At 62.4% G+C, this 56,692-nt stretch carries 54 protein-coding genes (2 of these 54 cut by a window edge); 35 read left to right on the top strand and 19 right to left on the bottom strand.

All coding sequences use genetic code 11. From position 1 onward, the window contains the following. The 7 genes from tkt to J5N58_RS05555 form a co-directional block, all read left to right on the top strand. Positions 1 to 1,130: the 3' portion of a transketolase gene (gene tkt / locus J5N58_RS05585; RefSeq protein ID WP_244709984.1), read on the top strand. Its footprint begins 853 nt before the window's first position; 1,130 of the gene's 1,983 nt are visible here — the last part of the coding sequence; its start codon lies off the left edge, out of view; it ends in the stop codon at positions 1,128 to 1,130. An 81-nt stretch (positions 1,131 to 1,211) separates the two neighbouring features. Further along, the gene (gene gap, locus J5N58_RS05580) at positions 1,212 to 2,222 is read left to right on the top strand and encodes a type I glyceraldehyde-3-phosphate dehydrogenase (protein WP_112828667.1); all 1,011 of its coding nucleotides are present in this window, start codon (positions 1,212 to 1,214) and stop codon (positions 2,220 to 2,222) included. 268 nt (positions 2,223 to 2,490) lie between these two features. Next, positions 2,491 to 4,326, top strand: a complete 1,836-nt coding sequence (locus J5N58_RS05575; protein WP_112828668.1) for a potassium/proton antiporter — start codon at positions 2,491 to 2,493, stop codon at positions 4,324 to 4,326. A gap of 77 nt (positions 4,327 to 4,403) precedes the next feature. After that, positions 4,404 to 5,606 carry a phosphoglycerate kinase gene (locus J5N58_RS05570; protein WP_112828814.1) on the top strand — a complete coding sequence of 401 codons (1,203 nt, stop codon included), beginning with the start codon at positions 4,404 to 4,406 and terminating at the stop codon, positions 5,604 to 5,606. Positions 5,607 to 5,898: 292 nt separating this feature from the next. Further along, on the top strand, positions 5,899 to 6,795 hold the full coding sequence (locus tag J5N58_RS05565) for a fructose bisphosphate aldolase (RefSeq protein ID WP_112828669.1): 897 nt from the start codon (positions 5,899 to 5,901) through the stop codon (positions 6,793 to 6,795). A 178-nt stretch (positions 6,796 to 6,973) separates the two neighbouring features. Next, the gene (locus J5N58_RS05560) at positions 6,974 to 7,414 is read left to right on the top strand and encodes a PACE efflux transporter (protein ID WP_113442255.1); all 441 of its coding nucleotides are present in this window, start codon (positions 6,974 to 6,976) and stop codon (positions 7,412 to 7,414) included. A gap of 30 nt (positions 7,415 to 7,444) precedes the next feature. Continuing rightward, positions 7,445 to 8,353, top strand: a complete 909-nt coding sequence (locus J5N58_RS05555; protein ID WP_244709981.1) for a PhzF family phenazine biosynthesis protein — start codon at positions 7,445 to 7,447, stop codon at positions 8,351 to 8,353. Between the two features lie 6 nt (positions 8,354 to 8,359). On the opposite strand, the gene J5N58_RS05550 is transcribed toward J5N58_RS05555, so the two are convergent. Further along, positions 8,360 to 8,518 carry a hypothetical protein gene (locus tag J5N58_RS05550; protein ID WP_244710124.1) on the bottom strand — a complete coding sequence of 53 codons (159 nt, stop codon included), beginning with the start codon at positions 8,516 to 8,518 and terminating at the stop codon, positions 8,360 to 8,362. A 180-nt stretch (positions 8,519 to 8,698) separates the two neighbouring features. Here J5N58_RS05550 and J5N58_RS05545 point away from each other — a divergent pair, with 180 nt between their 5' ends. The 3 genes from J5N58_RS05545 to rcdA all read left to right on the top strand — a co-directional run bounded on the left by J5N58_RS05545 (position 8,699) and on the right by rcdA (position 11,065). Next, a complete protein-coding gene (locus J5N58_RS05545; protein ID WP_112828672.1) occupies positions 8,699 to 9,994 on the top strand; it encodes an MFS transporter in 1,296 nt (431 codons plus the stop codon). Then, positions 9,991 to 10,185, top strand: coding sequence for a DUF1192 domain-containing protein (locus tag J5N58_RS05540; protein WP_244709979.1), 195 nt, complete (start codon positions 9,991 to 9,993; stop codon positions 10,183 to 10,185). Before J5N58_RS05545 ends, J5N58_RS05540 begins: the two co-directional genes overlap by 4 nt. Before the next feature lie 364 nt (positions 10,186 to 10,549). Beyond that, positions 10,550 to 11,065, top strand: a complete 516-nt coding sequence (rcdA, locus tag J5N58_RS05535; RefSeq protein ID WP_112828674.1) for a protease adaptor protein RcdA — start codon at positions 10,550 to 10,552, stop codon at positions 11,063 to 11,065. 132 nt (positions 11,066 to 11,197) lie between these two features. On the opposite strand, the gene rpmE is transcribed toward rcdA, so the two are convergent. Continuing rightward, a complete protein-coding gene (gene rpmE, locus J5N58_RS05530; protein ID WP_003497640.1) occupies positions 11,198 to 11,419 on the bottom strand; it encodes a 50S ribosomal protein L31 in 222 nt (73 codons plus the stop codon). 65 nt (positions 11,420 to 11,484) lie between these two features. On the opposite strand from rpmE, the gene J5N58_RS05525 reads away from it, so the two are divergent. Next, positions 11,485 to 13,413, top strand: a complete 1,929-nt coding sequence (locus J5N58_RS05525) for an ABC transporter transmembrane domain-containing protein (protein WP_280519900.1) — start codon at positions 11,485 to 11,487, stop codon at positions 13,411 to 13,413. Between the two features lie 2 nt (positions 13,414 to 13,415). On the opposite strand, the gene J5N58_RS05520 is transcribed toward J5N58_RS05525, so the two are convergent. From J5N58_RS05520 to J5N58_RS05490, 7 genes are all read right to left on the bottom strand, one after another. After that, complete coding sequence (locus tag J5N58_RS05520) at positions 13,416 to 15,059, bottom strand: FAD-binding dehydrogenase (protein WP_244709975.1); 1,644 nt, start codon at positions 15,057 to 15,059, stop codon at positions 13,416 to 13,418. Positions 15,060 to 15,257: 198 nt separating this feature from the next. Continuing rightward, positions 15,258 to 16,289, bottom strand: coding sequence for a peptidoglycan -binding protein (locus J5N58_RS05515; RefSeq protein ID WP_112828677.1), 1,032 nt, complete (start codon positions 16,287 to 16,289; stop codon positions 15,258 to 15,260). Position 16,290: 1 nt separating this feature from the next. Beyond that, on the bottom strand, positions 16,291 to 17,331 hold the full coding sequence (locus J5N58_RS05510) for a flagellar motor protein MotA (protein ID WP_112828678.1): 1,041 nt from the start codon (positions 17,329 to 17,331) through the stop codon (positions 16,291 to 16,293). Positions 17,332 to 17,418: 87 nt separating this feature from the next. Continuing rightward, complete coding sequence (locus J5N58_RS05505) at positions 17,419 to 18,219, bottom strand: inositol monophosphatase family protein (protein WP_112828679.1); 801 nt, start codon at positions 18,217 to 18,219, stop codon at positions 17,419 to 17,421. Between the two features lie 144 nt (positions 18,220 to 18,363). Continuing rightward, positions 18,364 to 19,647, bottom strand: coding sequence for an MgtC/SapB family protein (locus J5N58_RS05500; protein ID WP_244709973.1), 1,284 nt, complete (start codon positions 19,645 to 19,647; stop codon positions 18,364 to 18,366). Positions 19,648 to 19,676: 29 nt separating this feature from the next. Further along, positions 19,677 to 20,819, bottom strand: coding sequence for a tetratricopeptide repeat protein (locus J5N58_RS05495; protein WP_244709971.1), 1,143 nt, complete (start codon positions 20,817 to 20,819; stop codon positions 19,677 to 19,679). 8 nt (positions 20,820 to 20,827) lie between these two features. Beyond that, a complete protein-coding gene (locus J5N58_RS05490) occupies positions 20,828 to 21,481 on the bottom strand; it encodes a thiamine phosphate synthase (RefSeq protein WP_113442266.1) in 654 nt (217 codons plus the stop codon). A 239-nt stretch (positions 21,482 to 21,720) separates the two neighbouring features. Here J5N58_RS05490 and J5N58_RS05485 point away from each other — a divergent pair, with 239 nt between their 5' ends. Then, positions 21,721 to 21,981, top strand: a complete 261-nt coding sequence (locus tag J5N58_RS05485) for an ArsR/SmtB family transcription factor (protein WP_112828682.1) — start codon at positions 21,721 to 21,723, stop codon at positions 21,979 to 21,981. A gap of 169 nt (positions 21,982 to 22,150) precedes the next feature. On the opposite strand, the gene J5N58_RS05480 is transcribed toward J5N58_RS05485, so the two are convergent. After that, a complete protein-coding gene (locus J5N58_RS05480) occupies positions 22,151 to 22,327 on the bottom strand; it encodes a YdcH family protein (protein WP_112828683.1) in 177 nt (58 codons plus the stop codon). A gap of 235 nt (positions 22,328 to 22,562) precedes the next feature. Here J5N58_RS05480 and J5N58_RS05475 point away from each other — a divergent pair, with 235 nt between their 5' ends. From J5N58_RS05475 to J5N58_RS05455, 5 genes are all read left to right on the top strand, one after another. After that, complete coding sequence (locus J5N58_RS05475; protein ID WP_112828684.1) at positions 22,563 to 22,766, top strand: YdcH family protein; 204 nt, start codon at positions 22,563 to 22,565, stop codon at positions 22,764 to 22,766. A 20-nt stretch (positions 22,767 to 22,786) separates the two neighbouring features. Next, positions 22,787 to 23,287: a 5-(carboxyamino)imidazole ribonucleotide mutase gene (gene purE, locus J5N58_RS05470; protein ID WP_112828685.1), complete on the top strand. Its 501-nt coding sequence runs from the start codon at positions 22,787 to 22,789 to the stop codon at positions 23,285 to 23,287. Then, on the top strand, positions 23,284 to 24,351 hold the full coding sequence (locus J5N58_RS05465) for a 5-(carboxyamino)imidazole ribonucleotide synthase (RefSeq protein ID WP_113442267.1): 1,068 nt from the start codon (positions 23,284 to 23,286) through the stop codon (positions 24,349 to 24,351). The genes purE and J5N58_RS05465 overlap by 4 nt, the downstream gene beginning before the upstream one ends. Before the next feature lie 176 nt (positions 24,352 to 24,527). Continuing rightward, positions 24,528 to 24,653, top strand: coding sequence for a type B 50S ribosomal protein L36 (gene ykgO / locus J5N58_RS05460; RefSeq protein WP_003497670.1), 126 nt, complete (start codon positions 24,528 to 24,530; stop codon positions 24,651 to 24,653). Positions 24,654 to 24,774: 121 nt separating this feature from the next. Continuing rightward, entirely contained in the window at positions 24,775 to 25,392 is a 618-nt protein-coding gene (locus J5N58_RS05455) for a tetratricopeptide repeat protein (protein ID WP_113340673.1), read from the top strand. A gap of 95 nt (positions 25,393 to 25,487) precedes the next feature. On the opposite strand, the gene pyk is transcribed toward J5N58_RS05455, so the two are convergent. Then, on the bottom strand, positions 25,488 to 26,927 hold the full coding sequence (gene pyk, locus J5N58_RS05450; protein ID WP_112828688.1) for a pyruvate kinase: 1,440 nt from the start codon (positions 26,925 to 26,927) through the stop codon (positions 25,488 to 25,490). Beyond that, complete coding sequence (locus tag J5N58_RS05445) at positions 26,927 to 27,319, bottom strand: DUF1036 domain-containing protein (RefSeq protein WP_112828816.1); 393 nt, start codon at positions 27,317 to 27,319, stop codon at positions 26,927 to 26,929. The genes pyk and J5N58_RS05445 overlap by 1 nt, the downstream gene beginning before the upstream one ends. Before the next feature lie 287 nt (positions 27,320 to 27,606). Between J5N58_RS05445 and J5N58_RS05440 the strand changes: the two genes are divergently transcribed. From J5N58_RS05440 to J5N58_RS05430, 3 genes are all read left to right on the top strand, one after another. After that, a complete protein-coding gene (locus tag J5N58_RS05440) occupies positions 27,607 to 28,401 on the top strand; it encodes an N-formylglutamate amidohydrolase (protein WP_244709969.1) in 795 nt (264 codons plus the stop codon). A 17-nt stretch (positions 28,402 to 28,418) separates the two neighbouring features. Further along, entirely contained in the window at positions 28,419 to 28,724 is a 306-nt protein-coding gene (locus tag J5N58_RS05435) for a DUF1244 domain-containing protein (protein WP_113424509.1), read from the top strand. A gap of 140 nt (positions 28,725 to 28,864) precedes the next feature. Next, entirely contained in the window at positions 28,865 to 29,128 is a 264-nt protein-coding gene (locus J5N58_RS05430) for a DUF2312 domain-containing protein (protein WP_112828817.1), read from the top strand. 82 nt (positions 29,129 to 29,210) lie between these two features. Here J5N58_RS05430 and mepK read toward each other — a convergent pair whose 3' ends face one another. Both mepK and J5N58_RS05420 read right to left on the bottom strand, forming a co-directional pair. Continuing rightward, positions 29,211 to 31,061 carry a peptidoglycan L,D-endopeptidase MepK gene (gene mepK, locus J5N58_RS05425; RefSeq protein ID WP_244709967.1) on the bottom strand — a complete coding sequence of 617 codons (1,851 nt, stop codon included), beginning with the start codon at positions 31,059 to 31,061 and terminating at the stop codon, positions 29,211 to 29,213. Between the two features lie 255 nt (positions 31,062 to 31,316). Then, a complete protein-coding gene (locus J5N58_RS05420) occupies positions 31,317 to 32,867 on the bottom strand; it encodes a sigma-54-dependent transcriptional regulator (protein ID WP_112828692.1) in 1,551 nt (516 codons plus the stop codon). Positions 32,868 to 33,102: 235 nt separating this feature from the next. Between J5N58_RS05420 and J5N58_RS05415 the strand changes: the two genes are divergently transcribed. From J5N58_RS05415 to J5N58_RS05360, 12 genes are all read left to right on the top strand, one after another. After that, positions 33,103 to 34,956, top strand: a complete 1,854-nt coding sequence (locus tag J5N58_RS05415) for a M3 family oligoendopeptidase (protein WP_244709965.1) — start codon at positions 33,103 to 33,105, stop codon at positions 34,954 to 34,956. Between the two features lie 20 nt (positions 34,957 to 34,976). Then, on the top strand, positions 34,977 to 36,137 hold the full coding sequence (locus tag J5N58_RS05410; RefSeq protein WP_112828694.1) for an aminodeoxychorismate synthase component I: 1,161 nt from the start codon (positions 34,977 to 34,979) through the stop codon (positions 36,135 to 36,137). Further along, positions 36,122 to 36,751, top strand: a complete 630-nt coding sequence (locus J5N58_RS05405; protein WP_244709962.1) for an aminotransferase class IV family protein — start codon at positions 36,122 to 36,124, stop codon at positions 36,749 to 36,751. Before J5N58_RS05410 ends, J5N58_RS05405 begins: the two co-directional genes overlap by 16 nt. Continuing rightward, positions 36,751 to 37,035, top strand: a complete 285-nt coding sequence (locus J5N58_RS05400; protein ID WP_112828696.1) for a YciI family protein — start codon at positions 36,751 to 36,753, stop codon at positions 37,033 to 37,035. Before J5N58_RS05405 ends, J5N58_RS05400 begins: the two co-directional genes overlap by 1 nt. Next, positions 37,032 to 37,379 carry a hypothetical protein gene (locus J5N58_RS05395; RefSeq protein WP_112828697.1) on the top strand — a complete coding sequence of 116 codons (348 nt, stop codon included), beginning with the start codon at positions 37,032 to 37,034 and terminating at the stop codon, positions 37,377 to 37,379. Before J5N58_RS05400 ends, J5N58_RS05395 begins: the two co-directional genes overlap by 4 nt. Before the next feature lie 69 nt (positions 37,380 to 37,448). Beyond that, positions 37,449 to 38,342 (top strand): heme-dependent oxidative N-demethylase family protein, encoded by an 894-nt coding sequence (locus J5N58_RS05390; RefSeq protein ID WP_112828698.1) that lies wholly within the window; start codon positions 37,449 to 37,451, stop codon positions 38,340 to 38,342. A gap of 206 nt (positions 38,343 to 38,548) precedes the next feature. Further along, positions 38,549 to 39,991: a homospermidine synthase gene (locus J5N58_RS05385; RefSeq protein WP_113340681.1), complete on the top strand. Its 1,443-nt coding sequence runs from the start codon at positions 38,549 to 38,551 to the stop codon at positions 39,989 to 39,991. A gap of 207 nt (positions 39,992 to 40,198) precedes the next feature. Continuing rightward, a complete protein-coding gene (omp10, locus tag J5N58_RS05380; protein WP_112828700.1) occupies positions 40,199 to 40,564 on the top strand; it encodes an outer membrane lipoprotein Omp10 in 366 nt (121 codons plus the stop codon). A gap of 210 nt (positions 40,565 to 40,774) precedes the next feature. Continuing rightward, a complete protein-coding gene (locus tag J5N58_RS05375) occupies positions 40,775 to 42,622 on the top strand; it encodes a 5'-nucleotidase C-terminal domain-containing protein (protein ID WP_112828701.1) in 1,848 nt (615 codons plus the stop codon). Between the two features lie 126 nt (positions 42,623 to 42,748). Further along, a complete protein-coding gene (gene hemH, locus J5N58_RS05370; protein WP_112828702.1) occupies positions 42,749 to 43,783 on the top strand; it encodes a ferrochelatase in 1,035 nt (344 codons plus the stop codon). 131 nt (positions 43,784 to 43,914) lie between these two features. Continuing rightward, positions 43,915 to 44,931, top strand: coding sequence for an SPFH domain-containing protein (locus J5N58_RS05365; protein WP_112828703.1), 1,017 nt, complete (start codon positions 43,915 to 43,917; stop codon positions 44,929 to 44,931). A 3-nt stretch (positions 44,932 to 44,934) separates the two neighbouring features. Beyond that, positions 44,935 to 45,393 (top strand): NfeD family protein, encoded by a 459-nt coding sequence (locus tag J5N58_RS05360; protein ID WP_112828704.1) that lies wholly within the window; start codon positions 44,935 to 44,937, stop codon positions 45,391 to 45,393. 56 nt (positions 45,394 to 45,449) lie between these two features. On the opposite strand, the gene J5N58_RS05355 is transcribed toward J5N58_RS05360, so the two are convergent. After that, the gene (locus J5N58_RS05355; protein ID WP_112828705.1) at positions 45,450 to 46,445 is read right to left on the bottom strand and encodes a KpsF/GutQ family sugar-phosphate isomerase; all 996 of its coding nucleotides are present in this window, start codon (positions 46,443 to 46,445) and stop codon (positions 45,450 to 45,452) included. A 154-nt stretch (positions 46,446 to 46,599) separates the two neighbouring features. Between J5N58_RS05355 and J5N58_RS05350 the strand changes: the two genes are divergently transcribed. Continuing rightward, positions 46,600 to 48,102 carry an outer membrane beta-barrel protein gene (locus J5N58_RS05350; RefSeq protein WP_112828706.1) on the top strand — a complete coding sequence of 501 codons (1,503 nt, stop codon included), beginning with the start codon at positions 46,600 to 46,602 and terminating at the stop codon, positions 48,100 to 48,102. Positions 48,103 to 48,109: 7 nt separating this feature from the next. Here J5N58_RS05350 and galU read toward each other — a convergent pair whose 3' ends face one another. Then, entirely contained in the window at positions 48,110 to 48,997 is an 888-nt protein-coding gene (galU, locus tag J5N58_RS05345; protein WP_112828707.1) for a UTP--glucose-1-phosphate uridylyltransferase GalU, read from the bottom strand. Between the two features lie 199 nt (positions 48,998 to 49,196). On the opposite strand from galU, the gene J5N58_RS05340 reads away from it, so the two are divergent. Together J5N58_RS05340 and J5N58_RS05335 are read left to right on the top strand one after the other, a co-directional pair. Next, a complete protein-coding gene (locus tag J5N58_RS05340; RefSeq protein ID WP_425314453.1) occupies positions 49,197 to 50,408 on the top strand; it encodes a lytic murein transglycosylase in 1,212 nt (403 codons plus the stop codon). Positions 50,409 to 50,482: 74 nt separating this feature from the next. Further along, positions 50,483 to 51,676 carry an SGNH/GDSL hydrolase family protein gene (locus J5N58_RS05335; RefSeq protein WP_113442275.1) on the top strand — a complete coding sequence of 398 codons (1,194 nt, stop codon included), beginning with the start codon at positions 50,483 to 50,485 and terminating at the stop codon, positions 51,674 to 51,676. A gap of 53 nt (positions 51,677 to 51,729) precedes the next feature. Here J5N58_RS05335 and J5N58_RS05330 read toward each other — a convergent pair whose 3' ends face one another. The 3 genes in view from J5N58_RS05330 to gltB are tightly spaced (at most 11 nt apart) and all read right to left on the bottom strand, a layout consistent with a single transcriptional unit that may run on beyond the window. Beyond that, complete coding sequence (locus tag J5N58_RS05330; RefSeq protein ID WP_112828710.1) at positions 51,730 to 53,184, bottom strand: glutamate synthase subunit beta; 1,455 nt, start codon at positions 53,182 to 53,184, stop codon at positions 51,730 to 51,732. Positions 53,185 to 53,195: 11 nt separating this feature from the next. Continuing rightward, positions 53,196 to 53,522 (bottom strand): heavy metal-binding domain-containing protein, encoded by a 327-nt coding sequence (locus J5N58_RS05325; protein WP_112828818.1) that lies wholly within the window; start codon positions 53,520 to 53,522, stop codon positions 53,196 to 53,198. A 5-nt stretch (positions 53,523 to 53,527) separates the two neighbouring features. Continuing rightward, positions 53,528 to 56,692, bottom strand: partial view of a glutamate synthase large subunit gene (gene gltB / locus J5N58_RS05320; protein WP_244709960.1) — the 3' portion only. Its footprint extends 1,557 nt past the window's final position; only the last 3,165 of its 4,722 coding nucleotides appear in the window; its start codon lies beyond the right edge, outside the window; the stop codon is at positions 53,528 to 53,530.

Raw genomic sequence — 56,692 nt, 5'->3', positions numbered from 1 at the left:
TGCCGGCCGACGTGCTCGATGCATGGCGTCTCGCCGGCCTGCGCTCCACCAAGACCCGCAAGGATTGGGAGGAGCGCCTGGCGCATGCGGACCCGGAGAAGCGGGCCGAATTCACCCGCCGCTTTGCCGGCGATCTTCCGGGCAGCTTCGACGGCGCCATCGACGCCTACAAGAGGAAGCTTGCTGAATCGAAGCCGACCGTCGCGACCCGCAAGGCATCCGAGGATGCGCTCGAAGTCATCAACGGCGTCCTGGCCGAAACCCTCGGCGGTTCGGCGGACCTGACCGGCTCGAACAACACCAAGACCAGCCAGACCAAGTCGATCACGCCCGACGACTTCTCCGGCCGCTACATCCACTACGGCATCCGCGAACACGGCATGGCTGCCGCCATGAACGGTATCGCGCTGCACGGCGGCCTGATCCCCTACTCCGGCGGCTTCCTGATCTTCTCGGACTATTGCCGTCCCTCGATCCGCCTTGCTGCGCTGATGGGCATCCGCGTCATCCACGTGCTGACGCATGATTCCATCGGTCTCGGCGAAGACGGCCCGACCCATCAGCCCGTCGAACAGATGGCGGCGCTGCGGGCGATCCCGAACCTCCTGATGTTCCGTCCGGCCGACGCCACGGAAACGGCGGAATGCTGGCAGGTTGCGCTCGAGAACAAGCACCGTCCGTCCGGCCTGGCCCTGACCCGTCAGAACCTCGTCGCCGCCCGCACCGAATACGACGAGAAGAACCTCAGCGCCTATGGCGCCTACGAGCTGGTTTCCGCCAGCGACGCCAAGGTCTCGATCTTCGCCTCCGGTTCGGAAGTCGAGATCGCGCTGAAGGCGCAATCCACGCTCGCCGGAAAGGGCATCGCCGCCCGCGTCGTGTCGGTTCCGTGCTTCGAACTGTTCTTCGAACAGCCGCAGGCCTACCGGGATGCGATCATCGGCAAGGCGCCCGTCAAGATCGGCGTGGAAGCCGCCGTGCGCCAGGGCTGGGACAGCATCATCGGCTCCGACGGCATCTTCATTGGCATGAAATCCTTCGGCGCATCCGGGCCTTACAAGGAACTCTACAAGCATTTCGGCATCACCCCGGAAGCGGTCGTTGCCGCAGCCGAGGCCAAGCTCGCCTAAAGTCCCAATTGACGAAGGGCGTCTGCGGGCGCCCTTACGCATCATAATCCGAAGCTCTGTTTTAAAGCGGGAGTGCAAGCAATGACTGTGAAAGTTGCCATCAACGGTTTCGGCCGTATCGGGCGTAACGTACTGCGCGCCGTCGTCGAGTCGGGTCGCACCGACATTGAGGTCGTGGCGATCAACGACCTGGGTCCGGTCGAAACCAACGCCCACCTGCTGCGTTACGATTCGATCCATGGCCGCTTCCCGGCCGAGGTGAAGGTCGAAGGCGACTCGATCGTTGTGAACGGCGGCAAGCCGATCAAGGTCACCGCCATCAAGGACCCGGCAACCCTTCCCCACAAGGACATGGGCGTCGACATCGCCTTTGAATGCACGGGCATCTTCACCGCTCGCGACAAGGCCGCGGCACACCTGACCGCCGGCGCGAAGCGCGTCATCGTTTCCGCTCCCTCCGATGGAGCCGACCTGACCGTCGTTTACGGCGTCAACCACGACAAGCTGACCAAGGACCACCTGGTCATCTCCAACGCTTCGTGCACCACCAACTGCCTCGTTCCGGTGGTCAAGGTGCTGAACGACCTCATCGGCGTCGATCACGGCTTCATGACCACGATCCACTCCTACACCAACGACCAGCCGTCGCTCGACCAGATGCACAAGGATCTCTACCGCGCCCGCGCTGCCGCTCTCTCCATGATCCCGACCTCGACGGGTGCCGCCAAGGCCGTCGGCCTCGTGCTGCCGGAACTGAAGGGCAAGCTCGACGGTTCCTCGATCCGCGTTCCGACCCCGAACGTTTCGGTCGTCGACCTGAAGTTCGTTGCCAAGCGCAACACGACCAAGGAAGAGGTCAACGAAGCGATCAAGGCCGCGGCCAACGGCCCGCTCAAGGGCGTCCTCGGCTACACTGAAGAGCCGCTCGTCTCCCGCGACTTCAACCATGATTCGCATTCTTCGATCTTCGCGATCGACCAGACCAAGGTCATGGAAGGCAATTTCGTCCGCATCCTGACCTGGTACGATAACGAGTGGGGCTTCTCCAACCGTATGCTGGATACCGCAGCCGCCTTCGCCAAGCTCATCTGAGCCTGACGATTTCGGATCGCATAACGAAAAGGGCGGATCGGATCACCGGTCCGCCTTTATATTTTTCATATTTCGCCCTACTCTCATCACGATTGACGACGATAAGTTTGTTCTCGTCTTTTGGCAGTCCTGCCTGATCGTTCCATTGATCCGTCGCCGCGCCCGTCGCGGCTACGCAACGCCGCTGTGGCTTACGTCCGGCGGCGCGCATGGGATAGTTGTGCGTGCTGCCCGGGCTTGGCATCGCATGTGAGAGGGGATTGCGGGGTTGGACGAATTCTACGCCATAACGCTGGTGGCAACCGCCCTTGTCCTGCTGGCCGCCTTCTCCAGCCTGATCGCATTCCGCTTCGGGGCACCCCTGCTGCTGCTCTTCCTCGTCATCGGCCTTCTGACCGGCGTGGACGGGCTCGGCATCGAATTCTCCAACAACAGGCTCGCCTACGTGCTCGGCTCGATCGCCCTTGCGATCATCCTCTTCGATTCGGGGTTCGGCACACCGCTGCAGTCCTTCAAGCTGTCTGCGGTGCCGTCGCTGACGCTTGCGACCGTCGGCGTCCTCCTGACCGCAATGCTGTTCGGCGTCGCCGCCCATCTGCTGCTCGGCTTCTCCTTCATGGAGGGACTGCTGCTCGGTTCCATCGTCGCATCGACGGATGCGGCCGCCGTCTTCTTCCTCCTGCGCATCGGCGGTATCAGCATTCGCGACAAGGTTCGCTCGACGCTCGAGGTCGAGTCCGGCACCAACGACCCGATGGCAATCTTCCTCACCATGGCGCTGGTGCAACTGCTGTCCACCGGCAAGGGCTATTCCGGTTTCGACATGGAGCTCGTCCGGCTGTTCATCGAGGAAATGGGGCTGGGCCTTGCGCTCGGCCTGATCGGCGGCGCCATCATCGTCTTCGTCCTCAAGCGTCTGTCGGTCGAGCGCGGCCTTGCTCCGATCTTCATGCTGGCGCTGGCGCTGCTGGTCTTTTCCTACACCGGCGCAGTCGGCGGCAGCGGCTTTCTCGCCGTCTATGTCGCCGGCATCTATGCAGGCAGCCAGAAGATCCCGGCGCGCGCCTCGATCACCCGTTTCCAGGATGGCCTGACCTGGCTTGCCCAGATCGTCATGTTCCTCGTTCTCGGCCTGCTTGCCACCCCCTCGCAGTTTCCTGCGATCCTGCTGCCGGCCATCCTGCTCGGCCTCTTCCTGGTTTTCGTGGCCCGTCCCCTCGCGGTCTGGATCTGCCTGCTGCCCTATGACTACACCCAGCGCGAGACCGGCTTCATTGCCTGGGTCGGCTTGCGCGGCGCGGTCTCCATCCTCCTTGCCATCCTGCCTATTCTCGGCAATCTCGAGGACGGGCAGCTCTATTTCAACACCGCCTTCATCGTTGTGATGATCTCTCTGGTGATGCAGGGCTGGACCATCAAACCCGTCGCCCGCCGGCTCGGCCTCATTATCCCGCCGCGCATCGGCGCCATCGACAAACTCGAACTCGACCTGCCGGGCGCCGCCCATCATGAACTTCTGGCCTACCGCGTGGTGGCGGACAGTCCGGTTCTGCGCGGCGAGCGCATTCCGCGCTGGGCCGCGCCCTCGCTGGTCATCCGCGACGGCAAGTCCATGCGCTACCAGTATGCCGGGCGCCTGCGCGAAAACGATCAGGTCTATCTCTTCATCGCCCCCGGCTACTCCAGGCTGCTGGACCGCCTGTTTGCCAGCAAGGCCCCGGTGGCCGAGGACGACAGCGAGTTCTTCGGCACCTTCGCGATTTCGCCTTCAACCCGCGTCGAGGATCTCGACCGCGCCTATGGCCCGCTGCTGGTAACCGAGGCCGAGCGGCAGAAAACCGTCGCCGAACTCATAGCGCAGCGTCTGGGCGGCAGCGGCGATTATGCCGATCGCGTCCGCCTCGGCACTATCGTGCTGATCGTGCGCGACATCGATGAATCGGGACATATTGCCTCGGTCGGCGTTTCGCTCGAACCCGTGGCTCCGGCGACCAACCTTCCTATCTTCTTGAATATCCGTGAACTGGCCCATGCGCTGCGAGACTATCTGCGCAAGAAACGTGCGGAACGCGCCATGGCGGCCCAGGGAGAAAATAATAAGTGATCGCCTTGCGTCGCCAGACAAGCGATGTAAAGGTCCGGCCCGTCAGCCCAGTTAACAGCAAAACGACGGGTATTATCATGCCGGCTTTCAAGACTCTCGACGATCTCACCGATATCGCGGGCAAGCGCGTTCTTGTCCGTGTCGACCTCAATGTTCCTGTCACCGACGGCAAGGTCAGTGACACGACCCGCATCGAGCGCGTTGCTCCGACGATCAAGGAACTGTCGGAAAAGGGCGCCAAGGTCATCCTGCTTGCCCATTTCGGCCGCCCGAAGGGTGAGCCTGTCGCCGACCAGTCCCTTTCGCTGATCGCTCCCGCCGTCGAGGAAGTGCTCGACCAGAAGGTCGCCTTCGCCGCCGACTGCATCGGCCCGGTCGCGGCAGACGCCATCGCCAGGATGGAAAACGGCGATATTCTGCTCCTGGAAAACACCCGCTTCCACAAGGGCGAAGAAAAGAACACGCCGGAGTTCACCGCCGAACTCGCAAAGAATGGCGATATCTTCGTCAACGACGCCTTCTCGGCCGCCCACCGTGCCCACGCCTCCACTGAGGGCCTCGCCCACCACATGCCCGCCTATGCCGGCCGCACCATGCAGGCCGAACTCGAGGCGCTGGAAAAGGGCCTCGGCAATCCGGCGCGACCGGTCGTCGCCATCGTCGGCGGCGCCAAGGTGTCCACCAAGATCGACCTCCTCTCCAACCTGGTGAAGAAGGTCGACGCGCTGGTGATCGGCGGCGGCATGGCCAACACCTTCCTCGCCGCCCAGGGCATCGATGTCGGCAAGTCGCTCTGCGAACATGACCTTGCCGAGACCGCGAAACAGATCCTCGCCACCGCCAAGGATGCCGGCTGCGCCATCGTGCTGCCGGAAGACGGTGTCGTCGCCCGCGAGTTCAAGGCAGGCGCCGACAACGAAACGGTCGACATCAAGGCCATCCCGGCCGACGCCATGGTGCTCGATGTCGGCCCGAAGTCTGTCGCGGCGATCAATGACTGGATCTCCAAGGCGTCGACCCTGGTCTGGAACGGTCCGCTCGGCGCCTTCGAAATCGCCCCCTTCGATGCAGCCACGGTTTCGGCCGCAAAACACGCTGCCGAAGAGACCCGCGCCGGCAGGCTCGTCTCCGTCGCAGGCGGTGGAGATACGGTTTCGGCGCTCAACCACGCAGGCGTGGCCGACGATTTCAGCTACGTCTCGACGGCAGGCGGCGCCTTCCTCGAATGGATGGAAGGCAAGGAACTGCCCGGCGTGGCGGTTCTCTCCTCCTCCAAATAAGCGCATTGTCGCAGGCGGCAGATTTTTGAATCTGCCGCCATTAACTTTAAGTATTTTTTATTGAATTTTAAAACGATTGAAGTGATTTCAATCGTTTCAATAGGTTAGGCTGCCATTTTCCTGTCGTAGAAGTTCTGTTATCGCCGATGTCATCTTAGTTTTGAGAGGCTGAGAAGACCGAACGTCTCGTAGAGAACGATCCGGTGATTGACCTCGGCATTGCCGATCGGTCGTCAAATCACAGAACTTACGCGCGCGCGTGATGCGCCATTTTTAGGGATAGGAGTGAAGTATGGTGGACGCGAAGATGTTGAACAAGATCAGCTCGGCGCCTGGTTTCATTGCGGCGCTGGATCAGAGCGGCGGTTCAACTCCCGGAGCTTTGCGTCTCTACGGCATTGCCGAAACCGAATACCAGGGTGACGAGGAAATGTTCCGCCTGATGCACGCCATGCGCGTCCGCATCATGAGCGCGCCCGCCTTTTCGGGCGACAAGGTTATCGGCGCCATCCTGTTCGAGCGGACCATGGACGGCGACGTCGACGGTCAGGCCGTTCCCTCCTATCTCTGGGAAAAGCGCGGCGTTGTGCCCTTTCTCAAGGTCGACAAGGGTCTTGGCGCCGAAGAAAACGGCGTTCAGCTGATGAAGCCGATGCCGGATCTGGACGCGCTTCTGATCCGCGGCCGCGAAAAGGGAATTTTCGGCACCAAGATGCGCTCGGTCATCGCCCATGCCGACAAGGCCGGTATTGCCGCCGTCGTCAAGCAGCAGTTCGAGGTGGCCCGCCAGATAATCGGCCAGGGCCTCGTCCCGATCGTCGAGCCTGAAGTTTCCATCAAGAGCCCGACAAAGAGCGAGGCCGAAGCCATTCTGCGCGACGAGATCGCCGGCCAGCTCGACAAGCTTCCCGCAGGCGAAAGCGTCATGCTGAAGGTGACGATCCCGACGGTTGACGATTTCTACGCTCCCTTGGTCGCCCACAAGTCGGTCGTCCGGGTCGTCGCCCTTTCCGGCGGCTACAGCCGCGCCGATGCCTGCGAAAAGCTGAGCCGGAACCACGGCATGATCGCGAGCTTCTCGCGCGCCCTGACGGAGAACCTGCGCGTCACCATGACCGACTCCGAGTTCAATTCGAGCCTGGCCGAGACGATCGAAGAGATCTACGCAGCAAGCGTGAACAAGGCCTGATCGGCGCGTTTACCGAAGATCTTCGAAGCCCTGCCGCAAGGCGGGGCTTCTTCGTTCTTGCATGGTAACGCTTGCCACCCCGGACGGGAAAACTATAATCGACACCGCTGAGGACGACCTCTCCCTATATTGGGCATTTGACCGGGACGACCCGAAATACCCTCTACGGGAGACAAAAATGCGCTCGACCAGCGACCGAATCCGTCACGCCATCAGCTTCGAAGTCATCGCCCTCGGCATCATTACCCCGCTTGGCGCCTGGGTCTATTCCCTTCCGTTGCACGATATCGGCGTCATCAGCGTCGGCAGTGCGGCCATCGCGATGCTGTGGAACTACGTCTACAATCTCGGCTTCGACCACGCCATGCAACGCCTGGCCGGCGGCACGGCCAAGACTGTCGCGATCCGCATTCTGCATGCGGCCCTGTTCGAGGCGGGCTTGCTCCTCGTACTCGCCCCCTTGATCGCCTGGTATCTGGTTGTGAGCCTCTGGCATGCCGTGGTGATGGACGTCTCCTTCTCGCTCTTCTACATGGTCTATGCCTTCGTCTTTAACTGGGCCTACGACCGTATCTTCCCCATTCCGCAATGGCGGTACTGGGACCAGGCGGCCGGCTGAAACAAAGTGCTGAAACCTCGGGAGATAATCATGCGTTCCATCCCCTTCGTCACCGTCGATGTGTTCACGGACACGCGTTTCGCCGGCAATCCGCTGGCCGTCATTCCCGATGCACGCGACCTGACGGACCGGGAGATGCAGCAGATCGCCACCGAATTCGGCTATTCGGAAAGCACCTTCGTCCTGCCGCCCCGCGATGAGACCGATACCGCCGAGGTCCGGATCTTCACGCCCACCACGGAAATTCCCTTCGCCGGCCATCCGAATGTCGGCACCGCCTTCGTGCTCGGCCGGCAGGGCCTCGTCTTCGGCAGGCCCGCCGGCCCTGTCATGCGTTTCGAGGAGAAGGCCGGCCCGGTCGAGGTCGCGCTGGTGAAGACCGGGGCGGATGTGACCGGCGCAACCATTCGTGCGCCGGGTCCCCTCGTCGTCGGTTCCAGCGTCGAGGCGGCAGCACTTGCCCCATGCGTCTCGCTGCACCCCTCGGACATCGCCACTGCCAGCCATCTGCCGAGCTTCGTTTCCGTCGGCCTCAAGTTCATCGTCGCCGAAGTCACAAGCCTCGACGCCTTGGGCCGGGCGGGACCGAATATCGACGCAGTCAGGGCGCTGAAACAGGCTTTTCCGCATGAGGAAAGCGATTGCTCCACCTTCCTTTACACCCACGCCGGCAAGGATCACATCCGCGCCCGCATGTTCGCGCCGCTGGACAATGTCCCGGAAGATCCGGCGACCGGCAGCGCTTCCGCCGCCCTCGGCGCCTATCTGGCCATGCTGTCCAACGCAACGGGCCGGCGGCACCTGCTTATCGAACAGGGTGTCGAAATGGGGCGCCGCAGCCTGATCCGTCTCGATATCGAAAGCCGGGAAGGCGTCCTGGAAAACGTTAGGGTCACCGGCGGCTGCGTCGAGGTCATGCGCGGCGCGATTTCCCTCTGATGGCCCTTAAGGCCGGATCAGCAACGTCACCGACCAGATCACGAAGGCGATCAGCGCAATCTTCCAGAAATCCGCGCGGCAGCGCAGACCGGGGAGGCCCAGCGGCTTGATGACCTGGATCGCCATGGCGAGCATCAGCAGGACGGCGATCAGCTTGTTCACCACGGTCGAGAAACCTTTCGTGCAGCCGAATCCGGCACGGTCACAACGGCGACACTTTTGCCCGCCAGAAATTTCTGTCGCAAGCACTATATCGTTCAGATATCGCTAGGGACCTTGCGCTAGACTGCGACGTTACAGATCCTTCCTTCAATCCATAAAGCATAACCGACCGACAGAGACGCCATGCGACGAAATCTCCTGCCTGTCATGGCCCTTCTCATGGGCACCCTCTTCCTCTTTCTCGGCAATGGCCTGCACGGTCTGCTGCTGCCTGTGCGCGGCGCGGAGGAAGGCTATTCCAACGAGATCCTCGGCTTTCTCGGAACCTCGTGGGCGACGGGCTTCGTGCTCGGCTGCTTCATCGCACCCAAGCTGGTCATGCGGGTCGGCCATGTCAGGGCCTTCTCGGCTTTCGTTTCTCTGATTTCGCTGATCGCGCTGCTGACCGGCATCGTCGTCGACGACTATTGGTGGGTGGCCCTGCGCGCCATCACCGGCTTCTCTACGGCCGGCACCTCGATGATTATCGAAAGCTGGTTGAACGAGCGCGCGACCAACGAGACGCGCGGAACGATCTTCTCCTTCTACATCTCCATTACGCTGATCGGTGTCGTCGGCGGACAGATGCTGGTCGGCGTCTTCGATCCGTCGACCACCATCCTGTTCATGATCTGCGGCATGCTCTATTGCGTGGCCGTGCTGCCGACCACCATGTCGACAGCCGCAAGCCCCCAGCCGCTCAAATCCGTCAGCCTCGATCTGCCGACGCTTTACCGCAACTCACCGGTCTCCTTTGTCGGCATCCTGCTGATCGGCATCGCCAACGGTGCATATGGCACGCTGGGAGCCGTGTTCGGCGCCCGCGCCGGCCTGTCGCCGAGCGTCATCGCGATCATGCTGTCGATCACCATCTTTCTCGGCGCGATCATGCAGTTTCCCTCCGGCAAGGCGTCGGATAGGACGGACCGCCGCTATGTACTCGCCGCCCTGTCCGCCATGGCAGCGCTGGCGGCACTGGTGCTCGTCGTGTTTCGCCCGGCAGATCCGGTGATGATGATCGTCTTCGTCGCCTTTTATGGCGCAGCCGCAAACGCGCTCTATCCCATCGCCGTCGCTCATGCCAACGACTTCGCCACGACCGACGATTTCGTGAAAGTGTCCGGCGGCCTGCTGCTGCTCTACGGTATCGGCACCATTATCGGCCCGACCATCGGCGGTCCGGTCATGACTCAGCTCGGCCCCTATGCGCTGTTCGCGGTTACGGCCACGGCCCATGTCCTGCTCACCGCCTACGCTATCTACCGCAGCCGCCTGCGCGCGGCGATTCCGGCTGCCGATCGCGAAAACGTCCCGAACATTCCGGTGACCGCCTCGCCGATGAGCACGCCGGAAAGCCTGACGCTCGATCCCCGCGCCGCACCGCTGCAGGAACCGCATGAGACCGGCGGCAATCCGCCGCCGAAGGAGGCAAACCCATGACATTCGACGAGGAACGCCCCAGGAAACCCGTGATCCACGAGATCGGCAGCGACCTTTCCAGCGTTTCCGCAGAGGAACTGCACGCCCGAATCGCAGCGCTCCTGGAGGAGATCGCGCGGATCGAGGCGGAGATCGCTCGCAAGGACGCCGGCAAGCGCGCAGCCGACAGCTTCTTTCGACCTAAAGTATAATACTGCGTATTTTGCCTCTATTTTGTACCGAACCGGGAAATTTCAGAGCTTCAACTTGGAATTAACCTTTTGTTAAGCCTTTTGCGCGAATGTAATTCCATCCAGTTCTTCTGGATTCAGGCCATTTCTCCACGTGGCGAATTCGTCTGATTTTTCTCCCTGTTTTACCTTGAGAGCCGCTTTTGCGGCTCTTCTTTTCCGTTGCGCCCGGTTTCCGCAAAATTGTGGGAATTAACCCTTCTTTAAGAAACGGCTTGCGCGTTTGCGGTATTGGTAGCATCGTAGCGTCATGAAAGACGGCGGGAACAAGTAAGTTACACCTCCGTTCATGATAAAAAGTGATGCGTAAAACAGGGGTGAATCGATGTCTGAACTCGGATTGAATACCGTGAGCTTTGCGGGCCGTGCTGCCGCATCGTCTCAGTTCAAGGCGACCTATGCCGAAGGCATGGGACTTGTCGAAGAAACCGCCGCCTATCTGGATGGCCCCGGTCGCGCCGCCGCAAAGGTTCTGCCGCGCATGGCGTCCGTCCTCTACGCTGCCGAATCCATGCGCCTCACCACCCGCCTGATGCAGATGGCCTCCTGGCTGCTGCTGCAGCGCGCCGTCAACAACGGCGAAATGAGCCGCGAACAGGTCTTGTCGGAAAAGAGCAAGGTGCGTCTTGACGGCTTCAACGTCGATCGCAATGCGCCGGGCTGGAACGACCTGCCGGAATCCTTCCGCGACCTGGTCGAACGCTCGCTCCGCCTGCAAAACCGCATCGCCCTGCTCGACCGCGAAATCTATCGCCCGTCGGATGCGACGATCGTGCCGGACAACGAAAACAGCGTCCAGGCCCAGCTTGATCTTCTGCGCACGGCATTCAGCACCAACTGACAACCGATCCACCGCAGCGAATACTTGCCCGGCATGCTCACCGCATCGCCGGGTTTTTCTTATTTTGCCGCCTGGCGGACATAAAAAAAGCCCGGACGAACCGGGCCTTTCGAAACGATCTTGAAGCGTCGATCAGAGACCGAGGCCGCCGAAACGCTTGTTGAACTTCGAAACGCGACCGCCACGGTCCATGAGCTGCTGGTTGCCGCCCGTCCATGCCGGATGCGACTTCGGGTCGATTTCGAGGTTCATGACAGCGCCTTCCGAACCCCAGGTCGAACGGGTTTCGTATTCGGTGCCATCGGTCATGACCACTTTGATGGTGTGGTAGTCGGGATGGATGTCAGCCTTCATAATTTTCTTCCTGCTGTGCCGGAGGTCCATTTGACGCAATTGCGCCTTGCGGTCCTATTCAATAAATGAAGCCGCAGTCCGATCAGGCCACGGCTTCCCAATTCGATGGGGTGCCTATACATGAAGGGCGCGAGGATAACAAGAGCCATGGCGCTAAAGCGCTCGCGCGCGCATTGGTGGAGAAGAGTGAAGTGTCAGCAATCGACGAAACCGAAGCAAAGAAGCGCCGTTCGCTAAGACCGCTGGCGCAGTTTCTGCCCTATCTCGCACGCCACCGTTCGCTGGTCGTCGGTGCAATCTTCTTCCTCTGCCTTGCCGCGGCGACCATGCTCGCGCTCCCGCTTGCCGTTCGCCGCATGGTCGACCACGGCTTCAACGCTGCCGATAGCGGCTTCATCAACAACTATTTCGGCATGCTGATGATTATGGCCATGGTGCTGGCAGTGGCAAGCGGCATGCGATACTACTACGTCATCACCATCGGTGAGCGCATCGTCTCCGACCTGCGCCGGCAGGTCTTCGCCCATGTCGCGACGCTCTCTCCCGCCTTTTTCGACGTCAACCAGTCCGGTGAGATCGTCTCGCGCCTGACGGCGGATACCACGCAGATCAAGGCCGCGGTCGGCTCCACCGCCTCCCAGGCGCTGCGCAACTCCATCCTTTGTCTCGGCGCGATGGGCATGATGATCTACACGAGCCCGCGGCTCTCCGTGCTGGTGCTCATCGCGATCCCGATCATTGTCTTCCCGCTGGTCGCTTTCGGCCGCTCCGTGCGCAAGCGCTCCCGCGCCGCGCTGGACCGCCTCGCCAGCGCCTCCTCTTTCGCGGCCGAAACCATCGGAGCGGCACGCACGGTGCAGGCCTTCAATGCAGAGAAAGCAGCAACGGCGCGCTATGCACAGACGGTCGAGGACGCCTATGAGGCCGCCCGCGCCGCCATCAAGTCGCGCGCGCTTTTGACCGGCATCGCCATCTCGCTGGTTTTCGGCAGCGTCGTCGCCGTTCTCTGGTTCGGTGCGCAAAGCGTGCTTGCCGGAACCCTGTCGGCCGGCACGCTCGGCCAGTTCCTCCTCTATTCCGTAATCGCCGCGGGATCGATGGGCACGCTCTCGGAGATCTGGGGCGAACTTTCGCAGGCTTCCGGCGCGGCCGAGCGTCTGACCGAACTGCTGCAGGAACGCTCCGCCATCACCGCACCGTCCGCCCCGCTCCCTCTGCCCCAGCCGCCGCTCGGCCAGGTCACCTTCGAGGATGTGCACTTCGCCTATCCCTCGCATCCCGGAAAATCGGCGCTTAAGGGCCTGTCCTTCAAGGTGGAAGCGGGCGAGACGATCGCCATCGTCGGCCCCTCCGGCGCCGGCAAGAGCACGGTCTTCTCGCTGCTTCTGCGCTTCTACGATCCGGCACGCGGCATCGTCCGTCTCGACGGGCTCGACCTTCGCGACGTCGATCCCCATGCTCTGCGCGACCGCATGGCCATCGTGCCGCAGGACGTCACGATTTTTGCCACCTCGATCCACGAGAACATCGCCTTCGGCTCGCCGCAGGCGACCCGGGAGATGGTGGAGGCGGCGGCGGAGGCAGCGCAGGCGAGCGAATTCATCAGGCGTCTCGAGCGCGGTTTCGAGACCGAGGTCGGCGAACGCGGCATCACGCTCTCCGGCGGCCAGCGCCAGCGGATCGCGATTGCCCGCGCCCTGCTGCGCAATGCCCCTGTCCTTCTCCTCGACGAGGCAACATCTGCGCTGGATGCCGAAAGCGAGACGCTTGTGCAAAAGGCTCTCGACGGGCTGATGCGGAATCGGACCACCATCGTCATCGCCCACCGCCTCGCAACCGTTCTCAAGGCCGACCGCATCCTGGTTCTCGATGACGGGCGGATTGTCGAGCAGGGCACCCACCAGAGCCTGATCCAGCAGGGCGGTCTCTATGCCAAGCTCGCCCGGCTCCAGTTCGAAAGCGGCGCCGCAGACTTCATGGCAGCCGCCAAATAGCACTACGCGCCGGCCGAGCGGCCGGCGATCCGTCCGGAAAACAGGCAGCCTCCGAGGAACGTGCCTTCCAGCGCGCTGTAGCCATGCACGCCGCCACCGCCGAAACCGGCGACCTCGCCAGCTGCAAAGAGCCCTGGCACCGGCCTGTTGGTCTTGTCCAGAACACGCGCTGAAAGATCGGTGTGCAGCCCGCCCAGTGTCTTGCGCGTCAGAATGTGAAGGCGCACGCCGATCAGCGGTCCGGCATCGGGATCGAGCAGGCGATGCGGCTTCGCGGTCCGCATAAGCCGATCGCCCAGGAAGCGGCGGGCGCCGCGGATGGCCGTCACCTGCGCGTCCTTGCCAAACCCGTTGTCGATCTGTCTGTCGCGCGCCTCGATCTGCGCCCGGATGTGATGAATGCCGAGGCGATGTTCGCCGCTGAGTTCGTTCATCCCGGCCACCAGATCCTCAAGCGTATCGCGCACGACGAAATCCTCGCCCTTGTCCATGAAGGCCTGGACCGGTCCGGGCGGGTTGCGACCGAGACGCTTGAGCAGGAGCCGGATATTCTTGCCCGTCAGGTCCGGATTCTGCTCGGACCCGGAAAGCGCGAATTCACGCTTGATGATCGCCTTGTTGAGGATGAACCAGCTGTAATCGTCCCCTCGCGCCCGGATCGCCTTCAGCGTCGCCAGCGTATCGAAGCCGGGCAGCGCTGGCGCATCGAACCGATTGCCATCGGCATCGCACCAGAAGGACGAGGGACCCGGTAGGATGCGGATGCCGTGGTTCGGCCAGATCGGGTCGAAGTTGCGCAGTCCTTCGGTGTAATGCCACATCCGGTCGCCGTTGATGACCTCGCCGCCCACAGCTTGCGCAATCGCGATCATCCGGCCATCGACATATTGCGGGACACCCGCCACCATGGATTTCGGTGCAGGGCCAAGGCGCGCGACCGGCCAATTCTTGCGCACCAGATCGTGGTTGCCGCCAATACCGCCGGAAGCGACGATGACCGCTCCCGCGGCAATCTCGAATTCGCTCTCCGGAAAGCGCGAGGTCGCAGCCCCACGCGGCGCTCCGTCCGCGGCGAGCACGGTGCCGCGCGCGCCGGCAACCACGCCGTTGGTGACGACAAGCTGATCCACCTGATGGCGGAAGCGAAAGAACAGGAGCCCCTTTCCCTCGGCCTCCCGCACGCGGCGAATAAACGGCGCCAGAACCGCCGGACCGGTTCCCCAGGTGATGTGAAAGCGAGGAACCGAGTTTCCGTGTCCATCCGCGCGCGATCCTCCACGTTCAGCCCAGCCGACCACCGGAAACCAGCGCATGCCCTGCTGATGCAGCCAGGCGCGCTTCTCCCCGGCGGCAAAGTCCAGATAGGCATCCGCCCATTGGCGCGGCCAATAATCCTCCGGACGGTCAAAACCGGCCGAGCCCAGCCAGTCCTGCCGCGCTAGGTCGATAGTGTCGCGAATACCCATGCGACGCTGCTCGGGACTGTCGATGAAAAAAAGCCCGCCCAGCGACCAGAAGGCCTGTCCGCCGAGATTCTGCTCTCCCTCCTGATCGATCACGCAAACCCTGAGACCGCGATCCGCCGCCTCCGCCGCTGCCACAAGACCGGCAAGTCCGGCTCCGATCACCAGTACGTCGCAATCCATCCGCGCAATCCTCCCCGATCGCCTCGATGAATTTACCTTTACGGGCACGTAAGGAGTTGCACAACCTGTGAACTTTAGGGGCACCCCATCGGGGCATGCGAGCTTCAGGCATTGCTCAATTTTTCGGAAGTGACCGGAAGGGGCCGCAACGTCCGATCCTGGCCGCCATCATGAAAGCAAATCGCGTCGGCGGCGCGCTCAGCGCTCGGTCAGCTTCAATTCGATACGGCGATTCTGCGCACGCGCCTCGGGACTGTCGCCTTCGGCAATCGGCTGGTATTCGCCGAAACCAGCCGCGACCAAGCGGTTGGACGGCACGCCCTTGGAGATCAGGTATTTGACCACCGAAATGGCGCGGGCGGCGGAAAGCTCCCAGTTGTCGGCATAACGGCCCGCACCCGTCAGCGGCACATTGTCGGTATGACCGTCGACCCGCAGCACCCAGTTGATCTCCGCCGGAATCTCACGGGCAAGATCGAGCAGGGCGGTCGCGAGCTTCGCCATCTCGACCTCGCCTTCCGGGTTGAGTTCATTGCTGCCCGAGGAAAAAAGAACTTCCGACTGGAAGACGAAACGGTCACCGACGATACGAATGTTCTCACGATCGGAAAGAATCTCGCGCAACCGGCCGAAGAAGTCGGAGCGATAGCGGTTGAGTTCCTGAACCCGCTGGGCGAGTGCAACGTTCAGGCGGCGGCCAAGATCGGCGATCTTGGCCTGGGACGCCTGATCCTTGGCTTCGGATGCCTGCAGCGCCTCCTCGACGGCGGCGATCTGCGCCCTGAGGGCTGCGATCTGCTGGTTGAGCAGTTCGATCTGGCTCATCGCCCGCTCGCTGACCTGCTTTTCCTCAAGGAGTTCCTGGGTAAGCCGGCCAACCTTCTGGTTGGCGACGTCGGAAGCGCCGGCGCCGCTGGCCAGCAATTGCTGCAGCCGGGTGCGCTCGCTCTCGGAGGCGGACAGCGACGATTGCAGCGAAGCAAGCGTGTCCTCGAGATCCTGCTTGCCGCTCTTCTCGAGCGCAAGCAGCTGGGTAAGTTCCGCGATCTGGCTGTTCAGCCGGTTGAGCACTTCGTCACGGCCGGAAATCTCGCGGCTGAGAATGAACTGCGCAACCACGAAAACCGTGAGCAGGAACATGATTGCCAGAAGCAGCGTCGACAGCGCATCGACGAAGCCCGGCCAGTAATCGACGCCCCGTTCGCGGCGGCGGTTGCGGGCGAGCGCCATGTTACTTGCCCCCGCCGATCTTCTCGTTCAATTTGTCGAGGGTCTTGCGCATGGCCCGCGCCTCATCCTGCTGCGCCTCGATCCAGTCGCGCAGCATCTGCTGCTCGTTGCGCATGTTCTTGACGAGGCCCTGTATGCCCTCGGCCAGACCGGCAATCGCGGAAAGCGACTTGTCACTCTCGACGACACCCTCCCGGTCGGCGATCCTAGCGAGCTGATCGATCAGCCGCGCCAGTTCCTCGGACTGCGGCACGCCGCCGTTTTCGAAGGGGGTGACCATATCGGAATCGACATCGGTCACCGAGGAAAGCCAGTTTTCCAGCTCCGTATAGAAGCGGTTCTGCGCGCGCCCGGCCTGCAGATCGAGAAAGCCGAGAATGAGCGAGCCGGAAAGACCGAGCAGCGACGACGAGAACGCGGTGCCCATGCCGGCCAGCGGGGCGGTAAGGCCGCTCTTCAACGCCTGAAGAACGTCGTTGCTATCGCCGGAACCTGCAGGATCGAGCGACTGGATCACGGAACTGATCGAACCGATGGTGCCGAGCAGGCCCCAGAAGGTGCCGAGCAGGCCGAGGAAGACGAGGAGCCCGATCAGGTAACGGGAGGTATCGCGCGACTCGTCGAGGCGGGTTGCGATCGAATCGAGAATCGACCGCAACGCCGTCGTCGAGATCGCCACCGAGCGGCGACGACCGATCAGGGCGCGCATCGGCGCAAGCAGCCTCGGCTCGCGTCCGGCCTTCTCGATCCCGCCTGCGGCGCGGAACGAGTTGAACCAGCGCACCTCCGGCCTGAGCGCGAGGACATGATTGAAGACGAGGATGATGCCGATCGCCAGAACGCCGAGAATAAGGCTGTTCAGGCCCGGATTGGTGACGAAGGCGGCATGGGCCTGCCGGTAGAGAATGGCGGTGATGAAACCGACGATGATGAGGAAAATCACCATGGTGGTGAAGAATGGCATCGGGCTGGACAGCTTGTGGCCGTCGTCCCCTGCCCCGGTTTCGGCCGCTTCCAGGTCCGCCAGCTTCACTTTCGCCATGTCTTCCTCAGCCTCCGGGAATCTCGCAACGCGAAGCTAGCGGAAGATTGAGACGAATTGAAGCCGCGTGGACGGCGAAGGCACAGATCAGTTCTTCGGCACCGGACGGCCGAGAACCTCGATCAGTTCCTTGCGGATATATTCGTTGCCGGCCACCACGGTACCGGTGTGGAACATTTCCGTGCCGCCATGCATGTCGCTGACGAAACCGCCGGCTTCGCGGATCATCAGCAGGCCGGCCGCCATGTCCCAGGGAGAAAGTCCGGCTTCCCAGAAACCGTCGAGCCGGCCGGCAGCGACATAGGCAAGGTCGAGCGCGGCAGCGCCCATGCGGCGAACGCCTGCCGCCTCACCCATGACATGGCGCAGTTCGACGAGGAACTTGCCGTGCGCGCCGCGGCCGAGATGCGGAATGCCGCAGCCGATGACGCTGTCGGACAGAACCTTGCGCGCAGCCACACGGATGCGGCGGTCGTTGAGGAAGGCTCCGCCGCCCTTTTCGGCGGTGTAGAGTTCGTCGGTCGCGGGATTGAAAATGACACCGGCGACGAGTTCGTCATTGCGCTCGAGCGCGATAGAGACGGCGAACTGCGGAATGCCGTGCAGGAAGTTGGTGGTGCCGTCGAGCGGATCGACGATCCAGCGATGCGCGCCATCGGTTCCCTTGATCTCCTCGCTCTCCTCGCCGAGGAAGCCGTAGGTTGGGCGAGCCTTCATCAATTCGTCGCGCACGAGCTTTTCGGCCTTCAGGTCGGCCTGCGAAACGAAATCGCCCGGCCCCTTCACGGAAACCTGCAGGTTCTGCACCTCGCCGAAGTCGCGCGCCAGGGATTTGCCTGCCTTGAGGGCAGCCTGAACCATGACATTGAGAAGAGCTGAACGGGCCATTGATCGATATCCTTGAAAAGCGGCGTGGCGCCGGATGACGGCGGCAGGAGCGCGCGATTGCTCGCGGCGGCAGTTGGGGCGGTTCAAGACCACAATTGCGGCCAAAATTCAAGGGGCTTGGGCCAAAGCGCCGGAAGAAGCGCTTCAGACCACCGCCTGCAGTCGCTCGGCGGCAAGACCGGCGCCGACGGCGAGGAGCGTGGCGAGGAAGACGTGAACGGCGAAGCCGCGCTGACCGAAGGCGAAGGCATAGGCTGCCTTGGCGACCATGTTGGTCACCACGGCGATACCGATCGCACGCGCCGCCAGCGCCATATCGAGAGACGGAAGCATGCCCGCGACCGTCACCGCGACGGCATCCACATCGGCAAGGGCTGAAATGGCCGAGGCGGCAAGAAGACCGGCATTGCCGAAATGGGCGGTCGCCGCCCGGGCCAGAAACGCAACCGCCGTCAGCAGCGCCGCCATTTTAGCGACTGCCGTCAATTCGAAAGGATTGCCGAGCGACCGCTCGCCCGAGGCGCCTTGTTGCCGGCGGGCAAGCAGGAGGGCGTAGACGCTCATCACGGCGGTCGAAAGCCCGAGCGGAACCAGAAGTTGGGGCAGGACGGAGGATGCGAGAGCGCCGATCAGGAAGACCGTCCGCAAAAGCGAGACTGCGCCCGCGGCAACCGCGCCCGCCGCCAGCGATGCGACGCCCGTGCCGTCGTGCCCGGCGACCTTCCGGCTCCGTCTTGCGAATTCGACAGTGGTACCGGTCGAGGAAACGAGGCCGCCGATTGCGCCGCCGACGAGATCGCCGCGCGAGGCGCCGAGTGTGCGGACAGCGATGTAGCCGACGAAGGAGATCGAGGCGAGCGTAATTGCCAGCAGCACGAGGCTGCGAGGCACGACACCGCCATAGGGCCCGACAGGATCGGAAGGAATGACCGGCAAAAGCACGAAGGTCATCGTCAGCAGGATGATCGCGGAGCGCAGTTCGACCCACCGCATCTGCCGGATCGCGCCATGCAGGAATTCACGCCCCGCAAGGAGCGCTGCAAGCGCGGCGCCGCCGGCGGATGCCAGCACCATGTCGCCCGTGACCGCAAGCGCCCCGAGGCCATAGGTCAGGATGGCAACGATGACCGAGGTTACGCTATAGGACTGCTGGGCGATTGCCTCGCGCAGCTCGAAGATCGCCATGACGATGGCAATCACCACCAGGAAACCGACAATGACCGCACCCGGATAGGAGGCGCCGCCGCCGAGGCTGCGTTCCAGAAGACCGGCGACGCCACCGGCCATGCCGATCATTGTGAAGGTGCGGATGCCCGCCGTCCGGGCGCCTTCCGGTTCGTCGCGCTCCCGCCAGTGCCGCTCGACACCGACGGCGGCCCCGATGGCGATCGCCAGCCCCAGCCGCTCGAAGAGCTCGACATTGTCCACCTCTGCCTCCCCCGCCCCTTGGAGAGCGATTATCCCCGGCGGAATTTGTTCGCCGCGTCGATGGCCTTCTTCTGCTCCTCATCGGTCAGGCCCAGATAGAAGTCCTCGAGCGCGGGGTCCTTCAGTCCGGCGCGCCTGGAAAGAACATACCACTTTGCGGCCTCGATCGGGTCCGGTTTCGTGCCGAGCGCGTTGATGTAGAGATGCGATAGCCGGTTCTGCGCCACCGCATTGCCGCGTTTCGCCGCAATCGACAGCCAGCGGAAACCCTTCTCGTAATCGCGTGGCCCGCCGACGCCGTTGACCAGCCAGATGCCCATGTCGAGCTGAGCCGTGTCGAAGCCGGCCCGCGCCGCGCGGGCAAGCCATTCGCGCGCCTTGCTCTTCTTTTCTTCCGGCAGGTCCTTCATCACGCTGTAGATCTGCGCAACCGCATATTGGGCGTCGGCGACGCCCTGTTCGGCCGACTTCTCGTAATAGGGCAGGGCAAGCGTCAGCCCCCGCACGCCGGGATTGTCGGCAACGAGAAGCTGGGCCCAGTTGAACTGCGCCGAACTGTTGCCCCCATCGGCGGCCTTGCGCATGTATTCGTCGGCCTTGGCCTTGTCGCGGGGAACGTCCCGGCCCTCCATCAGAAGCAGGGCATACTTGAACATGGCAGCGGGATCGCCGCCGGCCGCCGCCTGACCGTACCAGAAGGCGGCCCCCTTGGTGTCCTTCTTGACGCCGAGACCGCGCGCCATCAGCTCCGCCAGCAATGTCTGCGCAGCCGGATCGCCGAGTTGCGCTCGCGGCAGGGCCTTGTCGATGGCAGTCGTGAACAGGCCGCGCTGATAGGCGCCATAGGCCTCGTCGACCGGTCCCTTATATTCCTTTTCCGCCGGAGCATCCGGCAGCGGCGCGCCCATGCGGGCAAAGATGTTGATGCCCTGCGGATCGTCTTCCGCTTCCGCCTTCCCGTCTTCCGCGGCTCCGTCCTTTTTATCCCCGGTCGTTTCCGCCTCCGTCGACGGTCTCGGACCGCGGTCGAGCGCTCCCGCATCGGACGGCGTGAGCGGCCTCATCGTCGGCTGATCCCCGGCTTGCTGCGCGACGGCGGCAACCGGCAGGCCGGCGGAACCCGCGACAAGCATGGCGAAAAGGACAGGAAGACGAAGAAGACGAGTGCGCATATCGCGTATCAATCTTCAAACCGTGGCGCTTTTTCGTCAAGCTCCGCATTGATCCGGGCAATGACCGCCGCCGCCTGCGCCGGATCAGAAAAAACCGCGTCGCGCAAGGCCACGAACTCGACGCCTGTCTCCGCTACGGCAACGGCCGAAGCCGGATCGGCTCCCCCCATCACGATGCAGGGTATCTCGATCATCGACGACCACCATTCGCCGAGCGCAAGGTTCTTCGAATGCGCCTCCGGCTTGATATCGCCGTCGAGACGGCCGAAGAACACATAGTCGGGCTGCACCTCGCCGATCTCCAGCGCGTGATGGCGGTCCATCGCATTGCCGCCGCCGACGATCATTTTCGGAACGTGTTTCTCCACGGCTTCCGCAAGCGCCTCAACATTGCCGGTAACGTGAAGGCCGTCTGCCTTCGCCCGGCCCGCGACGCGGCTGTTGTCGGCGATCAGCGCCGCCGCGCCGGCATCCTGGATCACGGGAACGAGCAGTTCGGCGTGACGCTGGAAGGCCGCATCGTCGAGCCCGTATTGCGGCACGATCACCGAGGCGACGTCGCCGCCCTTCAGCGCATCGCCGACGATCCGCGCCTTCTCCTCGCCATCGGCGATATCGGGAGCGATCAGGACGAGACGGCAGCGGTTTTCGGGCATGGTCATGGAGCGATCCGTTCCGGGAGAACGTGCCCCACTGGCAGTCCCTCCCTCGTTTTTGTTCAAGCAAATCCGATAGACGGGTCTAGCAGAAGGATCAACAGAAACAAAGGATACCGGGTATCGTGTTTAACGTCCTCCCCGGTATTGGTCCCTTTTCCCGCCGCCCTCCGCGACCCATGACCGCAGGTTGCAGCCCATTGGTTTACTTGCCGCGCACGGCCGATTGACGTAACCTGCCGGGCATGTCGACCACGGACCCCTTTGCCGCGATTGCCGATCCGAACAGGCGCCACCTGCTCGAGGAACTGCGGCGCGCGCCGAAAACCGTCAGCGATCTCGCAAACGGCCTGCCGATCAGCCGGCCCGCCGTTTCCCAGCACCTGAAGGCGCTGCTCGACTGCGACCTGGTCTGCGTGACCTCCGAGGGCACGAAACGCATCTACTCTGTCAACCGGCACGGCTTCGACAAGCTCAACCTCTGGCTCGACCAGTTCTGGTCCTGACCTGTCCCGGAGACACGTCCCCGCCTCCGATAAAATCCCATTCAAAAAACAAGAACCCCGGAAATCGGCCTGATTTCCGGGGTTCTGCTTGGGAGTTGGCTGCTTACTCTACACATCGGGCGGGACCTGCTCTTCATGGCGATCCCCGGCCGGCGCAGCCTTTCGATCTTTAATGTCGGGTCGACGCTCTCAGGCGTTCCATTTCGTCCTTGATACGCAACTTGAGTCGCTTCAGCTCGGCAATGTGATGGTCGTTCTTGGAGGGAGAGACAAGAGCGTCATGGAGCTTCTCCTCAAGCGCGCCATGCTTCTTTTCCAGCGATTCAAGATGAGCCTGTATGGTCATTTGATGCGTCCTTCCTTTCGCCTACTTCCAGCCCTCTATCGCTGGAGTTTCAGGCTTTGCAAAAGTAATGTGACACGAACAATACGGCTTGTCGAAGGCGAAATCGTCATTTCGGCACTGCAAAAACGCAGAAAAGGATAACTTCCCGTTACCGGTATTTGATGATAGGAGCTTGCGGGAATCTTCGGTGCGCCTCACAAACGAAGGCGTAAAGAGCGAGAGTGGGGACAGGACAATGCCCGATCAGGAACAGGCCGATATCCGGCTGGCGCTGGCGCGGCTCCGGCAGGAGCACGAGGATTATGATGCCGCCATCAACGCGATGATCGAGACGGGTTGTGAGGCCCTGCGCATCCAGCGCATGAAGAAGAAGAAGCTGGCCATCAAGGACAAGATGACCAAGCTGGAAGACCAGATCATTCCCGACATTATCGCGTGAACAGCCTGCAAGGAGCCCCGATGCCCGAAGAGCGCCCGCCTGTCGCCATCATCATGGGAAGCCAGTCAGACTGGGAGACCATGAAGAATGCCGCCGATACGCTCGAGATCCTCGGCGTCGACTATGAGGCCCGCATCATTTCCGCGCATCGTACGCCCGACCGGCTGTTCGCCTTCGCCAAGGGCGCGCGCGACGAAGGCTTCAAGGTCATCATTGCGGGCGCCGGCGGCGCGGCCCATCTTCCCGGCATGACGGCCGCCATGACGCCCCTTCCTGTTTTCGGCGTGCCGGTCCAGTCCAGAGCGCTGTCCGGCCAGGACAGCCTGCTGTCGATCGTGCAAATGCCAGCCGGAATTCCGGTCGGAACGCTTGCCATCGGCAAGGCCGGCGCGGTCAACGCCGCTCTTCTCGCGGCCTCCGTTCTCGCCCTCTACGACGACGACCTCGCCGAGCGTCTCGACGAATGGCGCGAGCGCCAGACCAATTCCGTTGCAGAATATCCCCTGGACGATACGCCATGACCGCAAGGACGATCGGCATCATCGGCGGCGGCCAGCTCGGTCGCATGCTCGCCATGGCCGCGGCGCGCCTCAACTTTCGCACCGTGATCCTTGAACCGCAGGCCGACTGTCCGGCAGCCCAGATGGCCAACAGCCAGATCGCCGCCGCCTATAACGATCCGGTCGCGCTCGCGGAACTCGCCGCCGCCTGCGATATCGTTACTTACGAATTCGAGAACGTTCCCGTCGAGGCCGCCGAAACCCTCGCGCGCAACGTGCCCGTCTTCCCGCCGCCCAAGGCGCTGGAGGTGGCGCAGGATCGCCTGACGGAAAAGCGCTTCCTCAACGGATGCGGCATTCCGACTGCCCGTTTCCACGCCGTCGACAGCCAGGAGCAGTTGGAAGCGGCCCTCGCCGATTTCGCCGGCGCCGGCGTGCTGAAGACCCGCCGCCTCGGCTATGACGGCAAGGGACAGCGCGTATTCCGCTCGTCCGCAAACAGCCCGGCTGGCGCCTTCGCCGACCTCGGCGGCGTTCCCCTGATCCTCGAAAGCTTCGTACCCTTCGAGCGCGAGATTTCCATTATCGCCGCGCGTGGCACCGATGGCACGGTCGCCTGTTACGATCCGGCCGAGAACGTGCACCGCAACGGCATTCTGGACACCTCTACCCTGCCCGCCCGAATCGGCACTGCAACGGCGGACGCGGCGCGCGATGCCGCCCACCGGCTGCTTGCCGCCCTCGATTATGTCGGCGTCGTCGGCATCGAGTTCTTCGTGCTGGCCGACGGCAGCCTGATCGCCAACGAGATCGCCCCGCGCGTCCACAATTCCGGCCATTGGACGGAAGCGGCCTGCGTTGTCTCCCAGTTCGAGCAGCATATCCGGGCGATTGCCTCGCTTCCCCTCGGCAGCCCCGCCCGCCATTCCGATTGCGTGATGACCAACCTCATCGGTGACGACATCGGCCAGGTGCCGGCATGGCTCGCCAAACCCGACGTGCTCGTCCACCTTTACGGCAAGACGGAAGCCCGTGCCGGAAGAAAGATGGGGCATGTTACGGAATTGACGCCGATCGGGCCTTGAAGAATCGGCAAAATTGCCGGTATCTGGCGCGGAAAGCCGGGGAACCGGTTGACACGAGGGGTCTGGTCGGAGTATTTGCCACCAACCCTTTAGGAGCGCGCCCCGCGGCGCGCTTTTGATTGTTTGAGACAGCGGGTGAATGTGACATTCCCCGGCAACAGTTGCGGACCAGGAAAATGAAGATCAAGAACTCGCTGAAAGCGCTCAAGGCCCGTCATCGCGACAACCGTCTGGTTCGCCGCAAGGGCCGCGTATACATCATCAACAAGCAGAACCCGCGCTTCAAGGCTCGTCAGGGCTGAGGCATACCATCGCCCTCGGGCGATGGCGGATTTGCAGATCGATTCCGGTGCTTTCGCCGGAGACTGTTGATAGCAAAGATTTGAATATGAAAGCTGGCGCAGGCGGGGTAATCTAACCGCTATGCGCCGCTTTCGTTTTTACGGACTGTTTTTTGTCGCGCCACTCGTGGCGATGACTTCGATTGTGGCTCCGGCCGGCCAATTGCTTGCCCAGCAGGCGGAAGAACATGCCGCCGTTGCAAAGCCCGAGACCGACGCAGCCCGTACCATCGATCAATTGCTGACCAGCCTGAAGCGGGAACGAGACCCTGATGCGGCCAACCGTATATCGGCCGAACTCATGGGAGCCTGGAACGATTCCGGCAGCCCCACGGTCAATCTGCTGATGCAGTGGGCCAACACCGCCATCTCCGAGAAGCGCAATCCCGCTGCCCTCGACTTCATCGATCAGGCCATCGTTTTGAAACCCGACTTCGTCGGCGCATGGAACCTCCGGGCCACGCTGAACTACACAATGGGCAATTACCGCAAATCGGTTTCCGACATCAATCATGTCCTGGCGTTGGAACCGCGGCATTTCGGTGCGCTGGCAGGCCTTGCCGCGATCCTCAGCGAACGCGGCAGCGAGGAAATGGCCCTCAAGGCCTGGGAACGCTACCTCGACATCTACCCCGCAGACCGCGACGCGCAGAACATGGTCAGCAAGCTCTCGGAAAAGCTCGCCGGCAGCCGCACGTGACGCAGTCCTCCCCGCAAGAGTAGACCCGCAAGGGGGAGACAGACATGAAAAAGCCGCCCGAAGGCGGCTTTTGCACTGTTTGGGCTCCGGAACGGTCAGATCCCCGAAAGGCCGTCCGAGCCGATATAGGCGATGCGCAGCATATTGGTGGAGCCCGGCGTGCCGAGCGGTACGCCAGCGGATATGATGACGCGGTCGCCCGGCTTGCCGAATTCTTCCTGAACGACGATGCGGCAGGCCCGGTTCACCATGTCGTCGAGGTCCGTCGGTTCCTCGGAGACAACGCAGTGCAGACCCCAGACCACCGACAGGCGGCGGGCGGTCTGGATGACCGGCGACAACGCGAGGATCGGCACCTCCGGACGCTCGCGGGAGGCGCGAAGCCCCGTATTGCCCGATGACGTGTAACAGACGATCGCCTGCAGCTTCAGCGTCTCGGCGATCTGGCGCGCAGCAAGCGAGATGGCGTCGGCACCGGTGGCTTCCGGCTGCGCGCGCTGGGCGTAGATGATGCCCGGATAATGCGGCTCGCGCTCGACCGTATGGGCGATGGACGCCATAGTGGCGACGGCTTCGACCGGATACTGGCCGGAAGCCGATTCCGCCGACAGCATGATCGCATCCGCACCCTCGAAGACCGCAGTCGCCACGTCGGAGACTTCGGCGCGCGTCGGCACCGGAGCGGAAATCATCGATTCCAGCATCTGGGTAGCAACGACAACCGGTTTGCCGGCGCGGCGGCAGGCGCGGATAAGCTGCTTCTGCAGGCCCGGAACGGCCTCCAGCGGCATTTCCACGCCGAGGTCGCCGCGCGCCACCATCAGGGCGTCGGAGAGTTCGATGATTTCGTCGATCCGCTCGATCGCCTGGGGTTTTTCGATCTTCGACATCAGGCCGACACGGCCCCGCGCCACCTTGCGGACCTCGGCGAGGTCTTCCGGGCGCTGGATGAACGAAAGCGCCACCCAGTCCACTTCGCCGGTCGCCAGAACGGCGTCGAGGTCGGCGCGGTCCTTGTCCGTCAGCACGCCGGTCGCAAGTAGCGTATCCGGCAGGCTCACGCCCTTGCGGTCGGAAATCTTCGTTCCGGAGACCACGGTCGTGACGATGCTTTTGCCGTCGCACTTTTCGGCGCGCAGATGCAGTTTGCCGTCATCGATCAGCAGACGGTGGCCGGGCTTTACGGATTCGAGGATTTCCGGATGCGGCAGGTAGACGCGGGTGTTGTCGCCGGGCTCGTCCTTGTTGTCCAGCGTGAAGGTCTGGCCGGGCACCAGATCCACGGTGGTCGTGGCGAACTTGCCGACACGCAGCTTCGGCCCCTGAAGGTCGCAGAGAATGCCGATCGGCCGGCCGCAGGCGGCTTCGACGGCACGGATCTTGGCGATCAGCCCGCGCATCAGGTCATGGCTCGCATGGCTCATGTTGATGCGGAAAAGATCGGCGCCCGCTTCGTGAAGCTTCCGGATCATCGCTTCATCGGATGAGGCCGGGCCCAGCGTGGCGAGGATCTTCACTTTGCGGTTACGCTTCATCAGTTCTGGCTTTCCTGTGGTGTTCCTGGCGTATCGGAAAGCTGGACCATCCAGCTGCCCTGTCGGCCCGTGTCATATTCCTTGAATCCCATCTGCTGGTAACCGCGCGCGAAGCAGTCCTTCACGCCGACGATCTTGAACTCGTTTTCGGCGACGCACATGTTGATGTCGCCGGTCCAGCGACCGCCCCGGGCGGCGTCTTCAGCATAGAGATAATAGTAGCGAGACTGCAGTTCGCCTTCGATGAGTGTCGCGCATGTCGCGGCGGGCACCTGCCACCATCCCTCGGTGATCCAGCCTTCTTCGGCACGATAGCCGATTGCCACGCCGACGAGGTTCTGGGTGCCATTGCAGACCCTGAATTCCGCATGGGCGGCACCGGCCGCGAGCATGGGGGACAAAAGTGCGCCGGCGATGAAGAGAGGGCGCAAATGACGCGCGGCCTTGCCGGCGCGGGGAAATTGAATTTGCTTCAGCACGGTTTCCGCCGGAACTCCATCTTTGCGCGTCGACAGCCTTCTTGCGATGATGAACCAAGAATGTCAACGCAACTCTAATCGATTGTAATCATGGCCTGAACCATCGGGGCGGATCTTGGCACAAACGTGACCGAGACGAAAGCTTGCGCTCGCCTTTCCCCCATGTCATCAAGCCGTCATTCCTTTTCCGGCAGCGCTTCATGCAAGAGTTCAATCCGTACGAAATCATACCCGGCGATTATGACAGGGCGTTGGTCCTCCTCGGCGACCATGCGATGAACCGCCTGCCGGAACGCTATGGTCGTCTCGGCCTTCCCAAGACCGCCTTCTCGCGCCATATCGCCTATGACATTGGCATAGAGGCGCTGACGCGGCGACTTGCTTCCATGCTCGGCGTGCCGGCCGTCATGAGTTGTTTCTCGCGCCTGCTGATCGATCCGAACCGCGGCGAAGACGACCCCACCCTCATCATGAAGATCTCGGACGGCGCGATCATCCCCGGCAACCACCCGATCACGCAACCCGAGTGGGACGAGCGGATCGCCCTCTACCACCGACCCTATCACGAGGCGGTGAGCCACACGATTGCAAAGACGGCGGAAGCATCCGGCAGGGCGCCGCTGGTGCTGTCGCTTCATTCCTTCACCCCCTTCTGGAAGGAAGTGCCCCGTCCCTGGCACGCCGCCGTGCTGTGGGACAGCGACAGGCGCGCCGCCGGACCGCTGATCGACAGGCTCCGTCAACCGGGAGACATACTGGTCGGCGACAACGAACCCTATGACGGTGCGCTCCGGGGCGATACCATGTACAGGCATTGCATGATGACGGGCATTCCGCACGCGCTTCTTGAAGTGCGGCAGGATCTGATCGGCAGCGAGGAAGGCGTGGAGGCATGGGCCGCCCGTCTTGCCCCGATCTTCGAGGCGCTCAATGACGATCCGGCACTGCATGCCTACGAGGTTCACCAATCGCGGACCGGCCCCTACCCCGCCTGAAGACAGGAAGCACCGAGATGACCAAGCCAGATGAACAGCAGCAGAGGGAATTCGAGGCGGCGGTTTTCCGCCGTCTCGTCGCCCATCTGCGCGACCGCAGCGACGTCCAGAATATCGACCTGATGAACCTGGCCGGATTTTGCCGCAATTGCCTGTCCAACTGGTATCTCGATGCCGCCCAGGCGGCGGGCGTCGATCTGACCAGGGACGAATCCCGCGAGATCGTTTACGGCATGCCCTACGAGGAATGGAAGACACGTCACCAGAAGGAGGCGAGCGCAGCGCAGAAGGCCGACTTCGAGCGCAACAGGCCGAAGGAGTGATCCCCGCCCAACCTTCGGCACAATCTTGCTCTCTTTCCCCATTCCGACCGGGGGAATCCTGCTGCGGGTCTTGACGAAGCCCCGGCTTCGCGGCAGGTCAGCCCCACGAATGAATTCCGAAAAATCCAAGGAGACCACCAATGTCTGATGCCCACGGCGTCGCCCGCGACCAACTCCGCGCCTTTGTCGAGCGCATCGAGCGCCTGGAAGAAGAAAAGAAGACCATCGCCGACGACATCAAGGACGTCTACGGCGAAGCCAAGGCCATGGGCTTCGACACGAAGATCCTCAAGAAGGTCATCGCGCTGCGCAAGAAGGACGAGCAGGAACGCATGGAAGAGGACCTGATCCTCGATACCTACCTGCACGCTCTCGGCATGATCGAGACCCCGCCGGAAGGCTGAGCCTCCAGATATCGCAGGCATCAAAAAACCCGCCGGTCGGCGGGTTTTTTATTGTCCAGGGAGAAAAGAGGCGCCTCGTCTGTCAGGGAGTGCCGAAACGGTTCGGGTCCACGCCATTCCCGCCCTGCTGGAAGCCGACCGGATAGACCGTCGAAGGCGTGGTCAGCGATCTGCTGACGATACGCGGCGCCTTTACCGGCTTCGCCACGGTTTCGAAACGATCCTTGTTCAGCGCCCACTGGGTGAGCATGTTCTTGGTCAGCGGCGTGCCGCCCGTCATGGCCATGCGAGCCTGTTCGGCCTCGACCTTGCTCGGACGGCCACCCTTGGCGGGCAGGCCGGCCTCGACGCCGCTTTCTGCCGGCTTCGGCGCGACGAAGGCGTCGCCGAAGTCGACGGCGCGCGAAGCGGACGACTTCTGTTTCGGCTCGATGGAAGCGACCTGCGTTGCCGCAGCTTTCGGAGCCGGCGGCTTGGGCTGGATCGCAGCCGGCGCGGCCGGCGCGGCAGCGGTTGCGGCAACCGGCGCAGCCTGCGGTGCGGGAATGGCGGTGGCGGGAGCAGCAGTCAACTCGGCCTCGGCCGGACGTTCGACAGGCGTCGGCATATCGTCCTGCGCATTGCTCTGCTCGAGTGCGGCAGCGGCTTCCGGCGAAAGGATGGCCTGTTCGACCTCGTCCACCTCAGCCTCGGAATCTGCGTCCGCATTGGCAAGCAGTGCCTCGGCGACCGTAGGTCTTGCCGTCGGCAGAGGAATGTGGTCGTCCTCGACCATGCCGGGATCGATGGAGGCGGTCATGACGCCGGCTTCGGGGGCGCCGCGATTGCCGAGCAGGGTCGGAACCGGAACCTTCATGGATTGCAGGTCGGCGAAATTCTCGCCGGTGGTCGGCGTACCGGCCGCGACCTGCGACAGGGCGTCTTCGGCTGCACTGCGGTTAGGCGAATAGAGTGCCACGGCAAGGCTGGTATCCGCCGGTCTGAGCGACGGCCTCGATTGCGGCACCGGCGCATTGAGCGCCAACTGCGTTTCCGGCGGTGCGGCCGTCTCGACAGGCTGTGCCGTCGTGACGCCCGGAGGAGGAGCCGCCGTCGCAACCATCGTCGGTTCCGCAGCCGTCACGACAGGCTGCGGGGCGACGGAAGGCCGTTCGGCCGGAACTCCGACATCTTCTTCCTCGTCCTCGTCGCCACCGCCTCCGAAGAGCGCGGCGAGGAAGCTCTTGCGCTTGCCGGTCTTGGCTTCGGCGATCAGGATCTGGTTGGAACTGGCGCGCTGCTTGTAATCTGCCAGCGCCTGCTGGTAGCCGGGCAGCGGCTTGCCATCGGCGGGAATGTGCAGGGTCTTGCCGTCAGGAAAAAGGCGCACGAGTTCCTGGCGGGACATGCGCGGCCAGGCGCGGACGGAAGCGACGTCCATATGCACGAAAGGCGAGCCGGAATTCGGATAGTAACCGACGCCGCCCACCTGCATCTTCATGCCGATTTCACGTAGCGTCTTGAGCTGCACGCCCGGAATGTAGAAATCCATCGCCGTGCCACGCATGTGCTGGCTTTCCTTGGCGACACCCTTCGAGCGGGAGCGGAGCATGGAATTGGTTTCGGGCGAACGATAACCGGAGACGACGTTGATATAGCCGGAACCGCCGGAACGCCGATAAACCTCCCAAACGAGATCGAACAGGCGGGGGTCCATCTTGGTTGGCTGGTTGCGACGCCAGTCGCGCAGGATGTAGTTTAGTTGCTTCAGGCCGTTCGCGTCGTAGCGACCGTTGCGCTTGAAGGTGATCGCGGCCTTTTCCCCGGTGTGGACGAAATGGATCTTCAGCGTCCTGGTTTCGGCATGGGCGGAAGACGAGGCGCCGAACAGCATGAACGTGCTGACGATGAGAACGGCGAGGACTGTAAGGCATAATTGAGCGGCGGAACGCACGCGTGCAACCCGATGGCTGTGCCCTATTTTCAAGATAGGCACGCTTGTTTCATGCGGATTCTGCAATTCTATCCCCGTCCGAAAGACTACGTCCCACGCCAACTCACATGGATGTCAAATGCGGTAACACCATGGCAAATCTGCCACAGATGCACAAGCAATCCATATATAGTGAACGATTGTCTAACAAGTCATTCACTCTTCGTAAGGGAAGTTCTTTACCCAACCGTTAACGATTGGGCGCTTTTCGGCGGTTCAGGCGGCATGTTTTTGAGGATCGTCAGGATCTATGCCGTAATCCTTCAGTTTGCGGTAAAGGGTCGAACGACCGATGCCGAGCTTGCGCGCCACCTGGCTCATCTGCCCCCGGTAGAACTTCAGCGCGAAACGAATCAGTTCTTCCTCGACATCCGCCAGCTTGCGCACATTTCCGGCATCGTCCGTGCTGACGATGATGTTACCGAACTGGTTGGAGACCGGCGTTGCGGATGCCGTCGGTTCGATCTTCCTGACATGGGCATCCTCGCCGGCCACGGCAACCGGTGCCTCCGTCGACGCGCCGAGCCGCTCCTCGATCTGCCCGCGCTGGAGCGCAACGGTAAGGCCGCTGTCGCGCGCCTCGGAAACCTGCGCGGCGATCTGGGGGAAGGACGCCTCGGTCAGCACCGTCCCGTCGGACAAGACAACGGCGCGGAACACCGCGTTTTCGAGCTGCCGGACATTGCCCGGCCAGTCGAAGCCAGTGAGCATGGCAAGTGTGGCCGCGTCGATCGTGAGCGGCTTGACCAGACGCTGCTCGGCCGAAAAACGCTCGACGAAAGCCCGCACGAGATGCGGAATGTCCTCACGCCGGCGGCGCAGAGCCGGAATGGTGATCGGGAAAACGTTCAGCCGATAATAGAGATCTTCCCGGAACCGCCCGGACTTGACCTCCTCGATCAGATCCTTGTTGGTCGCCAGGATCAGCCGGACATTGATCTTGCGCGGCTTGCGGCCCGCAGGCGACTGGATTTCCCCGGATTGCACGACATCGAGCAGTCTGGCCTGGAGATGAAGCGGCAGTTCACTGACTTCCTCGATGAACAGCGTGCCGCCGTCGGCTTCTGCGAACTTGCCGGCATTGCGCTCGCCGAGCGTGGAATGAGTAGCGCCTTCCGGCCCGAAAAGCTGCGCCTCCATCATCCCATGCGGAACGGTCGCGCAGTTGAACGACACGAAGGCGCGCCCCGAACGCTCGCTGGCGCCGTGTATCGCCCGCGCGAGCATTTCCTTGCCGACGCCTGCCTCGCCTTCCAGCATGACCGGTATCGTCGACTGGCTGGCGCGGCGTCCGAGATCGACGGCCCGCGCCATGGCGGCGCTCGCAGCGACGATATCGTTGAAGCCGACCGCACCGGCGCGCGAGCGCCGCACCGGACGCCCCTCGGAGCCGTAGCGGCCGTATTTCAGTGCACTCTCGATCGCGCCGAGAAGCCGTTCCGCCGAGATCGGCTTGACCAGGAATTCGAACGCTCCGGCGCGCATCGCCTCGATAGCGAACTGGGTTGCTCCCTCCGCTGTCTGAACGATAACGGGCGCGACGCTATGCAGGTCGCCGAGCGCATTCAAGAAACCGGCACCGGCGCGAACGGGATCGCTAAGGTCGACGAGGATGACGTTGATCTCGCCGCGATGCTTGCGAAAAATGTCGAGCCCCTCGTGATCATTTTCCGCTGTATGGACCGAATGGCCCTGCGCCTCTATCCCGGTCTTGAGCAGGCGGCGCTGCGCCGGATCTTCGTCGATAAGGAGGATATGCGCGTTCAATGTCTGGCTCCCGGAATCATTCTGAGTTTCATCTGGTGCGTCATGCACCCGAAGGGTCATGTTTCCGCGCAGGCTGCCAGAAAGGACTGAAGATCCTGTTTTGAGAAAAGCTCGCATTTTAGCGAACCATATAAGACGTTTCGTCATTCATTTTTTAAGCCGGCCGTTCGGCTTGCCCCCTCCGCCCGGACTGACTACATCTCTTGCCCAACACTGAATGAAGAGGAAAATCGCCATGCCGAGAGACTTCACCCCCGTACATGCTCCGGCGGACATCCGGTCGACGCTTGCGGAAACCCGGCAGCTCGGCGACCTGCCGGTCTGGAGGCTGGAGGATCTCTATCCCTCGAAAACCTCGGCCGCCTTCCTCGGCGATCTCGATAAGGCCGCAGCCGACGCGCTCGCCTTCGAGGCGCGATGGAAAGGCAATCTCGCGAAAGCGACGGACAGCATCGGCAAGGACGGTCTTGCCGCAGCTCTCGCGGAGATGGATGCGCTCGAAGACCTTCTCGGACGCATCGCCTCCTATGCCGGTCTCACCTATTACTCTGACATGACCGATGTCGAGAACGGCAAGTTCTTCGGCGATATCCAGGCGAAACTGACCGACATCTCCTCCCGCCTGCTGTTTTTCGCGCTTGAACTCAACCGCATCGACGATGCGGCCGTGGATGCCGCCATGGACCGCGACCCGGCTCTTGCCCACTACCGCCCGTGGATCGTCGACCTGCGCAAGGACAAGCCGTTCCAGCTCGACGACCGGATCGAGCAGTTGTTCCTCGAAAAGTCGATGACCGGGGCCGCCGCCTTCAACCGCCTGTTCGACGAGACGCTCGCCTCGCTGCGCTTCAAGGTCGGCGACAAGGAACAGACGCTCGAACCGACGCTGACCATGCTGCAGGATGCCGACCCCGCGGTCCGCAAAAGCGCGGCCGAAGCCCTGTCCCGCACCTTCCGCGACAATATCCGCATCTTCGTGCTGGTCACCAACACGCTGGCCAAAGACAAGGAAATCTCCGACCGCTGGCGCGGTTTCGAGGACATCGCCGATGCCCGCCATCTTTCGAACCGCGTCGAGCGCGAAGTGGTGGATGCGCTGGCGGCTGCCGTGCGCGAAGCCTATCCCCGCCTCTCCCACCGCTATTATGCGATGAAGGCGAAATGGCTCGGCATGGAGCAGATGAATTACTGGGACCGCAACGCGCCGCTCAAGGAAACCCCCGACAGACTGATCCCCTGGACGGAAGCGAAGGAAACGGTGCTATCCGCCTATGGCAACTTCGCGCCCGAGATGGCCGAAATCGCCTCCCGCTTCTTCGATGGCGGCTGGATCGACGCGCCTGCGCGCCCGGGCAAGGCGCCCGGCGCCTTTGCCCATCCGACGGTTCCCTCCGCCCACCCTTACGTGCTCCTCAATTACCTCGGCAAACCGCGCGACGTCATGACGCTAGCCCACGAACTCGGCCACGGCGTTCATCAGGTGCTCGCCGGAGCCCAGGGCGCGCTGATGTGCCAGACGCCGCTCACGCTCGCGGAGACGGCCTCTGTCTTCGGTGAAATGCTGACCTTCCGGGCGCTGCTCGACCGCACGACCGACAGGCGCGAACGCAAGGCCATGCTGGCGCAGAAGGTCGAGGACATGATTAATACGGTCGTGCGCCAGATCGCCTTCTACGAATTCGAGCGAAAGGTTCATACCGCCCGCAAGGAAGGCGAACTGACGGCCGAGAAGATCGGCGAGCTGTGGCTCTCCGTCCAGTCGGAAAGCCTCGGTCCGGCGATCCGGATTTCCGAGGGCTACGAGAGCTGGTGGGCCTATATTCCCCACTTCATCCATTCGCCCTTCTACGTCTATGCCTATGCCTTCGGCGATTGCCTGGTGAACTCGCTTTATGCCGTCTACCGGCAGGCCGAGCAGGGTTTCCAGCAGAAGTATTTCGAACTTCTGAAGGCCGGCGGCACCAAGCACCACTCCGAACTTCTCGCGCCTTTCGGCCTCGACGCCACCGACCCGTCGTTCTGGGCCAAGGGCCTGTCGATGATAGAAGGGCTGATCGACGAGCTGGAGGCGCTTGATAAGGCGTCCTGAACCGGAGAACGCCCAGCCCCATGGCTGACCATTCCGCCTATGCGCTGTTCCGCGACGACCGTCGCGGAACGAGCCTGCTGTTCGCCGAACCGCGCGAGATCGTCACCGCGCGGAAAGCCGAAGATGTGTTGCCAGCCTTCGCCAGACTGGAAGAAGCGCGCCGGGCAGGCAAATGGCTGGCAGGCTACGTCTCCTATGAGGCAGGCTACGTCTTCGAGGAAAAGCTCCGCCCGCTGGTCGTCGACGACAGGGAAACACCGCTTCTTTCAATTGGTGTCTTCGATGCCCCGGCCCGTGCCGATCATCCACTGGCATCCGCGCCCGACGAACCGGCAGCCGCCCCCTTCCTGACCGACCCTCGCGCCGCCTGGGATTTCGAAACCTATCTCGAGCGCTTCGACAAGCTGCACCGGCATATCCGCCGGGGCGACTGCTATCAGGCAAACCTCACCATGCCGGTCGAAGCCCGTTGGTCCGGCAGCGCCCGCGCGGCCTTCTGGTCTCTCGTCGCCCGCCAGCCGGTTCACTATGGCGCGCTGATCGAATTCGGTGGCCCGATCATCCTGTCGCGCTCGCCGGAGCTCTTCTTCTCCGTCGATGGCGACGGCTGGATCGAGACACACCCGATGAAAGGAACCGCCCCGCGCGGCAGGTCGCCGGAAGAGGACGAGGCGATCGTCGCCGCCATGCTGGCCGATGAGAAGACGCAGGCCGAAAACAGGATGATCGTCGATCTGCTTCGCAATGACATATCCGTCATCAGCGAGGTCGGCACGCTGTCTGTGCCGAAACTCTTCGACGTCGAGACCTATCCGACCGTGCATCAGATGGTCAGCCACGTCAGGGCGAAACTTCTGCCCGATATGGGCCTGCCGGAAATCTTCCGGGCCCTCTTTCCCTGCGGATCTGTCACCGGCGCCCCGAAAATGTGGGCAATGCGCATCCTGCACGAACTGGAAGCCGGGCCGCGGGACGTCTATTGCGGCGCCATCGGCTATTGCGATCCGGCCGGCCCCATGCGTTTTTCCGTGGCCATCCGCACACTGGCACTTTTCAACGACCACCGCGCCGTCTTCAATGTGGGCGGCGGCATCGTCTTCGATTCGAAAGCCGATGCTGAATATGAGGAATGCCTGCTCAAGGCACGCTTTGCGGTAGGGGACCAATGGATTTCTCGCTGATCGAGACGATGCGCTGGCAACCGGAGGAAGGCTTCGTGCGGCTCGACCAGCACCTGCGCCGGCTCTGCCGTTCCGCCGACGCGCTGGGCTTCCGTCAGCCGCAGGACGCGGCCGGCAAGCTGAACGCCGCTATCTCCGGCGACAGGCCGCTGCGCGTCCGGCTGACGATGAGCTTCCGCGGCAGGATCGAGATCGCCACCTCTCCGTTTGAACCCGTGGCGGAAGGAACCGTCTGGAAACTCAGGATCGCCACGAACCGGCTGAAATCCGACGACGCGCTCTATCGCCACAAGACCTCGCGAAGGGAGCCTTATGAGGAGGCTCGCGCCGAATTCAGGAAGGAGGAGGCTGACGAAGTCCTGCTCCTCAACGAGCGCGGCGAAATCTGCGAAGGCACCATCACCAACCTCTTCGCCGAGGCCGAGGACGGCATGTTCGTGACGCCAGCGCTGTCGAGCGGCCTTTTGCCCGGCGTATTGAGGGCGGAACTCATTCGCGAGCGCAAGGCGAGAAGCGAGGTGCTGAAGCCTGAAGACCTGAAGTTCCGCAAGCTTTTCGTCGGCAACTCCCTGCGCGGCCTGATCCGCGCCGAACTCGTTGAAAGCGATACCTGATGTTCATTCTCTCCCTCACCTACAAGAAGTCGAACGAGGAAGCCGACCGCTTTATGGAGCCTCATATGGCCTGGGTGAAGCAAGGCTATGACAGCGGCATGTTCCTCGCCTCCGGCCGCAAGGTCCCCCGCACCGGCGGCGTCATTCTCGCGGTTGGAGACCGGGCCGCGATAGAGGCTTTCGTCGCGGCCGATCCATTCACGATGGAGGGTGTGGCGGTCTATGAGGTAAACGAAGTGGCTGTAACGAGGACGGCCGAAGGGCTCGAAGGGCTAAAAGGATGACTCTAAAGCTTGCGCGACAAGTATTGCATATGGAGGAAAAGTCTCCGATCGCAGGCCCGCTTCAAGCACTTGGCATAATCTTCCTAATCGTTCTGAGCGTGGCATTTCTTTCCGAACTGACGGGATGGCTTTGGGGATGGGATGCCGATCTTGTATTGGCCATCCTTTCTGTTCCGACGATAATATTCATAGCGCTTCCACTGTTCGTGACCTTCTCCTTACTCCTTGGCATCTATTGGCAAATTTTGATGTACATTTTTGCCGCAAAGAGGATTGCCAACCCACAGCGTGCCTTGATGAGAAATTTTATCGGATACCGCAACAATTCACCCACTGGCAACTGAACGGCATTGCCGGCGGGCATGTGGTTTAGGACACCCCACCAAAAGTAACGAACCGTCCCTGGACTCGGCATGACGTCTTTGATCTACACACCGTATGACGGTTCCTCGAAGCCCTTCTCCATCGGCCTCACCCCTCTCGACCTGAACGAGTGGATAGAACCCGACCGGGATCTTGGCGTCTTTCTCTCCGAAAAGAAGGCGCTGGAGAAAACGCATTTCGACGACATCTTCCGTGCGGCGCCGGAATCGCACGACGCCCAGCAGGAGACGCTGGACCTGCTCGTTGAACACCTGACCACACGTCATTCCGATCTCTACAGCCGCCGGGGCGATCTCATCGAAATGGCCGCACATTCGGTCGACCTTTCCGATGAAACGAGACCTCCGCTGCTGCGAGCCGGTTCGCTCGTGCAGGACGATCTCCTGATCCTCCGCCGGAAGGAGGACGGCTGGACGCTGGTCGCAGCCCACCTTGCCTTCCCCTCCTCCTGGTCGCTGGCGGAAAAGTTCATGAAGCCGATGGACCAGATCCATGCCAGCGTCCCGGGCTTCCAGGGCGGCACTCGCAACGCCGCCCTCATCAACCGCATGTTCGACAAGCTGGACGTCGGCCAGCCGGTCAAGCGCTACAACTGGTCGGTCAACTGGCGCTACGCGCTCTATCATCCCCGCCCGGAGAGGATGGCGGTCGAGCCGACCTCGCCCGGCGTCGCCGCGGCCAATGCGATTATCCGCATCGAGCGCCAATCGCTGAGGCGGCTGCCGGAGACCGGCGATCTCCTGTTTACCGTCCGCATCTATCTGGACCCGCTGAAGGCCATCATGGAGGCGCCGGAGGGCACGCGCCTCGCCGCGGCGATGGCCGCGCAACTGGAGGCGCTGGAGGACGATCAGGTCAACTACAAGGGACTGGCGGAAAAGCGGCGTGAACTGATCGACTGTCTGCGCGCCGTCGGCCGGTAGGAACCCTGCCGGCACGGCGGTAGCGGTCGGCCCACGAGACACCGACATCGGCTTGATTTCGTCCCTTGACCATAGGGTCGCAAATTCGCGAAACAACCGTCATAAACACAGGTTACCGATCGCTGAGCGCCCTTTATTATGTCAGCAATCTGTGATCTAGAGCGCCAACGTCGGAAAGCCCGATCGCTGCACCCAAGGAGAACCAAATGACCAAAGAAGCCTATCCGGTTTACGGTGAGATCACCGGCCCGATCGTCATGATCGGCTTCGGCTCGATCGGCCGCGGAACACTGCCCCTGATCGAACGCCACTTCAAGTTCGACAAGAGCCGGATGGTGGTCATCGATCCCCGCAACGACGAGGCCGAGCTGCTGGCCAAGCATGGCGTCCAGCACATCCAGGCGCATGTCACCAAGGACAATTACAAGGAACTGCTGAAGCCGCTGCTGACCGCCGGCGAAGGCCAGGGCTTCTGCGTCAATCTCTCGGTCGACACCGGTTCGCTCGACCTGATGAAGCTCTGCCGCAAGCTCAACGTTCTCTATATCGACACCGTTGTCGAGCCGTGGCTCGGCTTCTATTTCGACAAGAACCTGAAGAACGCCGACCGCACCAATTATGCGCTGCGCGAAACCGTCCGTCAGGAAAAGAAGAAGAACCCGGGCGGCGCCACCGCCGTTTCCACCTGCGGCGCAAATCCGGGCATGGTCTCCTGGTTCGTCAAGCAGGCTCTCGTCAACGTCGCGCACGAAGTCGGTGTGAAGTTCGACGAGCCGGCGGCGGATGACCGCGAAGGCTGGGCGAAGCTGATGAAGAAGGTCGGCGTCAAGGGCGTCCACATTGCCGAGCGCGACACCCAGCGCACGAAGAACCCCAAGCCGCTCAACGTCTTCTGGAACACGTGGTCGGTCGACGGCTTCATCTCCGAAGGCCTGCAGCCGGCCGAACTCGGCTGGGGCACCCATGAAAACTGGATGCCGAAGAACGCTAAGAAGCATAAGAAGGGCTGCAAGGCCGCGATCTACCTGGAACAGCCAGGCGCCAACACCCGGGTTCGCACCTGGTGCCCGACCCCCGGTCCGCAATACGGCTTCCTCGTCACCCACAACGAGTCCATCTCGATTGCCGACTACTTCACCGTCGAGAAAGACGGCGAAGTCGTCTACCGCCCGACCTGCCACTATGCCTATCATCCGGCCAACGATGCCGTGCTTTCGCTGCACGAAATGTTCGGCAATGGCGGCAATGCGCAGCCGGTCCTTCACGTTCTCGACGAGAACGAACTGGTCGACGGCATCGATGAACTCGGCGTGCTGCTCTACGGCCACGACAAGAACGCCTACTGGTACGGTTCGCGTCTGTCGCTCGAGGAAACCCGCCGTATCGCGCCCTACCAGAACGCCACCGGTCTGCAGGTAAGCTCCGCCGTTCTCGCCGGCATGGTCTGGGCGCTCGAAAACCCGAGCGCCGGCATCGTCGAAGCCGACGAGATGGACTACAAGCGCTGCCTCGAAGTGCAGTCGCCCTATCTCGGCCCGGTCGAGGGACATTATACCGACTGGACCCCTCTCGAAGGCCGTCCGGGGCTCTTCCCGGAAGACATCGACACCAAGGACCCCTGGCAGTTCAGGAACATCCTGGTTCGCTAAGCAACGAGCCCGCGCTCAAGAAAGCCCGTCGTCCCGCGCGTCGGGCTTTCGCGTTTTCGAAGGCCGAGGATCGGCAAACAGGGCCGAATAAAGCGTGCTGACAGTCGCTGCGGCCTTGCTTTCACCATGTCTTCGCGGCATGGTTCGGCGAAATCCATGTTACGGCTCGCATGCGGGGAGTCGTTGAATATCATGCTGGAGACAACAATGAAAAAGACTACCGTGGTGGCTCTTCTGGCCTGCGCAACGACACTCTCGGCCTGCTATTCGAGCGGTCCGCGGCCGTTGCCGGCGGTAAGCCAGGCTCCAACCGTCGAAGGGAACTGGATGGACCAAAACGGTCTGGTCTCCACATTCTCGGCGGGCCGGCTGGAAACCCGCACCACCGATGGCAGCAACAAGGTCATGGCGACCGGCACCTACATGATGGAAGGCGCCAACCTCGTCCAGATCACGCTCTATTCCAACCTCAAGCAGACGACCACAAAGGCGGCATGCGCGCTGGTGACGCCGACCCAGCTCAACTGCACGTCCGATACCGGCGCCCAGTTCTCGCTCAACCGCCAGGTCTGAGACAGCGTCCTTCATACTCCGATTTTCCGATGAAACCGGCCAGCGCCATGCTGGTCGGTTTTTCGGTTTTTCCGCCCCACGACAACACGCATTTTCTCTTGCAGTCGCATCCACTTGATGAAAACATCCGCCCGGCTCCAAGACACGAAAAAACCTACAGGATTGCGGAGTAGCATGCGTTTGTCGATTTACGAAAACAGGAGAAAAGCGATGTTGAGACACCTTCGGTTCGGCCTCTTGAGCGCATCGGCGCTCGCGATCTCGGCCACCGGCGCCTTTGCCGATTTCGAGCTGAATATCCTGCATATCAACGACTTTCATTCGCGCATCGAGGCGATCAACAAGTTCGATTCCACCTGCTCGGAAGAAGAGGCCGCCAAGAACGAATGCTTCGGCGGCATCGCCCGCATGAAGACGGCGATCGATACCCGCCGCAATGAACTGGCCGGCAAGAACATCCTGACGCTGGATGCCGGCGACCAGTTCCAGGGCTCGCTGTTCTACACCACCTACAAGAGCGCACCGATCGCCGAATTCATGAACGGCATCGGCTTCGACGCCATGGAGATCGGCAACCACGAATTCGACGACGGTCCGGAAGAACTGGCCAAATTCATTGATGCACTGAAGTTTCCGATGATCTCCGGCAACACGCTGGCCGGCCTCGACACACCGGTCGCCGACAAGTTCAAGCCGTACATCGTCAAGGAATTCGGTCCGGAGAAGGTTGCGGTCGTTGGCGTTCTCGCCACCGACACGGACGAAACCTCGTCGCCCGGCGACAGCATCCTCTTCGCAGAACCCATCGGTTACCTGAAGGAAGCGGTCAAGGAGATCGAGGCCCAGGGCATCAACAAGATCGTGCTGCTGTCGCACGTCGGTTACGAGGAGGACAAGCGGATCGCCGCTGCCGTCGACGGTATCGATGTCATCGTCGGCGGTCACAGCCATACCCTTCTCTCGAACACCGACGAAAAGGCCGCAGGCCCCTATCCGACCCTGGTCAAGAACCCCTCGGGCAAGGACGTGCCGATCGTCACCGCCTATTCCTATTCCAAGTATCTCGGCGACCTGAAAGTCGTCTTCGATGATGCCGGCGCCGTGAAAACGGCCGAGGGTGCGCCGAAGCTTCTGGACGCCTCGGTCACCCCGGACGCCGGCTATACCGCCAAGGTCGCCGAGCTCGCCGGCCCGATCGAGGAGCTGAAGAAGAAGGAAATCGGCGAGACCGCCGAGGTGATCGAGGGGTCCCGCGAAGTTTGCCGCGTCAAGGAATGCACCATGGGCAACCTTGTTGCTGACGCCATGGTCGACCGCGTCAAGGATCAGGGCATCACCATCGCGATCCAGAACGGCGGCGGCCTGCGTGCATCGATCGATGCCGGCACGGTCTCCATGGGCGAAGTGCTGACCGTCCTGCCTTTCCAGAACACGCTCGCCACTTTCCGGCTCAAGGGGTCCGATATCGTCGCGGCGCTTGAAAACGGCCTCAGCCAGATCCAGGATGGCGCCGGTCGCTTCCCGCAGGTCTCCGGCCTGAAATATTCCTTCGACAAGTCGCAGGAGCCCGGCAAGCGCGTCGTCTCCGTCGAGGTGAAGGAAGGCGACGCCTTCGTGCCGCTGGACCCGGAAAAGGTCTACGGCGTCGCCACCAACAACTACATGCGCGCCGGCGGCGACGGCTACAAGATCTTCGCGACAGCCGGCCAGAACGCCTATGACTTCGGTCCCGGCCTCGAAACGGTGGTTGCCGACTACATCGCCAAGAACAGCCCCTACAAGCCCTATGTCGACGGCCGCATCACCGAGGTTGCGTCCGCGGCGGCACCGGTCGAGACGCCAGCCGCTACCGCGCCTGCTGAGACCGCAGCGCCGGCCGCAGCCGCCGCAGCGGCAGCCGCCACTGTCTACAAGGTCGTTGCCGGCGACAGCCTGTGGAAGATCGCCGTTGCGACCTATGGCGACGGCATGCTTTGGACGAAGATCGCCGAAGCCAATGCGTTGAAGAACCCCGACGTCATCGGCGTCGGCAAGGAACTGCAACTGCCAGCCAAGTAAGCAGGGCAGTTTGCCGCATGAACGGAACCGGTCCGGGCTTCCCCGGGCCGGTTTTTGCTTTTAAGAACTGATCCTGGCGCCCTCTGCATTCGTATTGCGTCCGGTGCAACCAGCAGGAACAACGACATGACCGCAGACACCTCCCACCTGCCTTCCAATCATCCGCCCGTCCGTTTCGGCAAGGTAGGCGTGCTTCTCGTCAATCTTGGAACACCCGATGGCACCGACTACACCTCGATGCGCCGTTATCTGAGGGAGTTCCTGACCGACAAGCGGGTCATCGAATGGTCGCCCTGGAAATGGTATCCGATCCTGTTCGGCATCGTGCTCAACACCCGCCCGCAAAAGGTTGGCAAGGCCTACGAGGCGATCTGGAACAGGGACAAGGACGAAAGCTACCTCAGGACCTATACGCGCAGCCAGGCGGAACTGATGTCGGCGGCGCTGAAGGACCTGCCCGGCGTCGTCGTCGAATGGGCAATGCGCTACGGCCAGCCCTCCATCGCCTCGAAGATCGATGCGCTGCATGCCGCCGGCTGCGAGAAGATCCTTCTCTTCCCGCTCTATCCGCAATATGCGGCATCGACCACGGCAACCGTCAACGACAAGGCCTTCGAACATCTGATGAAGATGCGCTGGCAGCCGGCGCTGCGCACGGTTCCCCCCTATCACGACGATCCCGCCTATATCGATGCGCTCGCGATATCGGTCGAAAAGAAGCTGGCGACGCTCGACTGGGAGCCGGAACTGCTAATCACCTCGTTCCATGGCATTCCGCAATCCTATTTTCGCAATGGCGACCCCTATTACTGCCACTGCATGAAAACCGGTCGCCTGCTGCGCGAGAGGCTGGGCCTTGCCGAAGACCGTTTCATGATTACCTTCCAGTCCCGTTTCGGGCCGGAGGAATGGCTGCAGCCCTACACCGACAAGACGATGGAAAAGCTCGGCAAGGAGGGTGTGAAGCGCATCGCCATCATGAATCCCGGCTTCGTATCGGACTGCCTGGAGACGCTCGAGGAAATCGCCGGCGAAGCGGGCGAGATCTTCCATCACAACGGCGGCGAGAAATTCGTGCACATTCCCTGCCTGAACGACAGCGCCGAGGGCATGAGCGTATTGGAAAAGGTCGTCCGCCGGGAACTGCAGGGCTGGGTCTGAGCCGATTGGCACCTGCCGAAATGATCGCACCCTCCACGGCCTTGACCTTGCAATGGAAACGCCGTCATCCGATGTTAGAAAGACACCGAAACGCATTATAAAGAACGCGTTCGGAAACAGGAGGGCACATCATGGGGTTCGCAGGTCCCGATATCGTCGTTATCGCGCTTGTCGTACTGGTCATTCTCGTTCTCTTCGCGGGGATCAAGACGGTACCACAGGGATTCCGCTACACCATCGAGCGCTTCGGCCGCTATACCCGCACACTCGAGCCCGGCCTTAACCTCATCATTCCCTTCATCGAACGCATCGGCGCCAAGATGAACGTGATGGAGCAGGTGCTCGACGTTCCGACGCAGGAAGTCATCACCAAGGACAATGCCAGCGTCTCGGCGGATGCCGTTGCCTTTTACCAGGTGCTGAATGCCGCCCAGGCTGCCTATCAGGTCGCCAATCTGGAAAACGCCATCCTGAACCTCACCATGACCAACATCCGTTCGGTCATGGGCTCCATGGATCTCGACGAGTTGCTGTCGAACCGCGAGGCGATCAACGACCGCCTCCTCAAGGTGGTCGACGAAGCCGTCGGCCCCTGGGGCATCAAAGTCACCCGCGTCGAGATCAAGGACATCCAGCCTCCGAAGGATCTGGTAGACGCCATGGCTCGCCAGATGAAGGCCGAGCGCGAGAAGCGCGCTCAGGTGCTGGAAGCCGAAGGCTTCCGAAACGCACAGATCCTGCGCGCCGAGGGCGCCAAGCAATCGGCGATCCTGCAGGCGGAAGGCCAGCGAGAGGCAGCCTACCGCGAGGCCGAGGCCCGCGAGCGCCTAGCGGAAGCCGAAGCCAAAGCGACACGCTTTGTCTCGGACGCAATCGCGGCGGGCGATGTCAATGCCATCAACTATTTCGTCGCCCAGAAATACACCGAAGCCATGGCCGCGATCGGCACAGCATCCAACGCCAAGGTCGTCCTGATGCCGATGGAGGCTTCCAGCCTGATCGGTTCGCTCGGCGGCATCGGCGCGATCGCCCGCGAAGTCTTCGGCGACGCCGCTGGGCCCGCTCCGGCCCCTCGTCCACGTCCTGCCGCTCCAGCCACCCGCTCGACGCCGCCCGTGCCCCCCTTCGGCCAGACCCCGGAGGGCTGAGTGATGCTGAGCCGCATGATCGTCGAACTCGGCCCCTGGACATGGTGGCTGCTCGGCCTCGTTCTGCTGGCAGCGGAACTCCTCGTGCCCGGCGTCTTCCTCGTCTGGATCGGCATCGCAGCGTTGCTGACCGGAGCCCTGTCGCTGGTTCTGTGGGAGGTCTCGCTCTGGACCTGGCAGGTCCAACTGGTGCTGTTTGCCGTGCTCGCCGTGGTCTCGACCCTGCTCGGCCGCCGTCTTCTCGGCACCGGCCATGTCGTAACCGACGAGCCGCTCCTCAACCAGCGCACGGCAAGCCTCGTCGGACGCACAGCGACGCTGGCCGAGCCCATCACCGAGGGACGGGGACGGATCAGGCTGGACGATACCTACTGGCCGGTGCAGGGACCGGACCTGCCGGCCGGCACCAAAGTGAAGGTCATCGCGGGTAACGGCCGCGACTTGACGGTGGAAAAAGCCTGACGGATCGGCGTTCTTGCTCTTCTGCGCGCCCGAATGGAGGCGCAGGAATGCGGAAGTCAGGCAACCCCGATCCGCAAGAGATCGTGGAAGTGAACGAGGCCGATCGGCCGGTTGTCTTCATCGACGACGATCAGCGCGCCGATACTGTGCTCGTTGAGCGTGGCGAGAGCCGCGGTCGCAAGCGTCGTCGGCTTGATGGTCTTAGGCGTGCGGGTCATGACGTCATCGACACAGAGTTCGGCGAGGTTGCGCGACAGGTTGCGCGCCATATCACCTTCCGTAACGATGCCGCAGAGCTTGCCGTCATCATCCAGAACCGCGACGCAGCCGAAGTGCTTGTGCGACAGAGTGACAATCGCCTCCGGCATCGGCGTGCCCTGCTTGACCAGCGGCAGCCGGTCTCCCGTGTGCATGATATCGCGCACATGGGTAAGGCTCGCGCCCAGCTTGCCGCCGGGGTGGAAGATGCGGAAATCGCTCGGCGTAAAGCCGCGGGCTTCGAGGAGAGAGATCGCGATCGCATCGCCCATGGCAAGCTGCATGACGGTGGATGAAGTCGGTGCAAGCCCATGCGGACAGGCTTCCTGAACCTTCGGCAGCAGCAGAACGATATCCGCCTCGCGGGCAAGCGTCGAGGTTTCGCCCGCCGTCATCGCGATCAGCGGGATGGAGAAGCGACGCGAATAATTGAGGATGCCCTGCAGTTCCTGGCTCTCGCCGCCCCATGACATCGCAAGGATCGCATCGTCGCGGCCGATCATGCCGAGGTCGCCGTGATTGGCTTCGACAGGATGCACGAAGAAAGCGGGTGTACCGGTCGAAGCGAAGGTCGCGGCGATCTTCGTGCCGATATGGCCACTCTTGCCGACGCCTGTGACGATCACACGGCCGGAAATGCCGCCGATGATGTTCACTGCATTGCAGAAGGGACCGGCAAGGCCATTGGTCAGGGCGGCTTGCAGCGCCTCCAGAGCATTGCGTTCGGTCGTGACGACCCTGAGAGCCGATTCGACGGCTCCGGCTTCGACGAGATTGACAGCGCGCTTAATCATGGCGGTCCTATACTGCTTTTGCTCCATCCTGTCCACACGGCGAAACTGCGGCCTCTTGTCGTTCTGTCCCCTGCCCTTCGGACAGCTCGGCAACCAAACATTAACCACATGACTTTACGTTTGGGTAAGCATTCAAGCTTCGAGCAACAACCCGATGGTTCAAAATAAGAAGACCGGAACGGCGCACGCCCGTTGCCGCAGGACCCGCCGCCTCGCCGGCGTCCTGGCGGCAAGCCTGTTCGGCCCTGCATCGCCATCGCTCGCCCAGACAGTCCTCCCGCCCCAGACAGCGACACCGGCCGGTTCGTCGTCTTCAACGCCCCTGCAGCAACCGGGAGCGGCGACGACAACACCTCAGGCCACAGCCACCACCGGTGCAACTGCAACCGACCCGCTTGCCACCGGCAGCACGACCTCTCCCGACTTCACCGACGCCGACCTTGCCGCTCCGGAAGACGATTTCGGCCGCATGAACCTGCGCGAGACGACGCTTGACGACGCCACCGCCCAGCGCATCCGGCGCGAAGCGGAAGAAACGGACGGCATCCGGCTCGGCACCATGGTGCTGCGCCCATCCATCATCCAGCGATTCGGCAGCGAAACCACCGACGACAGCGAAGGCCGCGAGACCCGCAACTATATGGAAACAGGCCTGAAAGGCAGTCTCACCTCCGACTGGTCACGCCACGAACTGACCATCGGCGGCGAAGGCTATTGGCAGAGGAATATCTCCGGCCACGGAGCGACCGATCCGAACGCAAACGTCAATGCCGACCTCAGGCTCGATATCTCCCACGATACAGTCGCTCACATCACGGGCGGCTATTCCTTCAGCCGTGAAGACACCAACGATCCGAACGCCATTTCGGGAGCCGCCGTGCAGTCAGGGGTCCATATGTACACCGGCGGCGTTTCGGTGGAACACGATTTCGGCAGGCTGCGCGGCACGGTCGGTGCAGACCTGGAACGCTGGCAATATTCCGATGCGGAACTTTCCGACGGCACCATGGTCTCACTCAGCGACCGCAACCGCCTCTCGGGCACCTTGCGCGGTCGCATCGGCTACGAGGTGTCGCCGGCGCTGACGCCCTTTACGGAGGTCTCGGTCGGTCGCGTCGCCTATGACGAAAAGACGGATTCGGAGGGTTATCGCCGCTCCGGCGAGTTCTACGCGGCCAAGGCCGGCATTGCCGCCGATTTCGGCGAAAAGCTGCGCGGCGAAATCGGCCTCGGCTACCGTCAGCAACGTTTCGACGACGAACGGCTGAAGGAAATCGGCGCCATGACCATCGATGGCAACGTCTACTGGTCGCCACGGCAGGGCACCGACGTCAATCTCGGGCTGACGACCACGATCGATCCCTCGACCACAGCGGGACTGAGCGGATCGGTCATCTATGCCCTCAACGCCGAAGTCGAGCATCGGTTGCGCAGCAATCTCGTTGCCCGCCTGTCGGGATCGTCACGCTGGACCGAATATCAGGATGACACCGCTCCGCCCGACACGGTGACCTATACCACCGGTGCCGGACTGACCTGGAGCGTGAACCGCTATCTCGATCTGGCGGCGGACCTCAGCTACGAAAGAACCGAATACAAGTCCGCCGCCGATAGCAATGTGATGCGCGCGATGGTCGGTTTGACCACCAAGCGCTGAGCCTCTCTTATTTGAGGGCCGCGATAAGGGCCTTGAGCGGCTCCTCGACGGTCGGGCGGATGTCCGCACGATCGAGCGCGAAGGCGACGTTGGCGAGGATGAAGCCATCCTTGGCGCCGCAGTCGAAGGTATCGCCCTTGAAGTGATAGCCGGCGAAGGCCTGTTCCTTGGCAAGTTTCAGCATGCCGTCGGTCAGCTGGATTTCGTTGCCGGCGCCGCGCTCCTGGGTTTCGAGAATCTTGAAGATCTCGGGCTGCAGGATATAGCGGCCATTGATGAAGAAGTTGGAGGGAGCGGTTCCCTTGGCCGGTTTTTCGACCATTTCTGTGATGCGGAAGCCGCCGTCCAGCATCTCGCCGACACCGACGATCCCGTATTTATGGGCCTGTTCGGGAGCGCATTCCTCGACGGCAATGATATTGCCGCCGGCCTTTTCGTAAAGTTCGACCATGCCTTTCAGGCAGCCCTTTTCGCCGCGCATGATCATATCGGGGAGGAGAAGGGCAAAAGGTTCGTCGCCGACGATATCGCGGGCGCACCATACGGCATGGCCGAGGCCGAGCGGCTCCTGCTGACGGGTAAAGCTCGCAGTGCCCGCCTTGGGAAGCAGGCCGGAAAGCAGCGTCAGCTCGGCATTCTTGTTACGGCTCTTGAGGGTCTGTTCCAGTTCGAACTGAATATCGAAATAGTCTTCGATGACGGCCTTTCCGCGACCGGTGACGAAGACAAAATGCTCGATGCCTGCCTCTATGGCCTCATCGACAACGTATTGAATGACCGGCTTGTCCACGACGGTCAGCATTTCTTTCGGAACGGCCTTGGTCGCGGGAAGGAAACGCGTGCCCAGACCGGCAACGGGGAAAACGGCTTTTCGGAGTTTATTTCGTTGAACCACACATTCCTCCTGGAGGATGACTTGTAAGGCGCCTTCTATACGCCAATGCCAACTAGTATATCTTTACTACGGTTTCGCAAAGGCTACCCTCGACAGGCGGTCGATGGTAAAGAATTTGTTGACGCTATAGCATTAACCTAGGGTGAACAGCCGCCGACGCGGCCTGAAAGCGAACCGTAAATTTGACGGGGAGATGTCCATGAACCGAACCAGTCGCAAGCTTTTTGGCGCCCTTGCTTTTTCGATCGTAGCCGGCCTTCTGCCGGTCGAAGCCCGCGCGGATGCCGGCTTCAAGAAGTGGATCAACGGCTTTTACGCGACGGCCGCGCAGAACGGCATCAGTCAGAAGACCTATAACCAGGCCTTCGCCGGCGTCAGCGAGCCCGATGACTTCGTTCTCGAAAAGGCCCGCTATCAGCCGGAATTCAAGTCGCAGATCTGGGACTACCTCGATTCGCGCGTCAATCCCTACACCGTGAAGGTCGGCCGCGAGATGGCCGCCAAATACGGTCCGACGCTCGCTGCCATAGAGCGCCATTTCGGCGTCGACAAGAACATCCTTCTGGCGATCTGGTCGATGGAATCGAATTACGGCGCGGCTCTTGAGACGCCGGAAAGGCTGCACCACGTGCCCCGGGCGCTGGCAACCCTCGCCTACGCCGATCCGAAGCGTTCGAAATACGCGCAGAAACAGCTGATTGCCGCGCTCAAGATGCTGCAGAGCGGCAACGTCACCTCTAAGGGGCTGATGGGGTCATGGGCCGGTGCCATGGGGCATACCCAGTTCATTCCGTCGAGCTACCTTCTTTATGCGGTCGACGCCGACGGCAATGGCAAGAAGGATATCTGGCACTCCGTCCCGGATGCGCTCGCCACCTCGGCCAACCTGCTGCAGAAGAACGACTGGCAGACCGGAAAGACCTGGGGCTACGAAATCGTCGTTCCGGCGGGCGGCGCCGCCCATGCCGGCAAGACCAAGACGCTGGCGCAATGGGCAGCCCTCGGCTTCACCCGTCCGAGCGGCAAGGGCTTCAAGAACGGCACAGAGCGCGCCGAGTTGAAGATGCCCGGCGGACCGAACGGTCCGGGCTTCCTGATGACCAAGAATTTCTTCGTCATCAAGCGCTACAATGCGGCCGATTCCTATGCCCTGGCGGTCGGTATGCTGGCCGACGAAATTGCCGGCTACGGCGGCGTGCAGCAGGCCTGGCCGCGCCCGCACAACAGCCTGGACATCAAGGAGAAGTTCGAACTGCAGGCGCGGATGCAGGAACTCGGCTATTACGACGGCAAGATCGACGGCAATTTCGGTTCCGGCTCCAAGGCCGCGATCGAAGCGATCCAGTCGCGGCTCGGCATGTCGGTAGACGGACAGCCGTCGCGCGTATTGCTCGACGCCCTGCGGAATTGACAAGCATCGCGACGCGATCCACATATCGATTGATCTCGCGACGGCGGTGAGGCAGGCAAGAGGCGACGAAGCGGATGCGCGGGGCAAACCAGCAATCGAATTCCCGGCGAAGGACCGTCGTCCTCGCCCTGTCGCTTGCGGCCTCTCTTGCCATGGCTTTCGACACGGCGGAGGCGCAGCAATATGGCGAGCGCCGCACGCTGCTCGATCTTCTGTTCGGCACGCGCGAACCCCGCTATGTGGAACCGCCGCCGGTGCCGCGCAAGCAGGTCAAGATCCCGCGTGCACGCAAGAAACCGACCTCCCCCAGCGTCACGACGATAACGACGACGGCTCCGGCCCCGCCGCCGCCCGTGGCCAAGCTGGAGGATGCGCGCAAGATCCTGGTGGTCGGCGACTTCGTGGCCGATGGCCTGGCGGAGGGCCTGCAGGAGGCCTTCGCAACGTCTCCCGGCGTCATTGTCGAAGAACGCAGCAACGGCTCTTCCGGCCTCGTGCGTGGCGACTATTACGACTGGCAGGCGCAGCTTCCTGCCATCCTCGATGAGGTAAAGCCCGCTCTCGTGGTCATCGAGATCGGCGCCAACGACCGCCAGCAGATGGAGACGGCGGAAGGAAAACTCGATTTCCGCACCGACGGCTGGTTCAAGGAATACGAGAGGCGCATCGTCGCCCTTGGAAATACCGTCAGGCAGCGCCAGTTGCCCTTGATCTGGGTCGGCCTCCCCGCCTTTCGTCCGCAGAACATGACGGCCGATGCCCTGAAGCTCAACGGCGTCTATCGCGCCGCAGCCGAAAAGATCGGCGCCGAGTTCGTCGATGTCTGGGATGGCTTCGTCGATCAGGACGGCCGCTTCATCGTCACCGGCTCGGATATCAACGGCCAGCAGGTGCGCCTGCGCGGCACGGACGGGATCGGCCTGACGCCTCCCGGAAAGCGCAAACTCGCCTTCTATGTCGAAAAACCGGCCCGCCGCTATCTGGGCGACCTGACCAGCCCGGATCTCGTGCGGCTGGATGCAAGCAACCTGCCTGTCCTCGTCGACCTGCCGCCGGCGGAGATACAGAATGTCGTAAGGACACCGCCGATCGACCTGTTCGACCCCGAACTCGATGGCGCGACCGAATTGCTCGGCGGAGCGCCGCTGCCTGTTGCCAGCATTCCCTCTCCCCGCGAACAGCTAGTCAGGAACGGCGTGCTGCCCCCGCCGCCGGCCGGCCGCGCGGACGACGTGCGTATCATCACCACCGGCTCCACCAGTCCGTAAACGCAAAAAGGGCCGCGTCACCGCGGCCCCTTCATCTCGTTATCCGCGGACAATCAACGCGGCAGGACGCTCGATCCCATCAGCGCCTCGTCGATGGCGCGGGCGGCCTGGCGTCCCTCGCGGATGGCCCAGACCACCAGCGACTGGCCGCGACGCACGTCGCCCGCCGTCCAGAGCTTGTCGACCGAGGTCTTGTAGTCGTTGGTGTTTGCAACGACGTTGGTCGAACCACGGCTGTCGACATTGAGCTTGAGCTTGCCATCGAGTTCCTTCAGCACGCTGTCCTTGAACGGGCCGGAGAAACCGATGGCGATGAATCCGAGGTCGGCCTTGATGATGAACTCCGTGCCGGCGATCGGCTTGCGGCGATCATCCACCTGGCAGCACTTCACACCCGTCAGCACACCGTCTTCGCCAACGAATTCGAGCGTGGCAACTTGGAATTCGCGGATCGCGCCTTCGGCCTGCGAGGAAGAGGTCCGCATTTTCGTCGCCCAGAACGGCCAGACGGCGAGCTTGTCTTCCTTTTCCGGCGGACGCGGGCGGATGTCGAGCTGGGTGACCTTCACCGCGCCCTGACGGAATGCGGTGCCGACGCAGTCGGACGCCGTATCGCCACCGCCGACGACGACGACATGCTTGCCGCCGGCAAGGATCGGATCGGACGGCCAGCCGGTCGAATCGATATTCTCGCGGCCGACGCGGCGGTTCTGCTGAACCAGATAGGGCATGGCGTCATAAACGCCGTGCAGGTCGACGCCCGGAATGCCGGCCTCGCGGGGCGTTTCCGAACCGCCGCAATAGAGCACGGCATCGTAGTCCGCCAGCAGCGTCTCAACCTTCACGTCGACCCCGACATTGACGCCGCAATGGAAGGTGACGTTCTCGCCCTTCATCTGTTCGACGCGGCGGTCGATGAAATTCTTCTCCATCTTGAAGTCCGGAATGCCGTAACGCAGCAACCCGCCGGGCTTGGACTCGCGCTCGTAGACATGGACCTCGTGACCCGCGCGGCCGAGCTGCTGGGCAGCGGCGAGACCGGACGGCCCCGAACCAATGACGGCGACCTTCTTGCCGGTGTGAACCGTCGCCGGCTGCGGCACGATGAAACCCAGCTCATAGGCCTTGTCGGCAATTGCCTGCTCGACGGTCTTGATCGCGACAGGCGTGTCCTCGAGGTTCAGCGTGCAGGCTTCCTCGCACGGCGCCGGACAGACGCGGCCGGTAAATTCCGGAAAGTTGTTGGTGGAATGGAGGTTGCGGATCGCCTCCTCCCACTTGTTGTTGTAGACGAGATCGTTCCAGTCGGGGATCTGGTTATGGACCGGGCAGCCCGTCGGGCCGTGGCAATAAGGAATGCCGCAGTCCATACAGCGCGCGGCCTGCTTGGTGACCTCGGCATCCGACATCGGAATGGTGAATTCGCGGAAATGGCGGATGCGGTCGGAGGCGGGCTGATACTTCGCCACCTGCCGGTCGATTTCCATGAAACCTGTAACCTTGCCCATCGTGCTTCCCCTTACCGTGTCACTACTGCGGTTCCGGATGCAGACACCATCAGCATGGAGCCGCTGGACCCGGTCGAAATGTTCTCATAGTCGATGTCGACGCCGACCACTGCATCGGCGCCGAGGCTTCTCGCCTGCTCTTCGAGTTCGCGAAGTGCCGTTTCCCGGGCCTCGCGCAGGACCTGCTCGTAGGAAGCAGAACGGCCTCCTACGAGATCGCGGATACCCGCGAACAGATCCCGGAAGATATTCGTCCCGAGGATCGCCTCGCCTGCGACGATGCCCTTGTATTCGACGATCGTCCTGCCCTCGAGCGTGCTGGTCGTGGCAATGGTCATCCCGCTCATTCGGCAGCCACTCCCATGCGCATGCGCTCCATTTCCTCAAGCGCGCGCCGGTATTCGACCGGCATGACCTTGCGGAACTTCGGACGGAACTCGGCCCAGCGGTCGAGCACTTCCTTGGCGCGGGCCGAGCCCGTGTAGTGCAGGTGGTTGGAGATGAGCTGGTAAAGCCGCTCCTCGTCGTGGCGGGTCATGTCGCCCGACACGTCGACCAGCCCCTTGTGCATCAGGTCGCCGCCGTGGTGGTGCAGCTTCTCCAGCATGTCGTCCTCTTCCGGAACCGGTTCGAGTTCGACCATCGCCATGTTGCAGCGGGAAGCGAAATCGCCGCTCTCGTCCAGCACATAGGCGACACCGCCCGACATGCCGGCCGCGAAGTTGCGACCCGTTCCGCCAAGCACGACGACGACGCCGCCGGTCATGTATTCGCAGCCATGGTCGCCCACACCCTCGACGACGGCAACCGCCCCGGAATTGCGTACGGCGAAACGTTCGCCGGCGACGCCACGGAAGTAGCACTCTCCGGCGATGGCGCCATAAAGCACCGTGTTGCCGACGATGATCGAGTTCTCGGCGACGATCCGCGTGTTTTCCGGCGGACGCACGATGATGCGGCCGCCCGACAGACCCTTGCCGACATAGTCGTTGCCGTCGCCAACGAGATCGAAGGTGATGCCGCGGGCAAGGAAGGCGCCGAAGGACTGACCGGCCGTGCCGTTCAGCGTGACATGGATGGTGTCGTCCTTGAGGCCCTTGTGGCCGTGACGCTTGGCAAGCTCGCCCGAAAGCATGGCGCCTGCCGAACGGTCGACGTTCTTGATGTCGACGTCGAACACGACGGGCTGCTTGCTTTCGAGAGCCGGCATCGCCTTCTCGATCAGCTTGCGGTCGAGCACGTCGTCGATCGGGTGCTTCTGGCGGGTCGTCCAGTAGGTCGCTTCCTTCGGAGCCTCGACCTTGTGGAAGATCTTGCTGAAGTCGAGCCCCTTCGCCTTCCAGTGCGCCAGCATCTCGTCCTTCTCCAGCAGCTCGGAAGCGCCGATGATCTCGTCGAGCCGGGCAACGCCCAGCGAAGCGAGGATCTCGCGCACTTCTTCGGCCACGAAGAAGAAGTAGTTGATGACGTGTTCCGGCGTGCCCTTGAAGCGCTTGCGCAGGACCGGGTCCTGGGTCGCAACGCCGACCGGGCAGGTGTTCAGGTGGCACTTGCGCATCATGATGCAGCCGGCGGCGATCAGCGGCGCGGTGGCGAAGCCGAATTCGTCGGCCCCGAGCAGCGCACCGATGATAACGTCGCGGCCGGTCTTCAGACCGCCATCGACCTGCAGCGCAACGCGCGAGCGAAGGCCGTTCAGCACCAGCGTCTGCTGGGTTTCGGCAAGGCCGATTTCCCACGGAGAACCGGCATGCTTCAGGGAGGTCAGCGGGGAAGCTCCCGTGCCGCCGTCGAAGCCGGCAACGGTGATATGATCGGCGCGCGCCTTGGCGACACCGGCGGCAACCGTGCCGACACCCACTTCCGACACCAGCTTGACCGAGATATCGGCCACCGGATTGACGTTCTTCAGGTCGAAGATCAGCTGCGCCAGATCCTCGATCGAGTAGATGTCATGATGCGGCGGCGGCGAGATCAGGCCGACGCCCGGCGTGGAGTGACGAGTCTTGGCGATCGTCGCATCGACCTTGTGGCCGGGCAGCTGACCGCCCTCGCCGGGCTTTGCGCCCTGCGCGACCTTGATCTGCAGCACATCGGCATTGACCAGGTATTCGGTGGTCACGCCGAAGCGGCCCGAAGCCACCTGCTTGATGGCGGAACGTTCCGGGTTCTTCGAGCCGTCGTAGAGCGGCGTGTACCGGTCGGCTTCCTCGCCTCCCTCGCCGGTGTTCGACTTGCCGCCGATCCGGTTCATGGCGACGGCGAGCGTCGCGTGCGCCTCACGGCTGATCGAGCCGAAGGACATTGCCCCGGTCGAGAAGCGCTTGACGATTTCGGCTGCCGGTTCGACGTCTTCCACCGGGATCGGCTTGCGGCCGAGCGCTTCCGCGGACTTGATGTTGAACAGGCCTCGGATGGTGTTCATCCTGAGCGAGCTCTCGTTCACCAGCTTGGCGAATTCGCGGTAGCGGTCCTGACTGTTGCCGCGAACGGCGTGCTGCAGGGCGGCAATCGAATCCGGGCTCCAGGCGTGGTTTTCGCCACGCATGCGATAGGCATATTCGCCGCCGATAGCGAGCGTGTTGGCGAGAACCGGATCGCGACCGAAGGCCGCGCGATGGCGGGCAACGGTTTCCTCGGCGATCTCGGCAAGGCCGATGCCCTCGATGGTCGTCGCCGTCCCGAAGAAGTACTTTTCGACGAGGTCCGAAGACAGGCCGACGGCATCGAAGATCTGCGCGCCGCAATAGGACTGGTAGGTCGAGATGCCCATCTTGGACATGACCTTGAGGATGCCCTTTCCGACAGCCTTGATGTAGCGGTAGACGACTTCGTCTTCCGAGACTTCCTTCGGGAACTCGCCATGCTTGTGCATGTCGAGCAGCGTGTCGAAGGCGAGATAGGGGTTGATCGCTTCCGCGCCGTAGCCTGCGAGACAGCAGAAGTGGTGCACTTCGCGCGGCTCGCCCGATTCCACGACGAGGCCGACCGAGGTACGCAGCCCCTTGCGGATCAGGTGGTGATGCACGGCGGCAGTCGCCAGCAGCGCCGGGATCGCGATGCGGTCCGGGCCGATCTGGCGGTCGGACAGCACGATGATGTTATAGCCGCCCTTGACCGCCGCTTCCGCCCGCTCGCACAGGCGGTCAAGCATTTCCGGCATGCTTTCGGCGCCGCGCTCCGCATCGTAGGTGAAGTCGAGCGTCTTCGTGTCGAAGCGGTCCTCGGTGTGACCGATCGAACGGATCTTCTCGAGATCGCCGTTGGTCAGGATCGGCTGGCGGACTTCCAGGCGCTTGGCGTGTGCGGCACCCTCATGGTCGAGCAGGTTCGGCCGCGGTCCGATGAAGGAGACGAGGCTCATGACCAGCTCTTCGCGGATCGGATCGATCGGCGGGTTGGTAACCTGTGCGAAGTTCTGCTTGAAATAGGTGTAGAGCAGCTTCGACTTCGACGACATCGCCGAGATCGGCGTGTCGGTGCCCATCGAGCCGATCGCTTCCTGGCC

Source organism: Paenirhizobium cremeum, assembly GCF_022884085.1.
Taxonomy (GTDB): domain Bacteria; phylum Pseudomonadota; class Alphaproteobacteria; order Rhizobiales; family Rhizobiaceae; genus Allorhizobium; species Allorhizobium cremeum.
The sequence above is the reverse complement of the archived record's forward strand: the minus strand, read 5'-3'. Positions and strand labels throughout refer to the sequence as shown.

Excerpts from the sequence above, each read along its gene's own strand:
- gap (WP_112828667.1), top strand. The coding sequence starts at position 1,212 with ATGACTGTGAAAGTTGCCATCAACGGTTTCGGCCGTATCGGGCGTAAC.
- J5N58_RS05570 (WP_112828814.1), top strand. The coding sequence starts at position 4,404 with ATGCCGGCTTTCAAGACTCTCGACGATCTCACCGATATCGCGGGCAAG.
- J5N58_RS05565 (WP_112828669.1), top strand. The coding sequence starts at position 5,899 with ATGGTGGACGCGAAGATGTTGAACAAGATCAGCTCGGCGCCTGGTTTC.
- J5N58_RS05560 (WP_113442255.1), top strand. The coding sequence starts at position 6,974 with ATGCGCTCGACCAGCGACCGAATCCGTCACGCCATCAGCTTCGAAGTC.
- J5N58_RS05555 (WP_244709981.1), top strand. The coding sequence starts at position 7,445 with ATGCGTTCCATCCCCTTCGTCACCGTCGATGTGTTCACGGACACGCGT.
- J5N58_RS05545 (WP_112828672.1), top strand. The coding sequence starts at position 8,699 with ATGCGACGAAATCTCCTGCCTGTCATGGCCCTTCTCATGGGCACCCTC.
- J5N58_RS05540 (WP_244709979.1), top strand. The coding sequence starts at position 9,991 with ATGACATTCGACGAGGAACGCCCCAGGAAACCCGTGATCCACGAGATC.
- rcdA (WP_112828674.1), top strand. The coding sequence starts at position 10,550 with ATGTCTGAACTCGGATTGAATACCGTGAGCTTTGCGGGCCGTGCTGCC.
- rpmE (WP_003497640.1), bottom strand. The coding sequence starts at position 11,419 with ATGAAGGCTGACATCCATCCCGACTACCACACCATCAAAGTGGTCATG.
- J5N58_RS05525 (WP_280519900.1), top strand. The coding sequence starts at position 11,485 with ATGAAGCCGCAGTCCGATCAGGCCACGGCTTCCCAATTCGATGGGGTG.
- J5N58_RS05520 (WP_244709975.1), bottom strand. The coding sequence starts at position 15,059 with ATGGATTGCGACGTACTGGTGATCGGAGCCGGACTTGCCGGTCTTGTG.
- J5N58_RS05515 (WP_112828677.1), bottom strand. The coding sequence starts at position 16,289 with ATGGCGCTCGCCCGCAACCGCCGCCGCGAACGGGGCGTCGATTACTGG.
- J5N58_RS05510 (WP_112828678.1), bottom strand. The coding sequence starts at position 17,331 with ATGGCGAAAGTGAAGCTGGCGGACCTGGAAGCGGCCGAAACCGGGGCA.
- J5N58_RS05505 (WP_112828679.1), bottom strand. The coding sequence starts at position 18,219 with ATGGCCCGTTCAGCTCTTCTCAATGTCATGGTTCAGGCTGCCCTCAAG.
- J5N58_RS05495 (WP_244709971.1), bottom strand. The coding sequence starts at position 20,819 with ATGCGCACTCGTCTTCTTCGTCTTCCTGTCCTTTTCGCCATGCTTGTC.
- J5N58_RS05490 (WP_113442266.1), bottom strand. The coding sequence starts at position 21,481 with ATGACCATGCCCGAAAACCGCTGCCGTCTCGTCCTGATCGCTCCCGAT.
- J5N58_RS05485 (WP_112828682.1), top strand. The coding sequence starts at position 21,721 with ATGTCGACCACGGACCCCTTTGCCGCGATTGCCGATCCGAACAGGCGC.
- J5N58_RS05480 (WP_112828683.1), bottom strand. The coding sequence starts at position 22,327 with ATGACCATACAGGCTCATCTTGAATCGCTGGAAAAGAAGCATGGCGCG.
- J5N58_RS05475 (WP_112828684.1), top strand. The coding sequence starts at position 22,563 with ATGCCCGATCAGGAACAGGCCGATATCCGGCTGGCGCTGGCGCGGCTC.
- purE (WP_112828685.1), top strand. The coding sequence starts at position 22,787 with ATGCCCGAAGAGCGCCCGCCTGTCGCCATCATCATGGGAAGCCAGTCA.
- J5N58_RS05465 (WP_113442267.1), top strand. The coding sequence starts at position 23,284 with ATGACCGCAAGGACGATCGGCATCATCGGCGGCGGCCAGCTCGGTCGC.
- ykgO (WP_003497670.1), top strand. The coding sequence starts at position 24,528 with ATGAAGATCAAGAACTCGCTGAAAGCGCTCAAGGCCCGTCATCGCGAC.
- J5N58_RS05455 (WP_113340673.1), top strand. The coding sequence starts at position 24,775 with ATGCGCCGCTTTCGTTTTTACGGACTGTTTTTTGTCGCGCCACTCGTG.
- pyk (WP_112828688.1), bottom strand. The coding sequence starts at position 26,927 with ATGAAGCGTAACCGCAAAGTGAAGATCCTCGCCACGCTGGGCCCGGCC.
- J5N58_RS05445 (WP_112828816.1), bottom strand. The coding sequence starts at position 27,319 with ATGCTCGCGGCCGGTGCCGCCCATGCGGAATTCAGGGTCTGCAATGGC.
- J5N58_RS05440 (WP_244709969.1), top strand. The coding sequence starts at position 27,607 with ATGCAAGAGTTCAATCCGTACGAAATCATACCCGGCGATTATGACAGG.
- J5N58_RS05435 (WP_113424509.1), top strand. The coding sequence starts at position 28,419 with ATGACCAAGCCAGATGAACAGCAGCAGAGGGAATTCGAGGCGGCGGTT.
- J5N58_RS05430 (WP_112828817.1), top strand. The coding sequence starts at position 28,865 with ATGTCTGATGCCCACGGCGTCGCCCGCGACCAACTCCGCGCCTTTGTC.
- J5N58_RS05415 (WP_244709965.1), top strand. The coding sequence starts at position 33,103 with ATGCCGAGAGACTTCACCCCCGTACATGCTCCGGCGGACATCCGGTCG.
- J5N58_RS05410 (WP_112828694.1), top strand. The coding sequence starts at position 34,977 with ATGGCTGACCATTCCGCCTATGCGCTGTTCCGCGACGACCGTCGCGGA.
- J5N58_RS05405 (WP_244709962.1), top strand. The coding sequence starts at position 36,122 with ATGGATTTCTCGCTGATCGAGACGATGCGCTGGCAACCGGAGGAAGGC.
- J5N58_RS05400 (WP_112828696.1), top strand. The coding sequence starts at position 36,751 with ATGTTCATTCTCTCCCTCACCTACAAGAAGTCGAACGAGGAAGCCGAC.
- J5N58_RS05395 (WP_112828697.1), top strand. The coding sequence starts at position 37,032 with ATGACTCTAAAGCTTGCGCGACAAGTATTGCATATGGAGGAAAAGTCT.
- J5N58_RS05390 (WP_112828698.1), top strand. The coding sequence starts at position 37,449 with ATGACGTCTTTGATCTACACACCGTATGACGGTTCCTCGAAGCCCTTC.
- J5N58_RS05385 (WP_113340681.1), top strand. The coding sequence starts at position 38,549 with ATGACCAAAGAAGCCTATCCGGTTTACGGTGAGATCACCGGCCCGATC.
- omp10 (WP_112828700.1), top strand. The coding sequence starts at position 40,199 with ATGAAAAAGACTACCGTGGTGGCTCTTCTGGCCTGCGCAACGACACTC.
- J5N58_RS05375 (WP_112828701.1), top strand. The coding sequence starts at position 40,775 with ATGTTGAGACACCTTCGGTTCGGCCTCTTGAGCGCATCGGCGCTCGCG.
- hemH (WP_112828702.1), top strand. The coding sequence starts at position 42,749 with ATGACCGCAGACACCTCCCACCTGCCTTCCAATCATCCGCCCGTCCGT.
- J5N58_RS05365 (WP_112828703.1), top strand. The coding sequence starts at position 43,915 with ATGGGGTTCGCAGGTCCCGATATCGTCGTTATCGCGCTTGTCGTACTG.
- J5N58_RS05360 (WP_112828704.1), top strand. The coding sequence starts at position 44,935 with ATGCTGAGCCGCATGATCGTCGAACTCGGCCCCTGGACATGGTGGCTG.
- J5N58_RS05355 (WP_112828705.1), bottom strand. The coding sequence starts at position 46,445 with ATGATTAAGCGCGCTGTCAATCTCGTCGAAGCCGGAGCCGTCGAATCG.
- J5N58_RS05350 (WP_112828706.1), top strand. The coding sequence starts at position 46,600 with ATGGTTCAAAATAAGAAGACCGGAACGGCGCACGCCCGTTGCCGCAGG.
- J5N58_RS05340 (WP_425314453.1), top strand. The coding sequence starts at position 49,197 with ATGAACCGAACCAGTCGCAAGCTTTTTGGCGCCCTTGCTTTTTCGATC.
- J5N58_RS05335 (WP_113442275.1), top strand. The coding sequence starts at position 50,483 with ATGCGCGGGGCAAACCAGCAATCGAATTCCCGGCGAAGGACCGTCGTC.
- J5N58_RS05330 (WP_112828710.1), bottom strand. The coding sequence starts at position 53,184 with ATGGGCAAGGTTACAGGTTTCATGGAAATCGACCGGCAGGTGGCGAAG.
- J5N58_RS05325 (WP_112828818.1), bottom strand. The coding sequence starts at position 53,522 with ATGACCATTGCCACGACCAGCACGCTCGAGGGCAGGACGATCGTCGAA.